The sequence below is a fragment of the Legionella norrlandica genome (assembly GCF_000770585.1).
Classification (GTDB): Bacteria; Pseudomonadota; Gammaproteobacteria; order Legionellales; family Legionellaceae; genus Legionella; species Legionella norrlandica.
Genome location: NZ_JNCF01000002.1, coordinates 57,672 through 115,342, shown reverse-complemented (window position 1 = coordinate 115,342; position 57,671 = coordinate 57,672). Strand labels below are relative to the sequence as shown.

The window sequence follows — 57,671 nt, the reverse complement described above, 5'->3', positions numbered from 1 at the left end:
ATAGCATTAGAAGCTATAGCAAGATGGACATCAGATTCAGTTATTCCTCCAACACCGCTGGATATCACTTCTACCTTCACTTCATCAGTTGACAGCTTGACTAAGGCATCCGAAATAGCTTCCAAAGACCCCTGAACATCGGCTTTTAATACAATGTTCAATACCTTAGATTCGGTGGCTGTCATGTTTTCCATGATACCTTCTATCGATGTTTTTTGGCGTCTTGCTAATTTAACATCGCGGAATTTACCTTGCCTGAATAAAGCAACTTCTCTAGCCTTTTTCTCATCAGAAACAACAACTGCTTCATCGCCAGCATGAGGAATAGCCGACAGCCCTAATACCTCAACAGGAATAGATGGGCCAGCACTGTCTACCAGATCTCCATTATCTCCGACTAATGCTCGAACACGTCCATACTGGAATCCAGCCAATAGGATATCGCCTTTATGTAAGGTTCCGCTTTGGACCAAAACAGTTGCAACAGGACCACGTCCCTTATCCAAGCGAGATTCGATAACCACTCCCTTAGCAGCGCCATCCGTCACAGCATTTAATTCTAACACTTCTGCTTGCAGTAAAATGGCATCCAGCAGATCGTCGATACCCATGCCAGTTTTTGCAGAAATATTAACAAACATGGTGTCACCACCCCATGCTTCAGGAATTACTTCATGAACTGATAATTCATTCATAACTCGCTCAGGGTCTGCATCAGGTTTATCCATTTTATTAATCGCAACGATTATAGGCACTTTGGCTGCTTTGGCATGTTGAATTGCCTCTATGGTCTGAGGTTTCACACCATCATCAGCTGCCACTATCAAAACCACTATATCAGTTGCTTGTGCACCGCGAGCTCTCATTGCAGTAAATGCAGCATGTCCTGGGGTATCTAAAAAGGTAACATCGCCTTTTGGTGTACTAACGTGATAAGCACCTATATGCTGCGTAATACCTCCTGCTTCACCAGCTGCAACCTTGGTACGACGGATGTAATCAAGTAAAGAGGTTTTACCGTGATCAACATGTCCCATAATTGTAACAACAGGAGCTCTTGATTCCGTTTTAGTGCCTTTTGAAATGACTTCGCCCAAACCAGCTTCTATGGCATCCTCTTTGATAACTACAGGTTTATGCCCCATTTCTTCTACAACTATAACAGCGGTTTCCTGATCGATGACCTGATTAATTGTGGCCATTGCCCCTAGCGATATCATTATCTTGATTACTTCAGCCGCTTTTACTGACATGCGTTTGGCCAGTTCTGCCACAGTGATTGTTTCAGGAATAAGAACTTCTCTGACAATTGGGGCAGTAGGTAATGCGAAGCCATGAGTTAACGACTCTTCAGCTTCTCTGTATTTATCTGATTTTTCAGTACCTTTACGCTTTTTGAATTTACTACGTCCACCACGCCTATGTATTTCTTGCTCCTCATCATCTCTGTCAAAAACTTGGTACTTTGGTTTTTTCTTACCTTTTTTGAATTCAGAGACATCTGAGTCAGATGGCTCAATGTGTTTTTTCTTATTTGATTTTTCTGTTTTAAATTCTTCTTTCTTAGAAACAGACGGTATAACCTCAGAAATCTCGGCAGTGTCTTCAAGAACATCAGGCCCTAAAATATCTAATGGCTCTCCTCCTTCTTCTGTTTTCACCTCTGGACCTTTCCCTTCTTCCACTATTGGAGTTTCTTTACATTCTTCCACTGAGGCTACTGTCTCTGTAGCGTTCGTTTCTTCGCTCTCTTCTACCTCAGGAATTTCAGCGGGTAATTCGCTAGTGATTGAAATTTCTTCAGTCGGTACTGCTTCATGAATGGTTTCTCCTGATGCAGCAGAAGGCAGCGCTGGGGGCGTAACTGACACTTCAGCTTCAGGCTGTTCAACAACAGGACTTCTTTTTATAAATGTTTTTTTCTTTCGAACCTCAATATTAACTGTTTTTCCGCTATGAATATCATGCCCAACAGTGACTTGAGACATGCTTTTACGTCTTAAAGTTATTTTTTCAGGTGCAGCACCAATATCACGGCTGGAACTACCTTTTAAGTGATTAAGTAAGATCCTTTTTTGCTCTTCATTCACAGTCTGTTGATCATCGGTAAAAGATAACCCTGCTTCCTGTAACTGGTTCAATAAGCGCTCAACCGGGATACCAACGACTTGAGCTAATTGTTTAACCGTCACATCCGCCATATTTTAATCCCCTCTCAGCAACTTTTTATAAAGCTGAATCTATTTTAAATACGTCTAACATTATCTAAGAGTTATTGGCATTTCTACTATCTTGGCTGAAAAACCGTGTTCTTTTGTATTTTGTTGCTCACATGTCATGCATGTTCTGCTTAAATCAAGATTTTCAGCTTAAGCTACTAAGAAAATATCAACAGACCCTCTAAATATCTAATACCATTATTGAAACCATGGTTCTCTTGCTTTCATTATTAAGGCACCCGCTTTTTCTTCAGTGATACCTTCAATTTCTATTAATTCATCTACAGATTGCTCTGCTAACTCCTCCATTGTGGTAATTCCTTTACTTGCTAATTTATTTGCCAAATCTTCTGTCATCCCTTCCATACTTAAAAGTGTATCATCCGGAGTACCTGATAAGCCTTTACCTGAAGAAAGCGCCATTGTCAGCAACTTATCATTAGCTCTATTCCGTAATTCTTCAACGATCTCCTCATCAAATTCTTCAATAGCCAACAATTCCTCTTTAGGAACATAAGCTACTTCTTCAAGAGAAGAAAATCCATGAGCCACCAACAATGAGGCTATTTCTTCATCAATTTCTAGGGCACTGGTAAATAGATTAACTATTTTACTCGATTCTTCTTGATTCTTATTTTCAAATTCCTCGGTAGTCATTACATTTAATGTCCAACCAGTCAACTGACTAGCTAAACGCACATTTTGCCCATTCCGTCCAATTGCTTGTGATAATTGCTCTTTTGCCACTGCCAGATCCATAGTGTGAGTATCTTCATCAACAACAATAGACGTTATATCAGCTGGAGCCATCGCATTTATTACTAATTGTGCTGGATTATCATCCCACAGAACAATATCCACACGTTCACCACCTAATTCACTAGAAACAGCCTGAACTCGAGCCCCACGCATACCGACACAAGCGCCAATTGGATCGATGCGTCCGTCATTCGTTTTGACAGCGATTTTTGCTCTATTTCCTGGATCACGAGCAGCAGCCTTGATATCTATTATGTTTTCGCCAATCTCAGGCACTTCAATACGAAATAATTCAATAAGCATTTCATTCCGTGTTCGACTTACGAACAATTGTGGTCCCCTTGCTTGTGGGGTAATTTCGTATAAATACGCACGAACTCTATCATTGGGACGAAACATTTCGTGAGGTAGCATTTCAGAGCGTGGTAAAAATGCTTCTGCTTTACCTCCCAAGTCAATTATAACATTATCACGAGTTACTTTTTTAACCGTTCCATAAACCAATTGTCCAAGCTTACTACGAAATTGGTCTATTACCAATTCCCGCTCAGCCTCACGCACCTTTTGCATGATAACTTGTCGCGCTGTTTGGGCTTCAATTCGGCCAAATTCTATAGAGGGTATGCTTTCTTCAATGCGACCACCAATTGTTATTGAAGGATTACGTTCTTTTGCTTGTTCTAAAGTTAGTTGGCGATCTGGATACTCTAACTCATCTTCATTAACTACATCCCAATATCTATATGTTTCATACTCACCTGTTTTAGGATCGATCTTGATGCGTACTCCTATATCTAACCCTAGGATCTTTCGAGTTGCAGATTCCAGTGCAGCCTGAATGGCAAGTATAATAACGTCTTTACTGACACCTCTTTCGTTTGATAATGCCTCAGCAACTAATAACAATTCTTTGCTCATTGTTCGCCTCTCTAGACTGTCAAATTTGCTTTCACAATATTTGATAAAAGTATTTCTTGATGTTCATTATTTATATCCAATACTACTGCGTTCTCAGATGCTGAAACAATAGTACCCGATAACTTACGTTTTCCACTAACTGGCTTAAAAGTTTTTACCTGAATTTCATGTCCAATATAACGCTGATATTGCCAGATACTAAATAACGGCCGAGGTATTCCAGGAGATGATATTTCTAAACTATAATGCCCTGGAATAGGGTCTTCCACATCAAGTAAAGAGCTGACATGCTTACTAACTTCCTGACAATCATCAATTCCTATTCCATCTGGTTTATCAATATAGATCCGCAATAATGAATGTTTCCCTTGAGAAAGATATTCACAACCCCAAAGTTCATACCCCATGCTGTTAATTATAGGCTCTAAAAGCTGTACTAACTCATCTTTTATCATAGTATTTATAAACAAAAAAAGGGCGCACTCGCCCAAGCCTGATAACTGACTCAAATTCTGACAGTACCCTGTTTAGCATAATAAAAAACCCCATAAATGGGGTTTTCTAATATTGGTAGCGGGGGCAGGATTTGAACCTACGACCTTCGGGTTATGAGCCGACGAGCTACCAGGCTGCTCCACCCCGCGTCAACTGAAGGAAAGTATACTGGGACTTGGGGCTCTAAGCAAGTACTTTTACTAAAGTTTGTAAATTAATTTGCAAATGCGTTAATGCATGCGGCAATTAATGCACCTGGAAAAATACCTAAGTACAGCAAAGAAAGACAATTAAGAGAATAAACTAATGTCTTGCCTCCACTAATCGACACCAGATTCTCTTGTTCTGGCTGATCAAAATACATAATTTTGACGATGCGCAAATAGTAATAGGCACCTACTACGGTAAATAACAAACCTACCACAGCTAACCAAATCATATTCACATCAACTAATGCTTTTAACACAAGCAACTTTGCAAAGAAACCAACAGTTGGAGGTACACCTGCCATCGAAAACATAACTAATAGCATCATAAATGCTAACCAAGGGTTCCTTTTATTCAAGCCCTTTAGATCATCAACACTATCAATCTCCATTCCATGATTTGACATTAATACAACTAAACCAAAACCCGCTGCAGACATTATTGCGTATACCAAAATATAATATAATGCTGCAGCATAACCTGCGGAGCTACCTGCCAAAATTCCAAACAAAGCATACCCTATATGGGAAATCGCAGAATATGCCAACAATCGCTTAATTCTAGTTTGAATTACAGCAAGAATATTGCCTAACCCTGTAGAAAGCAAAGCCATCACTAGGATGATTTGCTGCCACTGCACAGTTATATCAACTAGACCAATAGTTAATATTCTAAGTGCCATTCCCAGTGCTGCAATTTTAGGAGCAGTACTAATAAATAGAGTTACAGAACTTGGTGCACCTTGGTATACGTCCGGAGCCCACATATGGAAAGGAACAGCCGCTAATTTAAAACCAACACCTGCTAATATAAATACCATGGCAAAGGTAAAAAGAGCATTTTGTTGCTGCCAATTTATGGCTATAGCATTTGCAATATCCAATAAATCCAGCTTTCCTGTGGCACCGTAAACCAGAGAAATTCCATACAACAACATACCAGACGCAATAGCACCCATTACAAAATATTTCATTGCGGCTTCAGAAGCATCACTATCTGTTCTTCTGATAGCTGTCATTGCATATAACGGTAATGACATTAGCTCCAATCCTAAGTAAATAGATAATAAAGAATGTCCAGACACTAGAGTCATCATACCTAAAGTTGAGAACAATCCCAAAACATAATAGTCACCAGAAGGTATTTGGCGTTCATCCAAATAACTTCGTGAGTACATAAAACTTAACAATACAGTGATGTCAATAAATAATTTCATCAAATGACTTATGTCATCACTTACAAAAAGCCCATTTAATATAAGAACCTTAAAACCACCTATGAAAAGGTAGCTAACTAAAGCTGATATCACAATTCCAATGCAGGAAATGTAAAAAGCTATTGATTTCAATTTATGTCTAAAGAATAGATCAGCAAGCAACGCCATACATGCAGTAGTCAAAATAATCATCTCTGGAGTTGCTACATGGATATTTTCAAGTAATGTCATCATAGTTAACCTTGCTATAGAATCAGATAGTGCTTAATTGCAATCTGAATCCTTTGTTACAATTTTGATTTATCTGCTAATGCCAAAGTATGACTTACACTTTGATGAACAAACTCTAACATAGGCTTTGGATAGACCCCTAGAGCAATGACCATTAAAGCAAGTAATACATAAGCGCTTAATTCAAAGCCTGATATATCTTTTAATGCGGCTACTTTTTCATTTGCTATTGGTCCAAAAATAACTCGTTTGTACATCCATAAAGTATAAGCTGCGCCAATTATCAAAGTAGTGGCAGCCCAAAAAGCCACCCAAAAACCAGCTTTTATACTACCTATTATCACCATAAATTCTCCAACAAATCCTGATGTTCCTGGTAAACCAGCATTAGCCATAGCAAAAAGCATGAAAAAGGAAGCAAAGATTGGCATCGTGTTAACTATCCCACCAAAATCTGCCAGTAGTCGTGTATGCATCCTATCATAGATATATCCTACACCAGCAAACATTGCGCTTGAGACAAATGCGTGCGATATCATAATTACAATTGCGCCTTCTAAAATTAAGCCAGCATTATTTAATCCAGCATGACGTGCAATTACAAACACAGCAAAACATCCTAATGTCACAAATCCCATATGAGAAATAGAAGAATATGCAATTAATTTTTTCATATCCTTCTGAATAATAGCTACTAAGCCTATATAAACTATGGCAATTAGGGATAACGCAATCATTAGAGCAGCATATTTGCTACATGCATCTGGCACTATTGGAAGAGAAAAACGAATGAATCCATACGCCCCTAATTTTAATAAAATCGCTGCCAACACTACAGAGCCGCCTGCAGGAGCTTCTGTATGAGCGTCTGGTAACCAAGTATGAACAGGAAACATTGGAATTTTTATCGCAAAGCCTAGGAAGAAAGCAATAAAAATTAATGTTTGAGCTGTCATTCCTAATTTAATAGCATAAAATGTTTCGATCTTGAAAGATCCAGCAACGTAGCCCATATACAAGAAGCTAGCCAGCATAAGGACTGAGCCTAAAAATGTATACAGGAAAAATTTAATCGCTGCATAAACACGGTTATCAGATCCCCAAATACCTATAATCAAGTACATTGGGATCAACGTTGCCTCCCAGAATATATAGAAGACTATTGCATCCAGTGCAGAAAATACACCAACCAATAAACCTTGCATAATTAAAAAGGCAGCCAGATACTGCGATACTCTTTTTCTAATGCTATCCCAGGTAGCCAGTACCACTATTAAGTTAGTAAAAATAGACAATACAATGAGTAATAAAGATAAACCATCTATTCCAAGGCTATAATTAATCCCTAAAGCTGGCATCCAGGGAATTTCTTCTATGAATTGCATGCTAAATGATTGCAAATCAAACCCTGCAATTAATGGTATGCACAATAATAAGCACAGTACTATGGTAAATAACGTTAAATAACGCGATACATTAGGGTTTTTATCATCACCTGTTAGCAGAACAAAAACCCCACCCAGTATCGGCAACCAAATTAACAAATTGAGCAAATAATGCATACCTTCACCTTACCTTCAGCCTAGTATCAACCAGCATAGAAAAGCTAATAAACCAAATATCATTACCGTTGCATAATGATAGAGGTAGCCGCTTTGTAGGTTTCGTCCTATTTTAGAAAACCAGCGAACTAGACGTCCACTACCATTGACGACCGCACCATCAATTAATTTTTGATCTCCAATGTTGTAAAAGGTACTTCCTAATCCCCTTGCTCCTTTTACAAAAACAAGCTCATTAAAACGATCAAAGCCATATTTATTTACAAGAATTGCGTAAATTATTGAAAAACGTCGAGCCAAATAAGCAGGAATAGTTGGAATAGCAATGTAACATACCCAAGCAATGATCACGCCTAGTATAGCGACCCAAAATGTTAGTGAATAAATCGAATGCACTGCACTTTCAAATGGGGAAGTCACTTCGTGAGCTAACTCCGCCAAAACATTATGCTGTGGCAAAACAAAAATCGATGAACTTAATACACTGGAGGTATTAAATAACATTGGCATGTACAGTATATAACCTAAAACTATGGATGGGATGGCTAACAAAACTAATGGCAACCAAACCACCCAAGGGGATTCATGAACATGACTTAAGGTGTGCTCATCCATACGAGGCTTACCATGAAATGTCATAAACAATGATCTGAAAGTATACATAGCAGTAACCATAGCTCCAACAGTCACGCAAAAATAAGCATAACTGCTGCCTGGTATCTGGGAAAGCTGTGCTGCTTCAATGATCGTATCTTTTGAATAAAAACCGGCGAAAGGAGGGAACGCACACAATGCCAAGCTGCCTATAACATAAGTTACATAAGTAATAGGCATTTTATTCCACAAACCACCCATTTTACGCATATCCTGTTCATGATGCATACCAATTATGACTGAACCAGCACCAAGGAATAGTAATGCTTTAAAACATGCATGCGTGAGCAAATGGAATATACCAGCACTATAAGCTGAAGCACCCATTGCAACCATCATATAGCCGAGTTGCGATAATGTTGAATAAGCTACTACTCGTTTAATATCATTCATCACCAAAGCCAATATTCCTGTAAATAGCGCTCCAGTTGCTCCAATTACTAATACCGTGCTTAATGCAACTGTTGATAATTCCATTAATGGAGAAATACGAGCAATCATAAAGACGCCAGCAGTAACCATAGTGGCTGCATGGATTAAAGCTGAAATAGGAGTGGGACCTTCCATTGATTCGGGCAACCAGACGTGTAAGGGAACTTGTGCTGATTTACCCATAGCGCCGACAAAAAGTAGCAAACAAATTACTGTAATCAAAGACCAAGAATGACCACTAAATAATTCAATATGTTGACTTGCCAAATAATTTGCGCTGCTGAAAACTTTTTCATAATCAAGGCTTCCAGTATAAGCAAACAGCAATCCAATTCCTAATACAAATCCGAAGTCTCCTACGCGATTTACAAGAAATGCTTTCAAGCTCCCTTCGATAGCTGATTCTTTTTGATACCAAAATCCGATTAGCAGATAAGATACCAACCCTACCCCTTCCCATCCAAAAAATAGTTGCAAGAAATTATTAGAACTGACAAGCATTAACATCATAAAAGTAAACAAGGAGATGTAGCTAAAAAATCTCTGGTAGCCATCATCATCAGCCATATAACCAATGCTATAAATGTGCACTAATAAAGAGACAAAATTAACTATGACTAACATGACCACACTTAGGGGGTCAATTAAAAAACCAATATTAAATTCATATGGGAATAAAGAACCACCACTAGCCCAGTGATACACGACTGAGCTTGAATTTGGAATTAACCCCCCAAATATATTCCAAGCGAGAAATATTGAAAAAATAAATGAAATGGCCACTCCCAAAATAGTTACAGTATGAGCGCCTACCCGACCTATTTGGTTGCGAAAAAAACCTGCAATGGCAGAGCCAATCAGAGGAGTTAAAACAATTACTAGAGAAAGTTGTTGGATACTCACGATTTTAACCTTTTAAATGATTCATTTTATCAACGTCAATATTGCCTCTATTTCTATAAAGCAACATCACTATGGCCAAACCTATTGCTGCTTCAGCTGCAGCTACAGTTAAAATGAAAAAGACAAACACCTGCCCACCCAAATCATTATAGTAGTGGGAAAATGCGACAAAATTTGTATTTACCGCCAACAACATCAATTCCACACACACAAGTAGTAAGATGATATTCTTGCGATTAAGCATGATGCCAACAAAGCTCAAACCAAATAAAATCACGCTTAATATCAAATAATCATAAACAGGTATCATAAAGAATTCCCCAATAGCTATTTCTCTGGTTTCATATTGATTAATTCCACTCGATCTTCCCTCCGAGTCATAATCTGCCGAGTAATGTCTTGCCGTTTAGATCGTGCTGCTCCTCTGTGGACTAAGGTAATTGCCGAGACAATAGCTACTAATAAAATAACTGCAGCTATTTCAAAGGCTAGGAAATAATCTGTATAGAGAACCATTCCTAATGCTTCAGTGTTAGAAACAGAACTTGATGAATCATCCTCACCTTGAGCAGATAAGTCCATCAGTTGTGAGCTGACATTCATTGTTTTTTCTTGGCTTTGAACACTAGCTTTAAATGAATCTCTTGGCATAGCAACCATTAATAGACCAGCTAACAAAGCAACTAAAATTAATCCAAATGGCAAATATTTAATTAGATGGCTTTTCATACTTTCAATATCGATATTTAACATCATGACGACAAACAAAAATAAAGTCATAACGGCACCGACATATACTAATATCAAAATTAATGCCAAAAATTCTGCCTCTGCTAAAATCCACAGTACAGAACTTGCAAAAAAAGTTAGTACTAGAAATAAGACACAACGGACAGGATTATTTTGACTTATTACCATTAATGCGGATGCAACTGCCAATAACGCAAATACGTAAAAAATTGCTTGGATTACCCATTCATGCATAAATCACCCCATTAACGGTATTTTTCATCTGCAGCTCTATCGGCTGCAAGTTGTGGTTCCATCAAATCGCCTACTGCCAGCAATTTCTCTTTTGTCATAATATTTTGACCGCGCTCGCTGATATGATAATGATGAATTGGAGTAACGACAATTGAATCAACAGGACAAGATTCCTCACATAATCCACAATTGATGCACTTAAACATATCAATGTCATAACGAGTAGTACGCCGAGAGCCATCTTCTCTTGGTTCAGACTCAATTGTAATAGCCAAAGCAGGGCAAATTGCCTCACACAATTTACAAGCAATACAACGCTCCTCACCATTTGGATAGCGACGCAATGCTAACAGTCCTCTAAACCGAGGAGAAAGCGGCGTTTGTTCTTCAGGAAATTGGATTGTTGTCTTTTTCCTGAAAAAAGCCTTTACCGTTACCCATAGACCGACTAACAGTTCCAATAATAAATAGGAACGGACATAATGAGCTATATAATGATATATTTTTTTCATCAGCTTCTCTTTTAACCGTCAAAACCAAGGTTTAACATGAGCAACTACCATTAAAGAAGTTACTACCAACCAAACTATGGTAACAGGGATAAGTACCTTCCAGCCTAAACGCATAAGCTGGTCATATCGATATCGTGGAAAGTAGCTCTTACCCACAAGTATACAAAAAGAAAGAAACTAATTTTTAGAAGTAACCAAACAAATCCCGGTACGACAAAAAAGACTTGATCTAGAAAGGTAATCCCCTCAAAAGGTGATAGCCAACCTCCCATAAATAAAAGTGCCAACACAGTAGAGATTAAAATCATGCTGGCATATTCAGATAGGAAAAACAAAGCAAACCCTATCCCAGAGTACTCTACATGGAAACCAGCTACTATTTCTGATTCCCCTTCTGCCAAATCGAATGGAGCCCTATTGGTTTCTGCAACTCCAGCGATCCAGAACACCAAAAACAGAGGAAGTAATGGGATAAACCACCAATGCAAAATGCCTCCTTTTTGTGAAAGGACAATATCTGTTAGATTCATGCTTCCTGCTGCAAGCAAAACACCAACAAAAGCAAAACCCATAGCAATTTCATAAGATACTGTTTGAGCCGTACTCCGCAATGCGCCAAACATAGCGTATTTGGAATTAGACGCCCAACCTGCAATGAGTACTCCATAAACACCTAACGAACTCATGGCAAAAAGGTACAATACTCCTGCATTGATATTTGCCAAAACAACACCTTCCTGAAATGGAATAACCGCCCACCCTGCTAAAGATGGCACTAATGCAAAAAGGGGTGCAATAACAAAAAGATATTTATTAGATCGAGTAGGGACTATTATTTCTTTAGTTATCAGTTTAATAAGATCTGCGAATGGCTGTAAAAGACCTTTTAGCCCAACCCTATTAGGACCTATACGAACTTGAATGTAGCCAATAACCTTGCGTTCTGCATAGGTTAAATAAGCAACGCAAAGCAGTAAAGGGACTACAATCACAAGAATTTTAATGATAATCCAAATTAATATGCTAATATTATGAAGCATTTTTATACCTATCTAGCGCTTTATTGTTATTGCAGCAAAAGAGTGACCAAGGTCTACTGTCTCTGGCATTGCATTTGCTACCCATACAACATCTACCGCAACGCGCTCATCACGTTTTAGCGGCAATGTTATCTCAATATCGCCCTGAGATACAGTGGCAATTTCATCTAATTTCAATCTATCAGCTGTTGAAGGATGAACTCTGATACAGGCTGATTCAGATGCTGCACAGGATTGCAATTCTTTTGCATTCCTTACAATAGCATCTATTCGATAGAGCGGCCATTCTCCCACTCTTACCAATGATTGATTAATCACAGGCAAAGACTCTGGATAATAAGGTTTATATTCCTGTTCCATTGTCATAGTCACACACTCTTTAATTTCTGATAGAATGTCTTCTGTCGAAGTGTAATCAAATTTTTTACAGTGGAGCAAATTGCCTAAAACTCTAAGAATTTTCCATGCAGGGCGAGACTCACCAAATGGAAACATAGCACCTTTTACTGTCTGCCAGACATTATCAATATTAATATAGGTCCCTGATGTTTCGGCATAAGGGGCAATAGGCAATATAACATCAGCATAATCACGCATAGACTCATGATTATAAGCTGATAACAATACAACAAATTCAGCAGCCAACATAGACTGCCTCGCTCCATAGGGATTGGCAAAATCATACCCTGGTTCCACGGCCATTAGGAAATAACCTTTTAATTTAGCATTTAATGCTTCTTGAACATTCAAACCAGGTTCTGCAATAGGTTTTCCAGCTACTGTTCTATGTGGTAGCATGCCAGCGATACAAGCTCCAGCACTATTGGCGCCATTCGTTAATTTTACTAATTTGGCACCACTTAATTTTTGAATCACTGAAACCAAAGTACGCAATAACGACGACTCTGGATGATTTTCACATATAGCTCCGGTAATTAAACAAGCCTTTTCATCTTTTAGAGCTTTTGCAATTTTTTTAGTTTGTTTATCAACTTCCAAACCTATCAGCAATTTTTGAACTTCCTCAGGAAGTGAGGTTAAATCAGATGCGAGCGCCAACACTAACCTTGCTAATTGCATAGGCATTTCTAATGGAGAAATTATAATACGACCGGTCAGATCAAAATGATAATCAAAATCCACAGGGTTAATCGCATAAATTTTTGCACCATTACGGAAAGCTTTTCTGACCCTAACTCCTGCTAAAGGAACTTCTCTATGGATATTGCATCCTATTAGCAAAATAGAATTCTGATGATCTATTTCAGCATATGGCAGCGTACTTATTGATGTTGCAGGTAAATGTGTTTGATCTCTAAAATCAATTTGTTGCAGCCGGTGATCTATATTTTGTACCCCTATCTCTCGCATTAATTTCTGCAATAAGTACATCTCTTCTAAGGTTGAAGAGCTAGAAGCGAAAGCAGCCATTTGCTCAGGACCATATTGTTTAAGAATTCGGCTCATCCCTTCTGCGGTAAATTTCAAAGCAGTTTCCCAATCAACTTCTTCCCACTGACCATTTCTTTTTATTTGTGGTTTACTAGCTCGGGAGCTTGAATTTAACCCTAAATAGCTAAATCTGTCCCTATCAGATAACCAAGTTTCGTTAATTGCTTCATTTTCTCTTGGCACAACACGCATCAATGTTTTGCTTCTGGTATGAATATGGATATTTGATCCTAAACAATCATGCGGCGCTATACCATCATGTTGGGCTAACTCCCACGCCCTAGCCTTAAAACGAAAAGGTTTAGAAGTTAATGCACCTACAGGACACAGATCAATAATGTTTCCTGAAACTTCAGAGGTCATACTGTGTTGTACATAGGTACCAATCTGCATTTTTTCGCCACGACCGGTAGCCCCTAATTCTCTGACCCCTGCAATTTCCTCACCAAAGCGAACGCAGCGAGTGCAGTGAATGCAGCGGGTCATTTCAGTAGAAATTAATGTTCCTAAATTCTCATCGTCGACCGCACGTTTGGTTTCTGTATATTCTGATTTATCAGTACCAAATCCCATTGAAATATCTTGTAATTCACATTCCCCGCCCTGATCACAAATAGGACAATCTAATGGATGATTTATTAACAAAAATTCCATAACAACTTTTTGAGAATGGACAGCTTGTTCTGATTTCGTAAAAACTTTCATTCCATTCGTTATAGGTGTAGCACAAGCAGGAACTGGTTTTCTGCCATTTTCTACTTCTACCAAACACATGCGGCAATTCGCCGCTACAGATAATTTTTTGTGGTAACAAAAACGAGGAATATAAATTCCAGCCTCATCTGCCACCTCAATAATCATTTTACCGTTTTCTGCTTCAAATGTTTTGCCGTCGATTTCAATAGTAGCCATGGTCTAACCTTCTCAATTATGCTGCGACGATCGAGCGTTTATGCTTTATGAAATATTCAAATTCATCATAGAAATGCTTAATAAAACTCTGTACGGGCCAAGCAGCTGCTTCGCCTAGCGCACAAATAGTTCTCCCCTCTATGTTATTCGCCACATTAACTAATTTCTCCACATCTCCAGGTTCACCATGACCGTTTTTAATTCTATGTAATAATCTTACTAACCAACCTGTTCCTTCACGGCATGGAGTGCACTGTCCGCATGATTCATCCATATAAAATTCGGAAATCCGGTACAAGGTGTCTACCATGCAGGTAGTTTCATCCATAATAATTACGGCCCCTGAACCTAACCCTGAACCTGCTTTTTGTATGCTGTCATAATCCATATCCAAACTAAGCATAATCTCACCAGGGAGTACTGGCATTGATGACCCGCCAGGAATCACAGCCTTAATTCTGCGACCTTTAATTACACCACCTGCTAAATCGAGCAAAGTTTTAAAAGGTGTGCCTAGTGGTATTTCAAAATTACCAGGTTTGTTGACGTGTCCGCTGACACTAAAACATTTTGTTCCGCCGTTATTGGGTTTGCCAAGTTTTAAAAACCATTCACCACCTTTTTCCATGATTACAGGCACAGAAGCGAATGTTTCAGTATTATTTATTGTTGTAGGCTTACCATATAAACCATAATTCGCAGGAAATGGTGGTTTAAAGCGCGGCATACCTTTCTTCCCTTCAATAGAATTAAGGAGAGCGGTTTCCTCACCACAAATATAAGCACCTGCTCCTAAATGATTATAGAGATCAAAATCAACCCCAGAACCCAATATATTTTTTCCCAGCAGTCCAGCATCATATGCTTCTTTCAAAGCAGCTTCAGTGCGCTCATAAGGAAACCAAAATTCTCCCCGAATATAATTGTATCCAACGGTTGCTCCCATGACATAACCAGCTATAGCCATGCCTTCGATCAGTTGATGAGGATTCAACGTTAGTATTTCTCTATCTTTACAAGTACCCGGCTCGCCTTCGTCCGAATTACACACAACATATTTTTGCACAGGGGAGTTTCTATTCATAAAACTCCATTTTAAGCCAGTGGGGAAACCCGCACCCCCGCGTCCACGCAAAGCTGAGGTTTTTAGTTCTTCAATTATAAATTGAGGTGATGTTTGTTCTTTTAAAATCTTCCGCCATGCACTGTAGCCACCAATACCCTCATAAGTAGATAGCGACCAGGCTTCTGGTAAATGAAATGTGCGGTAACAAACTTGATTTAATTCAACCATGGCAACCACCTTTTTGCTTTATTGGTATTGATCCAACACTTTGTCTATCGATTCAGAAGTCAGATTTTCATGATAATCTTTATCTACTTGCATCATTGGTGCATTAACGCAGGCACCAAGACATTCAGCCGACCTTAAAGTAAACCGACCATCCTCTGTTGTTTCACCCAATTGAATACCCAATTTTTTTTCTAAATGCTCAACTACACCTGCTGAGTCCCTTAGCATACAAGAAATATTGGTACAAACATTAATTAAATGTCTACCAACTGGTTTATGCTCATACATTGTATAAAAAGTTGCAACCTCATAAACTGCAATAGCTGGCATTTCCAAATATTCTGCTACTGCATTCATTAGTTCTGTTGTTAAATGGCCATGTTCCTCTTGAACTATCCGAAGAGCGCTCATTACAGCAGACTGTTTTTGATCTTTAGGATATTTCGCTATCCAGTGATCAATTTCATGCATCCGTTTTGCTGACATAAATTGATGTAATATTTTTGCTGAATTATCAGACATTTTGAAACCTTTATCTCGTTTATTATTTCTTGTACGTTCTAAACAAAGACGCTATTCATCTAGCCTAGAATAGACAATGGCAAGCAACTACCTATTCAACGCATTATTAAGTAGTCTCGTTATTTGCTACTCTCCTCTAGGTTTTACCGATCTATCTCTCCAAATACTATATCCTGACTAGCTAGTATCGCTACACCATCAGCTAACATATGGCCTCTTACCATTTCATCAAAACTTGACAAATGAGGAAAACCAGGAGCTCTAATTTTCAAGCGATATGGTTTGTTAGCTCCATCTGAAATCATATAAATACCAAATTCACCTTTAGGTGCTTCAACAGCTGAATAAACTTCACCTTGTGGTAAACAAAATCCTTCTGTAAACAGTTTAAAGTGATGTATTAATGCTTCCATATCATGTTTCATTACTACTCGGCGAGGAGGTACAATTTTATAATCATCAATTTTTACTGGACCGGGATGCCGTCTTAGCCACTCAATACACTGTCTTATAATCCGATTTGATTGTCTCAGTTCCTCAACTCGAACCAGGTATCGATCGTAGCAATCGCCTGTTTTTCCTACTGGAATATCAAAGTCAACCTTATCGTAAGCAGCATAGCTTTGCTTTTTGCGTAAATCCCATGCTACACCTGAAGCCCTTAGCATAGGGCCAGTAAATCCCCACTGGAGAGCAGTCTCTGGTGAAACAACACCAATATCTACGGTACGTTGCTTCCATATGCGATTATCAGTCAATAAAGCTTCATACTCATCCACACAATGAGGAAATTGCTCGGTAAAATCCCATAGAAAATCTAAAAGACTACCTTGGCGGTTATGATTCTTTTTTTCAACCTCCCTCTCACTATGCCATCTTGATGGTTTATATTGTGGCATAGTATCCGGTAAGTCTCTCGCTACACCACCTGGTCTATAATAGGTCGCATGCATGCGAGCCCCTGAAACAGCTTCATAACAATCAAACAGATCTTCTCGTTCTCTAAAACAGTATAAAAACACTGTCATTGCACCGATATCTAGTGCGGTTGCACCTAACCACAAGAGATGATTCAATATACGAGTTACTTCATCAAACATGGTTCGTATGTATTTAGCTCTCATGGGCGGCTCAATACCTAGTAGTTTTTCTATTGCCATAACATAGGCATGTTCGTTACACATCATAGATACATAATCCAATCTATCCATGTAACCGATATTTTGAATATAAGGTTTCGTTTCAGCCAATTTTTCCGTAGCTCGATGAAGCAATCCTATGTGTGGATCAGCACGAACAATTGTTTCCCCTTCTAACTCAAGAACCAAGCGTAAAACGCCATGTGCAGCAGGATGTTGCGGACCAAAATTTAAAGTATAATTTTTTAATTCAATCATTTTGGCTACCCTCATTACCTATATAGCGATTATCATTGCGAATAACCTTGGGCACTACGACTCTTGGGACAATATCAACCGGCGCATAGATTACTTTCTGTAACTTGGCATCATATCTCATTTCCACTTCCCCACTAAGTGGGAAATCCTTGCGGAAGGGGTGCCCTATAAATCCATAATCAGTCAATAAACGTCTTAAATCTGGGTGGCCGTCAAATAAAATGCCATATAAATCATAAGCTTCGCGCTCAAACCAATTAGCAGACTTCCATAAATGATGGACTGAAGGAACTATTAAATGGGTTTCTTGTACGAATAATTTAACACGCAGGCGATGGTTTTTTTTTGTAGACAACAAATGGTAAACTACAGCAAATCGAGGTTTATTCAAAGCATACGCCTTTGCCTCCTGGCGTTCTACACCGCGAGAAAATCCATGTTCTGTTGCAGATTCAGTTTCCCAATCATAATCACCATATAGCAAATAATCTACTCCGCATAAATCAATCAATTGATCGAAAGAAAACTGTTCTCCATCTCTCAATTCAAGCATTATGGGCAATAAATTTTGTGCCTCACACTCAATGGTCACTTCACCATAAGCGGTGGTCAATTCGGTTATATGATTTGCTAAATCAGCTTGTATCTTTTTAACCAAATAATCATTCTTTGTCATCTAATTTGCACCTTTGATGATATGAGCTTATGCTTCTAATACAGGCTTCCGCCTGATTTTATTTTGTAATTGGATAATACCATACAGTAATGCTTCAGCTGTTGGAGGGCAGCCGGGAACATATACATCAACTGGGACGATACGATCACAACCTCGAACTACCGAATAGGAATAATGATAATATCCTCCACCATTGGCACAAGATCCCATAGATATAACCCATCGAGGTTCTGGCATTTGGTCATAAACTTTGCGGAGCGCAGGAGCCATTTTATTACATAAAGTTCCTGCGACAATCATTACATCCGATTGACGTGGGCTAGGGCGGAAAATAATGCCAAATCTATCCAAATCATAGCGCGCTGCGCCGACATGCATCATTTCAACTGCGCAACAAGCCAAACCAAAAGTCATAGGCCACATAGAACCGCTACGTGCCCATCCCACCAGTTTTTCGACTGAAGTTACTCCAAAACCTTTTTTTTGTAGTTCTGCAACCGCCATAGTTCGCCTCTAAGCAGTTAAATATTAATTAAAGTCTAATAAAATGATCATCATTGTGGATATCACAAAATGTGAATTTTGTTTATCGCTCTGTCAAGACAGGAATTTGTAAACCCCATATCTCAGTATCTGATATATCCTTTGTTGACCTCTATCTAAAAATCAAAACGAAAAAGAGTTATTCCCACTCTAAGGCGCCTCTCTTCCATTCATATATGAAACCTATAACCAATAATCCAAGAAACAACATCATTCCGTAAAATCCAAACCACCCAATTTTACGTAAAGCCAGGGCCCAAGGGAAAAAAAATGCAGTTTCTAAATCAAAAATAATAAACAATATAGCGACCAGATAAAATCGTACATCAAAAGGAATGTGTGAGCTTTCAAATGCGCCAAACCCGCACTCATAAGGAGCGTTTTTGGCACTGTCAGGACTATGTTTGGAAAACAGAGAACCTGCTCCTATCATTACCGAACCTAAAATCAAGGCAACGACAATAAAAACGAGAACGGGCAGATATTGCAGTAGCATCAGTTCACCTTGCTCGATTAAATGGTGCCGAAGGCCGGACTCGAACCGGCACGGCTTGCGCCACCGCCCCCTCAAGACGGCGTGTCTACCAATTTCACCACTTCGGCATAATTTTTTAATTTTGCCATCCTCATTTCATCACAGGATGACAACCCTAAAGATTACATCTTTTATAGTTTATTTTTTACTATTTTCAACCGGCACTGGAACAGAATTTGCGGGCGCGCCAGTTTGTTGAGGGATGGCTAGCTGCTCTGCTTTTTGATACTGAGTAGAAACCAAATAAGATAACATCAAGCTAGTGACAAAAAATGTCAAAGCTAAACCTCCGGTTAATTTAAACAAAAATCCACCGGTACCCTGGCTTCCAAATAAGGTATTCGAGGCACCAGAGCCAAAAGCAGCACCAATGTCAGCACCCTTGCCATGTTGAATAAGCACCAAGCCAATCAAAATTACAGCAATTAAAACATGAATCATTAATATCATTTGATACATTTCACAATTTCCACAAATTGTTTTGCATTTAACGATGCACCACCGACTAGTCCCCCATCAATATCCGGCATGGAAAATAAGGCTTTTGCGTTATTTTCATTAACACTACCGCCATAGAGGATTGTCAAATGCTTGGCATCACTATCATTTATTTCTCTAACCAGACTTCTAATGAACTGGTGTACTTTTTGTGCCTGTTCTGGCGTTGCAGTCTTGCCTGTACCTATAGCCCATACAGGTTCGTATGCCACTACACAATTGCGGAAACAGTCTTTACTTCTTGCGCTCACTGCAAGCAATTGTTTGGCAATGATTTGCTCTGTCATGTCACTTTCCCTTTCTGCAAGGTTTCACCAACACAAAGAACAGGTATCATATCATGTTCTTTCACATGGTGGAATTTTTGTGCCACAAATTTTTCATCTTCGTGAAAATATTGCCTGCGCTCTGAGTGCCCAACTAAAACATACTGGCAACCAAAATCTTTAAGCATAGGCGCAGATATCTCACCAGTATAGGCGCCAAAATCCTTTGGATAAACATTTTGCGCCCCTATTGCTATTTTGTTTTGGCTTATACAATTCCTTATTGGTGGAATGTATATGCTGGGCGGCATAATCACAATTTGTGCAATACAATCAACATCTAGCAATTCCTCTATTTGGGAAACTAATTGTACCACTTGCTGAATCTGGCCATTCATCTTCCAATTACCAGCAACTATTTTTTGCCTCACACTTCCTCCAATAATTTCCAGCACAGGCAAGTAAATATCCTCAATTTTGTCTACGGTTATGAGCGTATTGGCAATTCACATTTCATTAATGTTCGCTACCAAATAGTGAATGCCATAACTTGTCCATAACTGTATGCTATCTTTGAAAGATATCATAAAAAAGCCACTACAGTTAGATGGTCGAATTATTAACACACCTATCCCACAACTTCCCAGAACAATTTGTCATAAACAGCTGTGGAATATACCTAAACTTTGCTCAGATGTGTAGCATTATCTAATGTTTTTTTTCAGAATTATTTATTCATTTTTTTTGCATTAATTACATTTTTCTACTTGCTTAGTCTCTTGATTTGGATAGAATCCTATATGACTTAACCAGGAGGGTTTACTATGAAAGAAGTCATACTGCATTTAATGAATGAAATCTCTACTCTAACTCCGCCAATTAATCTCTTAAATTTAAAGCAACTATTTAGCTCAACACCGCTAACAGAAAATGGCATTCCACAAGAATTGAAATCCCAGTTTGCTCTCTTATTGTCGCTAAAACAACAAATTGAAGAGCATTCTAGTTTGACAGCAGAATTAGAAAAGCATAAAGAGAAAAAGCAAAATATTGAAACTTTGATGAAAAAAAGCTCAGATCTTCAAAAGGAGATTTCTGAATTAACTAAAGCAATCGAACAATCTACTAGCGAAATAGCTCCTTTATATAAGGAAATTGAACAAGGAGTCAATGAAAGCCTACCTAAAAGAAATCTGTCAATACCTTCCTATGACTTGCCAAAATATGGAGAAAAACAGAAGGGAGTAGTATCAGAGTATTATGATTACCTTAGCAGAACCATTGAAACAATTGACACCCAACGAGCAAAATTCAAGTTAGTCTTGCTAAAGAGTCAGTTTGATACCATAAAAAAAGAGCTGTCTGAATTAGATATCCAATGTCCTGAAGAAAATGATGGTGATCGATTGCAAGAGATCTTATCTGTTGTTGAAACTGAAACAAAAAAATTAACCCGCATCACTGAAAAATGGGATGATCTGCAAAGACGATTTGCTCAACAATTATCAGCATCGGATATAACTCAAAAAGAAACTGAATTAAAAAAGCAAATCGAAGAGTTAGATTTAGAACTAAAACGTATTGAAGATGAAGTGACTACTTATGTTCTTGCAAAAAATTTAAAGGAAGATTTAACTAAACAATTTCTAGAAAGACAAAACACTTCTGAATTAATACAAGAATATGAGAATAAAATTGATGGATTGCTCTCTAATCTTAACCCATCTGCTTGGGTATCTTGGTATTCAAATCCGAAGTATAATGAAGAGCAACAAATACTTAAAGATTCTGTTCAGTTCTTAAAGTTATTAGATCGACAGAAAGAATTAACAATAAAGCATTCAGAATTTATAAAACAGCAAGGATTATTAAGCAAAGCCTTACCTGAAAGCCCAATTAATGAAGACGTTATACAAGCTCCCAAACAGTTAGTTGCTGACGCTATTACCCTGATAAACAGCATACCAACCTATTCTTTATCTACTGAACTCTCTGCAGAATCTTCTCCCGCTGATTTTTATTTGTCCCTGCTCAGTAATATGCCTCAAGTTACTGAACAAAGAGAGAAAAAAGCACGGGCGTTTGAGAAATTGCAAGAAATATGTTCTCTAAGCAAGGAAATAGCTCAATTAAATGAACATAAATTCATAAATGAGCAATTACCAACTTTGCAAGAGGCTGAAAAAGCGAACGAATCTGAAGCCGATGATGATCGACAGAAAGGTTACTTAAAAAAACAAATTGATTTATGTCAATCCTATTTAGAAGCAACCAAGCAAATTGATCTTCTTCTTAGAAAACAAGGACAAACGACAAATGAAATAAAAACTCTTATTGAACAATTGCGATTACCCTCCAACCAGCCATTAAAAATAGAAGAGCTGGATTCGATCCAAAATAAGTTATCCAATATTGAAAATCAAATCCAATTTCTCGTGACAGAATTAAATCAATTGTTACCACCTAAAATTGGGAAAGAAGTAGATACCGGACCCTCTGTTGAAGCGCAACAAAATAGAGTTATAGTGGAGGAAATACCTGCAACGATGCTAATACAACCACCATTAAAAACGTTAACACCAGAAATGGAGATTGTTCAACGAGAGGAAGTAATCCAAAAGCCTCTTTCCCCTAAAGATTCATTACTGCCCCCACAGAATGGGTCTGATTTATCCTTAGAACCCAGCGCGCCTTCCATCTCAACTAATCCGTTAAAAGCTCCTACTGAACAGTTAGAAGAAAATATACCTCATGAAATTGCTCCGGATTCTACAAGGGATGGCATTAATAAAAATACCCCTCTTCAGGGGGAATCTCTTCCAACCCGCCCTACTCCAACTGAAAATGTATCACTGGTTGATCGGACATCTACTCAGCTTAAGGAAATTACTTCTGAGAAACCCTATAAAGATTCATCAACTAAGGTTTCATCAGAACCAGGCAACCAACAGATATTTAATACACCAATACCGCAAAATGTGAAACCATTAGACATCCATAAGTCGTCCGAATCAGAAGAAGACTTCATGATAACTTTACTTGATGAAGTCAAAAATCCCATTGAGATCAATCCAATCAATACGCCCTCTGAAGAAGGTTTGCCAATTGGAGGGGTAGTAGAGCAACCAAGCACACTGTTAATTGATCACCTTTCTAAGAAAGCTCCGACTTCTGGAAACGCCAATCCACAAATATTTTCAAGTTCATCGCATCCCAGTAGAAATCCCAATTCAGACCCAGTTTCTTCACTATCACCATCTCAGATTTATGAGAAGAAACTGGATATTTTGCACTCACAAATCACTGAGTGTCTAAAACAACATTCCGAGGAGATCCAGCTCTGGTACAAGAATGTGTATGAATCAATTACAGCTTCGTCTCTCTTTGACACTTTAGTTCTTAAAGCACTTCAGCTCTTAAAGGACATCTTGTTTGAGTTACAGGCTAAAAAGAATGATTTATCTGTCATACAGGCCTACATGCGACTATGCCTTGATCCAAAACAAGACCTTAACAAGCTATTAGTTTTAAAACCAGCACTCCCCATTATTGAGAAAGAGCTTGCTGACATAGAGCTAGAACTGAATAACTGGCCCGTGGAGTTACAGAAATTTCAGCTGCAATATCTGAAATTAAAAACAGAATACCCAATTGAAGCTGAATTATTCCTTCAAGCAGCTCATTCGCTTGTTTCAATAAAACTATCAATAGAACAATCTGGCTCAAAAGAAGCAAATCAAGAGCAAATTCCACTCATCACTAAAGATCCGCGATACGACCCTTTAAAGCGGCACAGAGGCTTGATAAAAATATGGGAATGTCTAGAGGATTTCTTCAGAATGTTAATTGGCAAGCTAAAAGGACAAGAAGAATACGAATATACAAAAAGACCCTGCTTTTTCAATACAAGATCCAGCAAATTACTTGAAGAAGCAGAGAGCATGACGCATTCTATGCTATCTGTAAATAATTGACTATAAGGACACGGGAATCGGACCAAGACATGAGAGTCAGAGTTAGTCATAAGAAGGCTCAAATGAGTGTAGTGTAGCCAGCAGGATAGCAAGATCGAAGTAAGCACAGGGAAGAAACAAGACTTTTTAAAAAAGTCTTCTTCCCCTTTGAGCCTGCCTCGATCAAACGTCTACCTGCAATGCAAATCAGAACTATGATCTTTTTTGGTCCGATTGCCGTGTAATTTTTCCCTACTCCTAATGACAAGAACATTAAAGAATCAGGAAGAAAAGATTATTGCTTACTAAAGGCGTAGACCGTATTTTTCCCTCGTTTTTTTGCACTATAGAGTGCAATATCAACACCCGATAATAAGTCTATAATATTATGGGCATCTTTAGGGAAATTCACAATACCAATTGAAACAGTGGTATAAAAATGTCCACCTTGGAGATCCTCAAACTGAGTATTACTCACACTCGTTTTCAATGCCCAAGCAACTTTTTCAGCCCCAACTGGATCCGTTTCTGGTAAAAGAATACCAAATTCATCGCCTCCAATACGTGAAACCATATCCCCTTTACGTACATTGGCATGTAAAACCGATGCAATTTTTACTAAAACCTGATCACCACACGGGTGGCCATAAGAATCATTGATCTGTTTAAAATTATCCATATCAATTAGGAGCACAGAAAATACATGATGGTGGCGTTCAGACCGAGAGATTTCATAATCCAATATATTATTAAAATAGCGGCGATTATGTAAATTGGTCATGGAATCATGCGTTGAAAAATACTCAAGATTTTCAAATGCTAGCGATAGATTAGCTGAAATGTCATTAAAGCTAATCATAGCGCTTTTTGTATAAAAAGTTTTACTAGAATGACTTTTTTCTTCCTCAGCGCGCAATAAATTTAAAGTATTGACAATTTGATAATAGCGATTTATTAGGCTAGTGATTAGCCTGACTTCTTCCACATCTTTCTGTTGGCAGAGAATTTTTTGTAAAAAAGATTGACTTTCTACTAACGTAGAATCAATTAATTTTTCAACGGCTTTCATAAAATAATGAGAACGTGTATGCATTTGCATCAAAGTACTAAATTGCTTCAGTACTTCAGTACGTATGTCGTCTAATTTAAGTACATCGATATAAAGAGTTTTTTGCATAATGGTACCACCCTATTCTTTGAAATGCCCTCCAGAACTCATCAAATCCATACCACAACGAAGATTCTTAAACCAGTTAATGAAGTCACACACTGATTGACCACGATAAATTGGACCATGTTGAGGGGCAATCATATTAATATCTAATTTGGAGATATTGCTTACCCAAGCTCTAGCAGCTTTGTTACCACACATATAGCGTCGATGGAAGGACTCGATAAATGGTAAATGTTTCTCAAAATCATCTACAAATGCATAATCTTGATCATCAGGCAAACAAGCAGCTCCTATATCTCCTGAAAATAATATTTTGGAAACTGGATCATACACGTTCATTTGTCCTTCAGAGTGCAAAAAATGCGCTGGAATGATCTTCAGATGAAAATCATTTTCAAATATACAATCCATCCCAACATCAGGAACACCGAAAAATCGGCTCGTATCCTTAATACCATAATGAGGTAAAAATCGAATCCAGATCCGTGAAATATAAATTGGGGCTTGAATTAACTCCATCCAAGTTGCAATTCCAGCTACAATGTCAGGATCCTGATGGGATAATATGATCGCCTGAGTAGAATCTGGGTTAAGATAACGAAGTAGTTCCGACAACGTTTGTGGCATCACATTAAAACCGCCTGGATCAAGTAAAATACCATTGGCATGATGTTTTATCAAATATTGATTGGAGCGAATGCCGTTCTCTTCTCCAGGATCACTTTCATTCAGCAAGATGAATTGATGCGAGTCTGATTCAAATAGAATAACGTTTCGCATAATCATCCCCCTGAAAGATAGTGTTTCTATTAGAGATAATTATAGAACAAAAAGAATCGACTCTGCCTCTCTAAATGGATAGTCTATCTGTAATAAAGGCCTTCAGGTCTTATTAGATTTAATCAAATACTTTGATCTTTGCTAACCCTACCTGGCCTATTACATTGAATCGAACTTCGTTAAGAAGATTACGAATTAGTTAAATTTTCATCAATTTGATCGATATAGTCGCACAACATTTGGCCTGTTGTCTAACTGCTTCTTCGTTGGCTCCTTCTACCATAATCCGCAATAATGGTTCGGTACCAGATGGTCTAAGTAATACTCGACCTTCACCATTCAAACTTTTCTCTAAATTTTTAACCGCCTGAATAATTTCGGGATTAGATGCTAATAGTGCCGCATTATTTGTTTTTAAATTAATCAGTGTTTGCGGGAATAAATGAATTTCTTCAGTTAACTCATGTAGTGCCTTATCCTGCTTCACCATGATTGAAAGAACTTGCAATGCAGCTACAATACCATCACCTGTTGTCGTCTTATCTAAACATACAATATGACCAGAGGTTTCCCCACCTATCCTCCAATCTTTCTCTTTCAATGCTTCCAGAACGTATCTGTCTCCCACCTTAGAGCGTTCAAATGGTATTCCTAATGAGGTAATTGCTAACTCCAAGCCATAATTGCTCATTAAGGTACCGACTACTCCTCCGTGTAACACACCTCGTTGATGCCTCTCTTTTGCAATGATATAAATAATTTGATCGCCATCAACAAGATTTCCTCTAGAATCTACTAAAATAACTCTATCACCATCACCATCCAAACCAATACCAATATCAGCTCCAACGCTAATCACTTTTTTTCTTAATAATTCAGGTGCTGTTGAGCCACAATCTTGATTAATATTAAACCCATCCGGTTTGACTCCCATAGGAATAACATCAGCACCTAATTCAGAAAACACATTAGGAGCAATATGATAAGTTGCTCCATTGGCACAATCGACAACAATTTTCAAATTGGATAATCGAGACATGGAATGAATTGTAGATTTGCAAAACTCAATGTAACGACCAGCTGCATCATTAATGCGTGTTGCTTTGCCTAGCTTGGCTGAAGACACTGTTTGCAATTGCTGCTCTAATTGGGCCTCAATCGCAAGTTCTACACTGTCAGGAATTTTTCCTCCATCAGATGAAAAAAACTTAATCCCATTATCCTCAAACAAATTATGCGAAGCACTAATCACTATGCCAGCATTAGCCCTCAACGTTTGAGTTAGATAGGCTATTCCTGGAGTGGGCATAGGACCTAATAGTGCTACATCAACTCCTGCAGCAGATAATCCTGCCTCCAAAGCAGATTCCAACATATAGCCAGATATCCTGGTATCCTTGCCTATTACTACTTTTTTCCTCTCACCATTTGCAAGAACGCGACCTACAGCCCACCCTAATTTCAAAACAAATTCTGGGTTAATATTTGATAATCCAACGTGGCCACGTATGCCATCAGTACCAAAATATTTACGTTGACTCATCTTTACCTACCTTATTTTTATCATTCTATCTTTTATTATTCTGGCAGTTTGCTAAATTCCATCAAATTGGATTATTACTAGTATGATAAATTGCATTAACCATGGTTAATGCTTGATTTGTTTCTTCTACATCGTGCGTTCTAATTATTGCTACACCCTTAAGAGCAGCATATATTCCCACTGTAATGCTTCCAATTAGACGTTGTTCAACTTCTTTATTTAAAATGACGCCGATTGTACTTTTACGTGAAACACCTAAAAGAATTGGTAACCCAAAAGAATGCAACTCATTCAGATGATAAATTAATTCTAGGTTATCTTTCACTCGCTTTCCAAAACCAAATCCAGGATCAAGAATTAATTTTTTCTTATCAAGCCCAATCTTCTGACAAGCCTCAATTCGCTCTTCAAAAAAATGACATAAGTTTGTCATGATCCCTTCTGGATAGGAAGGATCGTCTTGCATATTTTGGGGGTCACCTTGCATATGCATTAAACAAACAGGAACACCTAATTTCGCAGCCATTGCAAGAGCCCCTTCCTTTCTTAAGGCATAAATATCATTTATGATATTGGCACCTGCTTCGACTGCCCTCTCCATCACCTCAGGTTTATTAGTATCCACAGAAATACAAACGTCAGTAACCTTTCGAAGCTGCTTTATGACTGGGATTACCCTTGACAATTCAACATCTAAAGGAACTTGCATGGCTCCAGGCTTAGTTGACTCCCCTCCAATATCAATCAGATCAGCGCCATGAGCAATTAATTGAAGCGCATGCTCGCATGCTCGATCCATGGACAAATATTTACCACCATCATAAAAAGAATCTGAAGTAACATTCAACACACCCATAATCAATGGTTTTTCGAAAATATTAGAGGAATTGAGCTGGCTTTTCCGCTCAAGCCAGCCAAGGAATTGTTCAGAATTCACTGGGTTCTCTCGATTAACTACTCACTGATAAGATTAATGCTCTTCAGCCGGTTTTTCTATTGTTTCACCATTAACTGGTTTTACTGACTTATCATTAATTGGCCCAGTCTTTTCTATTGGCTTCGTTGATCCCCAATCTTCCGGAGGAGTAGGTTCTTTCCCAGACATAATTTCCTGAATTTGATTGGTATCAATAGTTTCGTATTTAATAAGGCTTTGAGCCATTAAATGTAATTTATCTATATTGGTCTCAAGTATTTCCTTCGCTCTTTGATAGTTCCTATCAATAATAGCCCGAACCTCATCATCGATCTGTTGTGCAGTCCTGTCAGACATTTCCTTGTGTTTATTCACAGAACGACCTAAGAATATCTCTTCTTCCTCTTCTCCAAAGGTAAGAGGTCCCAACGCTGACAATCCCCAGGTTGTAACCATTTTACGTGCAATCTCCGTAGATCGCATAATATCATTGGAAGCCCCCGTAGTAACACTTTCAGGACCAAAAATTAATTCCTCTGCAATTCGTCCACCAAATAAACTGCACAACTGACTTTCCAAACGACGTTTACTATGACTATATCTATCCTGCTCAGGTAAAAACATAGTAACTCCCAAAGCTCGCCCCCGCGGAATGATTGATACCTTATAAACTGGATCGTGCTCAGGGACAGACAAACCCACAATAGCATGTCCCGCTTCATGATAAGCTGTTAGTTTTTTCTCATTATCATCCATCACCATGGAACGTCGCTCCGCTCCCATCATGATTTTATCTTTTGCTTTATCAAGTTCAATCATACCAACTTTACGCTTATTTGCTCTGGCAGCAAACAACGCGGCTTCATTAACAAGGTTAGACAAATCTGCGCCTGAAAACCCTGGAGTCCCGCGAGCAATTGCCTTGATATCGACATGGCTCTCTACTGGAACTTTTTGTAAATGAACTTTTAATATTTGTTCACGACCTCTAATATCAGGTAAGGGAACTACCACTTGACGGTCAAAGCGGCCTGGGCGTAAAAGTGCAGGATCCAGAACATCTGGGCGGTTGGTGGCCGCAACGACAATGACTCCTTCGTTTCCTTCGAACCCGTCCATTTCTACCAACAATTGGTTAAGCGTTTGTTCGCGCTCATCATGCCCACCACCAAGACCAGCTCCTCGGTGTCTTCCAACAGCATCAATTTCATCTATGAAAATAATACAAGGAGCATGCTTTTTCGCTTGCTCGAACATATCACGCACTCGAGACGCACCTACCCCAACAAACATCTCAACGAAATCAGAGCCTGAAATAGTAAAGAATGGTACTTTTGCTTCTCCAGCAACCGCTCTGGCCAATAATGTTTTACCAGTTCCAGGAGAGCCAACAAGTAGAACACCACGAGGAATACGTCCCCCCAAATTTTGGAATTTGGTAGGGTCACGCAAAAAGTCTACAAGTTCTTTAACTTCTTCCTTAGCTTCATCAACACCAGCAACATCAGCAAAGGTTACTTTAACTTGATCCTCGCCTAATAATCGGGCCCTCGATCTGCCAAAAGACATAGCGCCTCGACCGCCACCACCTTGCATTTGGCGCATGAAAAATATCCATACCCCTATTAGCAATAACATCGGGAACCAATTAATAAACAAATGCAAGAGGAAACTTTCTTGTTGCTTTTCCTGCCCACTGACATCTACCTTGCTTTTCAAAAGCTCGCCTAGCAAAGCATTATCCTGCATAGGCATATAAGTAACAAATCGCTTGTTATTTTTGGTTACGCCTTTGATGATCTTGTTGTCCTCAATCGTAACAGAATTCACCATCCCCTGATCGACTTCTTGCAAAAATTGACTATAAGAAATTTTCTCAGCAACTGAGTTACGAGGACCAAAATTACTGAAAACAGAGACAAGAACTATCGCTATTATCAGCCATAAGAATAAATTTTTAACCATGTCGTTCAATGTATTAACCTCGTTAGTTACTTTTTGTGAGATCTAAAGCAGCTCTTGCCCAATTGTGTATTTAAAACCACTAAATGTTTTTGCACCATATATATATATAAAACTACTATAAATTATAACCCTTTGCCAGCAAATAGGTTTCTTTTGAACGAGATCTAGAAGCAGAAGGTTTGCGAATCACCACTTTTTCAAAAGATGCTCGTGCCTGTTTCACTAATTCATCAAAACCTGAACCATGAAACACTTTAACTAACATATTACCACCTGGTTTTAGCATTTTCTCAGCAAAATCAAATGCCAGTTCTACCAAATACATAGCCCGTGGAATATCTATTGCTGAGCTACCACTCATATTTGGGGCCATATCTGATAATAACAAGTCTAACGTCCTTTGAGGAATTAAATTAATTAATTCTTGCAGTACATGATCTTCGCGAAAATCCCCAAGAATAAACTCAACATTTGGTAAAGCATCCATAGGTAAGATATCTAAGGCGACAAGACGACCTTTTCCTCTCATTTTTTCTGAAACATATTGAGTCCATCCACCAGGAGCTGCTCCTAAATCTACCACAGTCATCCCGGTTTAATAAGAAATTCTTTATCATCAACTTCTTTAAGTTTGTATACAGCACGGCTCCTGTATCCTTCTGCCTGCGCTTTTTTTACATAAACGTCATCAAAATGTTCCTGCAGCCAACGTTTACTACTTTTAGTACGGTTCATAACTCATTTATATAAAGCAATTTTCCCTATTATAATACAGAATTTTACTACCTTTTCCCAGAAAAACGTGCAATAATTTACCATTTTATCACCTGGAATATCACAGATGGACACATCTTTAAAACAATCGCTAAAAGCCAAAGCACATCATTTAAAGCCCGTCGTACTTTTGGGGGCTAAAGGATTAACAGAAGCTGTACTGACAGAAACAAATACGGCCTTGCTGGCTCACGAATTAATTAAAGTTAAAATTAATGGCGCCGAAAAGGAAGACCGAATTGAAATGGCTCAGGAATTATGTGAACAATTACATGCGGAATTAGTACAAATGATAGGCAATACACTTGTGCTATACCGGAAAAATGAAGAGTAAAGTTCTTAATTAATTGGCCAGCGCTATATAAAGCGAAGCCCCCATTTTAATTTCTAGAAGATACAAATAAGTAAAATCCTTGATTTTAAGTTAAAGGATTTCCAAGCTTCTGCAAATAGAGATAACCAAATTGATAAGAAGCATAATCCGTAATATGCCCTTCATCCCGATATATAGGAATCCCATTTAAATCAGAATAGCAAATCATACCCTGGCATTGTACTTCTTTAGGATCTATTAGTATCAATTGAGGGTATTTTTTTTGCATATTAACAAACAATTGGTTTAACCAAACTTCATTATCGGACAAGGTTAAAATAAAGTGACATTGTTCTGAATTATAATTTTGTCTTAATTTGATATGTTTAAAAAAGCAATTATGTAAATTCTTTTGTGCGACTGCGGTTGACTTGATTAATACAGGCTTTGCCCCAGAAGACACAATAATATTAAGCGCTCTATCCAAAGCAACCTCCAACCGTTTTTTAGTCAGTTCAGTAGAATACTGATCGCCTAACTGATTGATAATATTAGCAGAAGCATAATTGCCCCATATCTGACCAATGATCACGTAATCGTAATGATTCTTCTGAATCATGCGATAATATTTGTCCGTTTGCTCATGGCATTCTTGATATACTTGGTTTTTAAAATGCCACCAATCATAAAGATATATACCAGGTAAAGTAAGGCAAGAAGAGGTTCCTTGGGCCAGTATTGAAACACCAGCCGCTTTTCCCAAAACATCCATAAACCCCCAATAATGATTAGAAAAGGAATCTCCAATCATAAAGCCTTTCTTAACAGGCTGATTTTTTACTCCAATTCTGCAGTTCGAATCACTATCTATTTTATTATTACTAATACATAATGGTCTGTATCGATTTTCATAATTTTTCAATTGCTTATAAACAATAACCAGTTCCTGATTAAATCGTTGCGGATATCCTGAGTGAGATTTAATGATATAAGAAGTGAAATGAAAAAAACCTATAGGTACCAATAACAAAATAGCCACAGTGTAGCGAAATGGTATGTGCTTGAATTGCTTGGTTGGTCTTTCAACATAACGCCACGATAAATAAGCTAAAGCAAAAGTAATCCCATAGGCAGCAAGCAAAATCCAAAATTGCTCTTCAATACCTTGATATCTTAAAAGTGAAAATACAACCCAATGCCAAATATAAAGTGAATAAGATAACACGCCGACAAAAACTAATGGCCGAAAAGAAAGAACCTTCATTATAAGAAGTGAAGGATAGTTTTTTCCTAAAGCAATCAGGATAGCAGTTGCAATACACACCCCCAAAGCATACCAATTAGGATATCCAAGAAGAATATTATTGAGAGTTGCTATGTAAAAAATAAAAAATAATGCGCATGAACCTAAAAATACTAAAACATATTTATTGATTGAAAATTCAGTGCGAGGACTCAACGCAATGGAGGAGCCTATTAAAAACTCAAAAATGCGACTGGAAAATTGATAATACGTTTGAGCTGGAGTTTTGTGTGAGTAGTACAGAGACAATAACAAGAATAAAATCACTAGTGAATATATCACATACCTAATCTGCCTCTTATTCAGAAGCGTGTATAAACTATACATAGCGATCGGTAAAATCAAATAGCATTGCCATTCTATTGAAAGTGACCAAGTATGTAATAAAGGAAGCTGGTGAGCATCTGGTGAAAAATACCCTGTAGTTGTTTTATTAAAAAACAAATTAGAAATAAATAATGATGTTTTTCTTGCGCTACGACTAAATTCTATTAAATCATTAGGCAAAAAAAACAATATACTTAATACAGTAGTTACTAAGATAAGACAAATAAAAACCGGCTGTAAGCGCCATAATCTGCGATTATAAAAATCAAAAAATGAAAAATTACTATGATTTAGTGATTCCTCAATAATACTGGTGATAAGAAATCCCGATATAACAAAAAATATGTCAACCCCAATAAATCCTGATGGGAATAGGGAGAGGCTGCCGTGATAAATTAAGACCAATAAAATTGCGATGGCCCTTAATCCATCGATATCAGGTCTATAATTCATGTCGATCACTTATTCATATTACCAAATCCGAAAATAGTACCATTTAACTTAAAAAGACAAAAATTTTTATTCAGATATATTGATTTCAGATATCCTGGATAGAATTATAACATTGCTTGCAAATGAGAATGATTATCATTTATATTTATATAACGATACAATTTTATTTTTCTTGGAGAAAATAATGGCTCTAGCGTACGGTAATTTTCATGAACTTAGTCACCAATTACGCTTTTTATTATTTGAAATTGGCATAGGGCTACCACAAAATAGCATTGATTACTTTATCACTCTAGCGCATAAAAACACCTTGGAACGCCTACAACAAACAGCTCTAGCCGAGAAATTAATTAGCTCAACCATTGCTAGTCACCATATCCATGATTTTATTGACCAGTTACAAATTAGATTAAAAAACTCAATGCCAGAAAGTCAGTTCTTTCAATGGAATAAAATAAGAAAAGAGTTGGATGAATCGATAGCCAACGAAGCCTTAGCTCAAGCTTACAAACAAAACTGGAATATCCAATTACGAAATGAAGCGACGCAATATAACAATTTCTGGGACTGGGTAAATCATGAGCTATCATCCTATCAATCCTTGTTATTTTTGGAGCAATGGGGATGTGTAGGGCACCCCTATCATCCTGCCTTTCGAGCCAAAATGGGGTTTACAAGAAGAGAAGTACTCCAAAACTCTCCCGAATTCCAGGCAAAAATTAGTGTGCATTGGTGTGCATTGAGTAAAGTAAAAGCCGAATCAAAGCATTTTATTGATTATATTCGCTTAATTGCACAAGAATTCCCAATAGAATATTTGTATTGGCGAGAAAAATTGCTATTTGGTCATTTCAATCCTGATGATTATTTTCCAATCCCTGTTCATCCCTGGCAATGGCGAAATCAACTACAAATTGCTTTTGCGCCATTAATTGATAATAAATCACTTATCTTATTGCCTCATCACCAAACACTAATTCCTTCTTTAACACACAATATGATGATGCCTCAAAGTTCTACTCTTTACACCCTCAAGTTAGAAACCACTTTAAACTCTTCCTTTATGGAACAGGAGGATTATTCGGATTACATGGCCTCTCTTACTGGCTGGGTTGATTCTTTATTAGATCGAACAAACCATTACAAAAATACTTTGTTCATAAGCAAAAATATAGTGAATATTAATATACCCCAAGATACTCCAAAACATGAACAAAAAAATTTAGCTGTTGGTCTTCATCAAAATCCGATTCACCTAATCACACAAGGGCAACGCGCAGTTCCATTATCAAGTTTATTCGCTATATCACCCTGTACCAAAGTACCATTAATTATTGAGATTATTCAGGCAAGCGGCCTACAACCTATGACTTATTTTGCCCAATATTGTTATAAATTATTATTTGGACAATTTCATTTATTACTGAAATATGGAGTTGCTCTGAAAATAGAACAGCAGAATGTTTTAGTTATCTTTGAACAAAATATGCCTCAAGGAATAGTGATAAAAAATCTAAGCCACTTACAAATATGCCATCACGAATTATTTAAAGATATTCAAAAGCCAAATGTCCCAGAGCCTCTCGCTATTTACACAAAAGATCTCAACCATCTTAGGGCACTTATTGTTCAAGGAACATTAAAAAATAATTTATATCACTGGATTCAATGTTTAAATAGCAACTATCATATCCTTGAGAAAAAGTTGTGGAGTGTAGTTCGTGGAGTAATACAAAGTGTATTTCAGGATTTATCAAAAGACAAAGCCATTGATCTTCGCCTTCTAAGTTGGCAGCAACATCTTATGCTTTACGAGGACTGGGAGTACCAACCCCTATTCACTTTGTGTTTAAATCCAAATACCAGCACCATGATAAAACAAGCGAATCCATTATGCTCTCAGTAATAAGAACTAACTATCACTCATTTTGATTTCGTAATAACGTGACAGAGGCAGTGGTATTGTATAAACTACCTTATAATCCTAAATACAGCACGATACTCTTGCTCGCTGCAAGTCAACTGCTTCTTTAGGATCAATGCGCCATTTGAGCACTCAAATACTAGATCTCGTGCCTGCAATGTGGACTCAATTTAAAGCAAGAGATCTATATATAGAGTATTGTTGGCATAATATTATATCCCTCCTCCGCTAATGAAAAATGTGAGGGGACAAATTATCGTACGACAGATGATATTAAAACATATTCCCAATACTTTAACATTGCTGCGATTAATTCTAATTGTTCCATTTTTAACGTATTTATTCCACCATGAATACGTTAAAGCATTTTACATTTTTATCATAGCAGGATTAACTGATGGTTTGGATGGATGGCTAGCAAGACATTTTCATTGGCAAAGCTTTTTTGGTTCTTTTGTGGATCCTCTTGCAGACAAACTCCTCGTCGCCTCCAGTTTTATCTCCCTAGCCCTATTAGACTCTTTGCCTTGGTGGTTAGTACTTCTTGTTTTTTTACGAGATTTTACCATATCCATGGGGGTATTAGCTTGGTATTATTTTATTCAACGAAAGCTGGATTTCGAGCCGACACGCCTAAGCAAGCTCAATACAGGCTTCCAATTAGCTTTGGTCACTCTATGCCTATTTCAATTAGCTTACTTTAAATTCCCTTATGATTTAGTCAATATCCTAATCTATTTGACAGCTTTTACAACCACAACTTCTTACATTGATTATATTTGGACCTGGGGCAGGAAGGCTTGGTCACCTAAAGAATTATAAAATGAATAAACAATTGGCTTTAGCAATAAAATTAAATGATGAAGCAACCCTCAGTAATTTTAATTGGGGAAGTAACATTTTGCTGCAACAACAACTGATGGCCATGCTTACTTTAAAAACTGATAGATTACTCTACCTATGGGGACCCCAAGGAAGTGGTAAATCTCATTTACTGCAAGCTTGTTGCCAGGCCATCAATTTAACCCAATCTGCAATTTATCTGCCCCTAACTTTTCTAAAAGAATGGGGGCCACAAAGTATTGAAGGACTAGAAGATCAAACCTTAATTTGTATCGATGATATTAATGCCATTGCTAATGATTCGAAGTGGGAAGAAGCTTTATTCCATCTATACAACAAGATAAAAGATTCGGAGGAATCGCTTTTAATTATTTCTGGAAATCAACCACCAATAAACTGCCACATTAAACTCGCAGACTTACGCTCCAGATTAAGCTGGGGATTAGTTATTCAACTCAATGAGTTAAATGATGATGAAAAAATAAGTACCCTCAAAATGCGTGCAGCAAAACGCGGATTTGAGATACCTGAGAGTGTGGGACAATTTTTATTAAACCGTTGCTCTCGAAACATGCATGACTTATACCAACTTCTCAATCGATTAGACGATGCCTCTTTGGAAGCTCACCGTAAAATCACAATACCCTTTGTTAAGGATATTTTGAATATATAAAAGATTTTTAGTATGTTTTCTGGAAACTCATCCGTAGGATCATTAAACTTAATTCTGAGAGCAATATATCTGTCCATTCCAATTTATCTCAACTGTATTCAAATTAGAATCAACCATAAGATCACAATTTGATCTATGCTTCTATAAATTCTACACTTTAGTTGTAAATTGTCAAAACGTCTATTTTCTGGAGCAAGTCATGAAAAGATCTAGTGGCCCATTTTTTCAGAAAAATCCACCAGTAGCTCGACGTAGTTTATGGACTGGGGCATCTAAGAGAGATTATTATCCATCAACAAAACAAGAAAAATGGATTTTTAGCAGTCACTGCTTCCCTACAACTACTTTTCGAGGAAAGAAAATTCTAGATCCGGAATTTGATAACGCATTTAATTTCTTAATGAACGCCAAATATGAAAGGCTCGTATTTCGAGGGATGCAGAAAAGAGAAACTAAAGACCCGATAAATATTGCTTTGGCAGGGCTTATCGGACGAAAGCCTTTAGTTGTTTATGACGAATCCAAACAAGTAAAATTAGAAGAAACGAAAGAGTCTGTAAAAAAACATCGAAAAGGTGATGTTCGTGGTGTCTCCACAACAGCTAAACTAGGTATGGGACTTTCTTTTTCCAATTATCTGCCTAAATCACATCTAATGATTGTGGTTGATCTAGTCAATGTTCCGAAAAATCAACGATATGCTCAGGACTATACAGAGAGTGTCGATGTGGATGCCGGTGGGCAACTCGTTAATTATAGTCATGAAGGCGAAATAACCATTAGCTCTGTCCATGCCTCTGCTGTCCTGATGCGTGTAACACGAGATGGGTTAAGTATTAATATAGAATATAATCCCCTTTACATTGACCAAAACTTGCTCCCTCAAGAATTAAAAGAAGATTATGAGGATTTATTAAAAACATTCTATGAAACTGCTTATGATATCAGAAATACGGAAGATGTTGAATTAATAAAAGCTTTTCAAACTAAGCAAAATGCCTTTTATCGTAGAGTAGCAGAGTATATGCAACTTGATACCTCTCATACCAAAGCACTAGAGATTGAAGCAATCAGTAATGAAGATTTTCTTACAAAAGAGATGGAGTTAAAGAAACCGTTTTTTTGACAAAAATGAGAATACGTCTATATTTATTGTGGACTGCACATTTTTATCTGTTATTCGCTATAAGATAATTTATGGATAAATTAAGCGAATCAATGTTCAATGGAGGGAACAAATGAAGAAACATGATATAACAGCAATTCATTCCTACATTATGGATGAAAAATGTAAAAAAATTTCTCCGCAGTTAATGGAAAAATTATATTGCTTCCTCTCACAATATTATCATCTGGCAAACCAAGAAGAATTCATTCGCTTAATTATTCAACCCGATTTAGATGGAGAATTAACCGTTCTTTATGGCAAAAATAAAGAAATAGCAGGTTTCTGCCGTAATTGCAGACAATCTATAGATCTTGGAAAAAAACAGATTACTTGTTACGTTGCTTATATTTACCTACATCCTGATTATCAAATTGATGCATCAACTAAAAGTGCTGGTATCTCTCAAGCAATAAAATATAAGTTAGCTAATCCTCAGGAAGAATTAGTTTATATTGCTTTTGCTAATAATCCATCAGCCTATGAATTTATCTACCAGTTGAGCGACCTTATATACCCTAAACCCTCACAAAGAGTTCCAGAACAAATATTGACCATACTTAACGCTTTTAAAAAACAAAATGGCTGGCTTTCAACCAATAGCCATCCTATGGTTGTCAATTCTCCATTGGTTCCGCTCAGAAGCCAGTTCTCAAAAATCAGTGAAGAAGGTAATGAATTAAAAGAGTTTTATATATCAGCCAATCCAGATTACCTGCAAGGGAATTCTCTATTAGTATATATGCCTTTGCATTTAGCCAATATCAGTTATGGTATAAATCATTCAGGCTCTAGTTCATACCATAACCAGAAGCAGCATCAAGTGTCTGCTCGCAAGAATGGCTCGTCTGATTGGCAGAATTAAAATGAAAAGAATAAATATTGGAGCTTGTTTTTAATGACTTCTCTTTTGAGGCATCAGAAACTTCATCTGAGGGAATATTAACAATTTGTTCTTCAAGCTTTGTAAGCTTGCCCTTTAAATGAGTAACCTCGGAGATCAAATTCGAGGTGGTCATTATCTTTTCTTGTAAATTGTCTAATTTTTTTAGTTCTTTATCTAAATTGGATTTACCACATAATTTCTCTATCTTATCTTCATCTAGCCCGAACCATTCACTAACCAGCTTATTCACCCCAACGCGTTGAACATACCAATATAAACTGAACGCAGCTAAACCAACAACCACACTAAACAATATTACAGGCCAAAAAGCAGGCGTCACTGACGTCATAAACAGAGCGAACAAATATAAAGCCACTGATTGTCCAGCAAAAAAACCTCCTCCAAAAAATAATACCCCTGATATTCCGGAAATCACTGCTTTAGAAATATTCATTTTTCGACTATTTAGCGCTTCATCAAACTGTTTACTAGTCTTGATCAATGACTTCACATGAATTTGAAGCATGCTAACAGTTCGTTTTAATTCATCTAATTCTTCGGTAGACATCAATGCAAAGCTATTACCACTAATTTTTCTCCTAATTGCTTTGATCTCTTCCATTTGCAAGAGGTAAATATCCAATAATTTGGGAGCATCTGTTAACTTTATTCCCACATTTTGGGAAACTTGGACCAAATCAAACCCATAAAATACAACAACTGATAAGATGGAAAATAAAATACCTCCTGCAAGTACAAGCCATGCCGGGAAAGACAAAGCAACCATCATTGTTGAAATACTATCGAATCCTTCACAGGCTGCTACTAATGTCCCAGCCATCGCTAAAAACCAAAATTTTAATTTGTTGTACCAAGGAGTTTCCTGTTCAACTGGCTTAGCTTCCTGACTTATTGTGGTATTTAATGAAGCATTCAAATCACGCAGTAATTCAGCACGCATAGCGGCTAAAATAAATTCTCTTTTCTTTTTTATTTCTTTGGGAACTTTGGGAGGTTTTGAAAATTCTCTTGTTAGTAATTGAATTAAGACTGAAAAATCAATAGGCGAAGTGATATTTTGTACACTAGAAGATTCTGAATTATTTAAATTTAAATAATCATTTAATAATTCTTGGGAGCGCTGACTTAATTCAATTTTTTTCCCCAACCCCACTTTTTTCTCCAATTGAATGAAACGAGGGACAATAAACCCGTATATTTTCGATAAAAGACAACCTAAGAGACCATATTTTATACATTTTTTATTAAATTAACATTAAGAGAAAAATAAAGCACAGCAAAACCGCAGGATATAAGCATTGAAAGGATTTATAAAAAACCTGAGGGCTATAAAATCAATTTAATTGCCTCTGATAAAACAACAGAGGCTAATGACTAGGTATATAGGTTGTAGAATACTCTACACTCTCCAAATCGTTATCCGCCTCCTGAGTAGGAGTTGCAATATAGCGACTTAACCGCGGCGATAATAACCACATAATAATAGCAATCACTAAAGTAACGAGACCAATACAAGCAAATACATCCGAATAAATAAATAGAGAGTCAATTCCTGGTTTGATATTCTCCGGAAGAGCAGTAAAAGAAGCGACTGTTGCACCAATAAAGCCAGCAACAGATGAGGTCAAAAACCACATCCCCATAACAAAACCAGCGTTAGTTGAAGGAACTAGTTCAGCAACCATCGCAACACCAAGTGCTGAGACTAATAATTCGCCAAGACTTTGAAATAAATAGCTGACAATCATCCACCAAGAAGAAACCATGCCATTCCCAACATAAAAATATCGAGCGAAATATAGTACTAAAAAGCTCACAGCGCACATAGTCATACCTAATGCAAATTTGAAAGGTATGGAAAATAGAATATTATGTTGATGCAGCTTTCTATAAAAATAGGCTAAAACTGGGCTCATTAATACTATCCATATGGGGTTTAAGGCCTGGAAGCTTTGGGGATCAATAGTAATACCAAAGAAAGTTGGTACCACATTATTGACGGCAAATAAATTTAGCGAGGTGGGCATCTGCTGATATAAAGTAAAAAATATTACTGCCTCCACCATTAAAATCAAAGCCACTAACATTTTCATGAAAGAAGCTTGATCTTGTTTCCGCATTATATAAACATAAGCGCCAACTACTAAAAGAGTAATGCCCCACAATAAATTCTTGGCAAGCATCACATGCTGTAATAGATAAGCAGAAATTGTTGTAAGAATTAATACCCCTACTATTACCATTCCCCAATGAGCTAAAGTTATTTTACGTAGATCGGCTTCTGTATTGACATGAGCCACGTGCTGACGCTGATACCAGTAATTCACAATACCCAACATCAACCCAATTGCACTTATCATATAAGCATACGAATACCCGTAAGCGCTTGATATTGCTGGCCCTACAAATAATGCGACCATGCTGCCTAAATTAATAGCCATATAATAAAGAGTAAAACCCCCATGTAGCCTTGGGTCATTATCATCATAACACTTGGATAATAAATTGGACGGGTTTGCTTTAAACAAACCATTACCAACACAGATCAATCCCAAAGCCAGAAACACATGCTGCTTATCAGTAATTGCTAAAGAAAAATAACCTGAGGTGAGTACAACAAGTCCAAGCACTATGGTCCTTTTGGTACCAAGAATTTTGTCGCCTAAATATCCTCCAATAACCACCATCCCATAGACTAAAGCAGAATAAGCACCAAAGGTATAGTAAGATTCTATGTCGCTATAACCTAAATAACGAATAAAATAAAGAGTAAGAATTCCTTGAACTGTATAGAAACCAAATCGTTCCCATAGCTCCAACATAAAAATCATGTGAAATGCACGCGGTTGTTCACGAAATAAATTCAACATGACTTTACATTCCTTGTTAGAATAAAATTTTAACTTAAAGGAAATTTATGTTTTTTGCAACGCTGATTTAAATTTAAATTTAGGAATTGCCAGGATGCTCATACTCTGATTCTATCTCACCCTTATCCTCTCCATTTTCTTTTCCTAACGGTGTATTTGAACGCACCTTTGAAGGAGATGAGGAGATGAAATGTAAACTGCTCGCTGGTTGCACTTCTTGGATTTTTTCTATTGCTTCAGCCTTTCCTTTTTCCTTTAATGTACCCATATTGACAGATAAGCCTACCAATACGTCCTTAGTAGACTCATGAACAGAGTGACCTCCCTGCAAATCTAAAGCAGATGCCTTCTCATCAACTTCTGCTTGCAAAACCAAATCGCTTGTAATTTGAGCAGAAATCGCCTTGTTTTTCTCCTGCTTATCGCTTAATGTGGGCTGTTCGATAATTTTCTGTGATTCCGCGTCCTCTTCTGTTGAGGGTTTTAATTTATTATAGATCCACTTACCTAATGCTATAACTAGCGGGCTAGTCACTCTGGCAACCAAATAAGCACCACCAAAAACTGCTATACCAAGTAATAATCCTACTCCAACCTGCGGGAAAAACAATGCCGTAGCCAGGCCAGCGATAGTGAGCGCAGCTAGCGCAACAGCAACAGTCCTGTCAACAATCTTCATTACACCTAGTGCTTTAATTTGTTGATCTAATTGGAGTTCTTTATTTTTTAAATCCTGAATTTGTTTTTTCTGAGCATTATATTGCTCTTGAGTAACTGCTATCTCAGATAAAATCGCTGCAATTTCTTCTTCCTGAGTAGCACTTTCCAAAAGAGATTGCAAATGCTTGGCCTTTTCTTGAATGACAAGCATTTCATCCTCTTCACTTCGTATCCTGGCCCGTACTTCTTTTCTTTCCTTGCCTAATTGATAACGTTCATAAAGAGTCTTTCCCAATAAAAATGTACTCACTGTTAAAGTGATGCCCGCTATAACAAACGCCATATAAGGGGCAGTGACTGGGGCAGCTACGGCAGTTATCGTTAACCCTAACAATACTGCGGCATAAAGCCACCGGGCATTATTATTTAAATTAATAGGTACTTCCTCACCTAATAAATAAGCTGCTAAATAAATAATAGGGATTCTCAGAAAGTCAAAACCAGCCATCGCAACAGCGCCAAAAGCAAAACCATGGTTTAATGACTCTTTACCTGGGATGTTAGGCAGATCAGCAATTCGATCTCCAATTCTGACGACAGTATCACCTGTGTCATCGATAAGCTCCAAGAATTTCGTAAGAAAAGGGATTCGTTTTACAGCTTTTTTTAATAATGAAGCTTTTTCTAAAGGGATTAAAGAATATTCTACAGGCTGCTTCTGCATAGATTGCAAAAGTTGGATATGCTTATCAATCTCAAATTTCTTATTTAATTCAGCTTGCGTATTTTCCATAGCGTACTCATAGAAATAATATTGATACTAATAAATATATCAATTAAAAATTAAGGAATTATGAAGTTAATTTCTTTCTTGCTAATTCGTTTAGAATTCAACTATATTTTAATTATAATAAATAAAATAAGTCATGATGGTTAAAAAAGCTCTATATTTAGCCGGTGGCGGTGCCCGAGGTGCCTATCAAGCAGGGGTGCTTAAAGCAATCGGCCATATTCTACAAACAAAAGCACTACCATTTGATCTAGTAAGTGGTGTCAGTGTAGGAAGCATCAATGCGGCAGTTCTTGCTGAGAATGCTAATGATTTCCCTGCTGCCATAGATAAGCTTGAATCAATTTGGAGTGAAATTCATTGCCAACAAATCTATAAAGCCAGTAATTACGAATTAAGCAAATCCGTGATGCGCAATTTAAGCACATTAATAATAAAACAACGCCAATCAGGTCATTTGCTTGACACAAAACCATTGAAACAATTTTTATCTGAAAGTATTGATTTCACTCGCATCGAACAAAATATAGCGGAAGGCTACTTAGATACTTTTGAAGTTTTAAGTGCTTGTTATGAAACTCATCAAACGATCTCATTTTATGCCCATAACCAACCTGAGTTTGAAGATTGGAATTATCCTCGCCACAGCAGTCAGCGAGCAGTTATCAGTGCTGAGCATATTTTGGCATCGAGCGCATTACCCCTTTTTTTCCCTCCTATTCGCCTCAATGGCTTTCACTATGGAGATGGAAGTATTGGACTAGTTGCCCCCCTTCGAGGTGCTATTCGCTTTCAAGTCGACAGAATCCTTGTGTTAGGCACCAGAGAGCTACCCGAATTTACTGACCCAGAAACCTTGCGCAATGGTGAAATCGCATTCGCTCATATTTTGGGGAACATGATGAATGGTCTTTTTTTGGACAATCTGGACAGAGACATCGAAATGGTCAATCGCATGAATGAAATAGCGACTCTCCTATCCATGTGGAAAAAGCGACGCTCTCCGTGGAGGCCTATTTCTACATTACATCTACGCCCTAGTCGACCAATGGCATCAGTAGCCCAGGATCACTATACCAGCATGCCTGTACTACTGCGATTTTTATTGAATATCATGGGAGCCAGAAGCCATTCTGGTGACTTGCTTAGCTTTTTACTTTTCGAAAAAGAATTCACTCGAGAATTATTGGAATTAGGTTACCAAGACACCATAGCTGCTGCCTCAGAAGTAAGTGCCTTTTTTGAGTAAAAAGAACTACTCAAAATGAGCGCAATTGTCTTATTATTTCATTAGTAGAAGGCATAATCCCATTCCAAATGCAAAATGCCTCTGCAGCTTGTTCTACCAACATACCTAATCCATCAATAGCCTTACACCCTTTGTTAAGAGCGTAGGTAACAAAGGAAGTAACGCCACTTTGGCTGTATGCCAAATCATAGCAGAATGGCTTTGATGACCATATCCCACCAGGAAGTGAAATTATCTGGTTTGATAAACTTGCAGAAGTGGCATTAATAATTAAATCAAATACACCTGATAATTCATCAAAACTCGTGATATTAATTTGGGGAAACTGACATTGTAATTCTTCTGCCTTTTTCAGAGTACGATTTGCAATTGTCAATTTCAATGGTTTGGTTTCCAGCAAAGGGTAAATAATTCCTCTCGCAGCCCCACCAGCACCTAATATTAAAATTTTTTTACCTGTTAATTCGAGAAATCGAGTTAAATCACGTATTAATCCAATCCCATCCGTATTATCAGCATGCAATTGATTATTTTTTATCCAAAGAGTATTTGCTGCTCTAGCTAAAATGCATCTAGTTGTATGGACCTTTGCTAACTCATAGGCTCGTTGTTTATAGGGTAGAGTAACATTAAGCCCTTTACCCTGATTATTGAAAAAATAAGATACCTGCTGTTCAAAAGTAATATCATCCCCTAGAATTTTTTCATAAGTCAAATCGACCTGAGTTTGTTGTGCAAACAATTGATGAATAGCAGGAGACAAACTATGTGCAATTGGATTACCAATAACTGCAAAACGACAAGACACAAAACTCCCCTTTATATGATACTTGTGGCATGTTCATAAACTGTTCTCATACCACAAATAATCCAATTCAATGTAAATACAACAGCACATGCTATTGGGATTAATAATGTCAAATCTAATCCTCTTCAATAACCAAACTCTTATCTACAACTTCACGCAAATCCTTCGACAAATCCAGCTTGGCAAGATGCTCTAACTCACCTTTAATCAATTTTTGTCGTGAAGCATCATAACTTTTCCAACGCGTAAACGGAGTTGCAAGCCGAGCGGTAATCTGAGGATTTATCTTATCTAACTTAATCAGCATCTCGCTTAAAAAGCTATAGCCACTGCCATCCAGCGCATGGAAATTTCTAGGATTAGCCATACAGAAAGTGCCAAGGACTGCACGCACCTTATTGGGATTTTTTATACAAAATGCCGGATGTTTAATTAATTCTTTAACATGCCCTAAAGTACCAGGTAACTCGCAAGTTGCTTGCATAGCAAACCATTTATCCAGGACTAATTCATTATGAGACCATTGTTCATAAAAACTTTCGATGGCTTTAGTCCTAGAGGATTGATTGGAGCAGTTGACCAATAAGCTACAACTGGCAATTTGATCAGTCATAGTTTGTGACTTTGCAAATTGTTGTTGGCATAACTCCAAAGTGTCCGTTTCTCTCGCTTTCATCATTAACCACAAGCAAACATTGCGTAACTTCCTCCGCCCGTAAGCTTGACCATGCATGCGATGATCCTCTGCTTCCCATAATTTATTATAAATATGGAATGCCTTCTCATATAAACCTAATCCCAGATGTTGACGAAAATAATCCCTAATAGCTTCAACTTTGCCAACATCTACCAATTTCATAGAGGCTGCAACTTCTTCAAACCCAGGAGGGGTAAGTAATTCAGCGCGTAAATCCATGTCTAGCGAGTCATCCTGCAAAACATGTTGGAAAGCTGAAATTAATGCATTAGGAATTACCCATTCATTAACAGGCAATTCCAAACAATCATTCAGACAATTGAGAACTAAACGCTGAGCAGCATCCCATTTCGCATACCCGTCTGTCTCATATTGCAATAAAAACAATAAATCATCCTGGCGGAGATCATCATAAATTTTCACTGGGGCAGAAAACTCTCTTAATAAAGACAGAACAGGTTTCTCATTCATACCAGAAAATGTAAAACGCTGTTCTTTCTCCTTTAATTCAAGAAGCTCATGCTCTATAGGAATCATTTGCCCCTTTAAATCAAATAAAGCAATGCGAATGGGAATATGAAATGGTTTTTTCTCATGACATTCCGGTGTAGGGGGGCAACTTTGCTGCATAGTAATCTCCAAGCGTCCCGCGGCAAAATGGCTTCTAACACGCACTTCTGGTGTTCCTGCTTGGCTATACCATAGCTTAAATTGACTTAAATCAACTCCATTCGCGTCTTCCATCGCAGAAACAAAATCATCGATAGTGACTGCTTGACCATCGTGACGTTTAAAATAAAGATCCATTCCTCTTCTAAACCTTTCTTTGCCTAATAATGTATGTTGCATGCGTATCACTTCGGCGCCTTTGTTGTACACCGTTGCAGTATAGAAATTATTAATTTCTTGATAGGAGTCTGGCCTTACTGGATGCGCCATGCTTCCTGCATCTTCAGGAAATTGTGTACTGCGTAATGCCTTGACATCCATAATTCGGTTAACATCTCGAGAATTCATATCTCGGGAAAATTCCTGATCTCGGAATACCGTTAAGCCCTCTTTGAGACTTAATTGAAACCAATCACGACATGTTACCCGATTTCCAGTCCAGTTATGGAAATATTCATGAGCGACAACCCCTTCAATATCAGCAAAATCTTGATCCGTTGCTGTGTCAGGGCGTGCTAATATGTATTTGGAGTTAAAGATATTTAATCCTTTGTTTTCCATTGCACCCATATTGAAATCGCTTACCGCAACGATCATATAAATATCTAAATCGTATTCGCGACCGTAAATTTCTTCATCCCACTTCATGGCTTTTTTCAATGAATTCATAGCGTGGGAACACTTGTCTTCATTCCCTGGTTCAACGTAGATGCGTAAATCAACCGTTCGACCGGAGCAGGTAACAAAACTATCTTTTATACAAACCAAATTACCAGCTACCAAAGCGAATAAATAAGAAGGTTTCTTGAATGGATCTTGCCAAACAACCCAATGCCGACCCTCTGATGTTTCTCCTGAGTCAATGAGGTTTCCATTAGATAATAAAACGGGGTATTGCTTTTTATCCGCAGTAATTCGAGTAGTAAAAGTTGCCAAAGTATCAGGTCTATCAAGATAATAGGTAATGCGTCTAAAACCTTCTGCTTCGCATTGGGTGCAAAACAAATGGTTTGAACGATAAAGCCCAGATAATTGAGTATTTTCTTGTGGTTTAATACGAGTTACTATGTTAAGCACCATCTCATCAGGACATTGTTCAATAATAAGCGCTTCTTTTGTTAAAGAATACTCAGAAGAATCCAATTGCCGTCCATTTAAACTCAAACGAATTAACTCCAATTCTTCACCATATAAATGCAATGCACCATCGTTTTGGCGATTTAATTTAATAGTACTGTTCACCAAAGCATGATCATCATACAAATCAAAATTTAACTCTACAGACTCAACTGTGAACAGAGGGGCTTGGTAATTCTTTAAGTAAATGGTAGTGTCTGGCATGGTGGTTGCATTCCTATTAAAAAAAACAATTAAGTTTCTTGATTTATCACTGGTTTATTAATTAGTTAGTCTACTATACTATGAGTTAAAAGAAGTAATTTTTGCTTTTACCAAAAAAAGTAAAAAATCACATTATATCCTTCTCAGGGTTAAGTAAAAGGGGATGGCGCATGAACACACAAGATTTTTTAGCGGGTTATACCAAACGCTTTGTGGATAACAAAGAAGAAGAGATGAGTTTGGATGAGTATCTGGAGTTGTGCAAAACGGACCCGACAGCTTATGCCAACCCAGCAGAGCGTTTGCTTATGGCGATAGGAGAACCCGAATTAGTTGATACTCGACATGACCCTGTCTTGTCACGCATCTTTTCAAATAAAATAATTCATCGCTATGAGGTATTTCAAGACTTTTATGGGATGGAAGAACCCATAGAGCAAATTGTTGGTTTTTTGAAACACGCAGCCCAAGGCTTAGAAGAAACAAAACAAGTGTTGTATCTTTTGGGACCTGTAGGTGGGGGTAAATCATCCATCGCAGAAAAACTAAAAGACTTAATGGAAAGAATACCTTTTTATGCTATAAAAGGTTCTCCTGTATTTGAATCCCCACTTTCCTTATTCAATCCTCTGGAAGATGGTGAATTATTAAGAGAACGTTTTGGAATCCCAACACGCTACTTACGCTATTTGATGTCACCTTGGGCTGTTAAGCGATTACATGAATATAACGGAGATATTAGTAAGTTTCGAGTAGTCAAAGTCAAACCTTCGCGCCTCAAACAAATAGCAATTGCTAAAACAGAACCCGGTGATGAAAACAATCAGGATATTTCTTCTTTAGTTGGTAAGGTTGATATTCGTAAATTGGAAGAATTTTCTCAAGATGATCCAGACGCTTACAGTTACTCTGGTGGCTTATGCCGAGCTAACCGAGGACTTCTGGAATTTGTTGAAATGTTTAAAGCACCAATAAAAGTGCTTCATCCTTTGCTGACAGCCACTCAAGAAGGAAATTATAATGCCACTGAAGGATTATCAGCTATACCATTTGAAGGCATTATCCTGGCTCATTCTAATGAGTCAGAATGGCAATCTTTTAGAAATAATAAAAACAATGAAGCATTCATAGACCGAATTAATATAGTAAAGGTCCCGTATTGCTTGCGTGTTTCTGAAGAAATAAAAATCTATGAAAAATTAATTCATAATAGTTCGTTAACTAATGCCTCTTGCGCACCAGGCACCTTGGATATGCTGGCTCAGTTCTCTGTCTTAACCCGCTTAAAAGAACCACAAAACTCCAGTATTTACTCCAAGATGCGCGTATACAATGGAGAAAGTTTAAAAGATACCGATCCTAAAGCGAAGTCATATCAAGAATATCGCGACTTTGCAGGTGTTGATGAAGGTATGAGTGGTATCTCCACTCGCTTCGCCTTTAAAATTCTGTCCAAAGTATTCAATTTTGATCATACTGAAGTGGCGGCAAACCCAGTTCACCTAATGTATGTTTTGGAGCGCCAAATTGAACAGGAGCAATTCCCACAAGAGTTGCATGAAACTTATCTGAATTTTATTAAAGAATACTTAGCGACTAAATACGTTGATTTTATTGGTAAAGAAATTCAAACAGCCTACCTAGAATCCTATTCTGAGTATGGTCAAAACATATTTGATCGTTATATCACATATGCTGATTTCTGGATCCAGGATCAAGACTATCGGGACCCAGACACTGGGGAAATATTCGACAGAGCGTTATTAAATCTTGAATTAGAGAAAATTGAAAAGCCAGCAGGCATATCTAATCCCAAAGATTTTCGCAACGAAGTTGTTAATTTCGTATTACGCGCCAGAGCAAACAACAGGGGCAAAAATCCAGTATGGAATAGTTATGAAAAATTAAAATCAGTCATTGAGAAAAAAATGTTTACTAATACTGAAGATTTATTACCAGTTATTTCTTTCAATGCCAAAGCATCAGAAGAAGATAAGAAAAAACACGAGGAGTTTATATCTCGAATGGTAGAAAAAGGCTACACACGAAAACAAGTTCGTTTGCTTTGTGAATGGTATTTAAGAGTAAGAAAATCACAATAACAATGTAAGAAAACTGTAATTATTCATCTCTCCACTAGATATAGTCTATGGAGAGGGTTATACAGAAGCAAAAACCCTCTTCGTAGCTTTTTCTTAAGAAGAAAGAGAGAGGAATAGAGACAGAAAACTACCTTGAAAAAGGTGTGGAGCTAACAATTATGTCGCAATTAATTGATAGACGACAAAATGCTGGAAAAAAAAGCACGGTGAACCGCCAACGCTTTTTGCGCCGTTATAAAAACCAAATTAAGAAAGCGGTTTCTGAAGCCGTGGGTAAACGTAGCATAACAGAAATTGACCAAGGTGAGCAAATCACTATCCCATCTAAAGACATTTCTGAACCTCAATTCCATAGAGGCCATGGTGGTCACATCGAACGAGTACTGCCGGGGAATGACAATTTTATTACTGGAGATAGAATAAAAAGACCCAGCGGTGGCGGCGGTTCAGGTGGAGAAGGAGGTAATGCCAGCGATAGCGGTGAAGGGGAAGACAATTTTGTTTTTGAATTATCGCGCGAAGAGTTTTTGGAGCTCTATTTTGAAGATTTAGAATTGCCCGATTTGGTTAAAAAAGAATTATCCCGGATCAGTACTTATAAAACCGTAAGAGCCGGTGTCACTACTAGCGGAATACCCAATAACATTAATGTCCTTCGCTCCATGAAACAAGCAACAGGACGTCGCGTTGCCCTGGCTTCGCCTTACAAAAAACAGTTAAAGGAAGCAGAAGAAGAACTTGATCGGCTGAAGCAATTAGCTAATCCAGATAAGATGGCCATTTTAAAACTAGAAAGTGACATCGAATTCTTCAAAAGGAAAATACAGATCGTTCCTTTTATAGATACCATTGATCTTCGTTATAATTATCGTATACGTATCCCCTCTCCTTCAACACAAGCTGTGATGTTTTGTGTAATGGACGTGTCAGGCTCAATGGATGAAGCTAAAAAGGACATAGCAAAACGCTTTTTTATTCTGCTCTATATGTTTCTGACTAAAAACTATGACAAGATTGAATTGGTCTTTATTCGCCACCATACATCAGCAAAAGAAGTCAATGAAGAAGAATTTTTTTATTCACGCGAAACAGGTGGAACCGTGGTTTCCAGCGCTCTCGAATTATTAAGTACTATCATTGAAGCACGTTACCCTCCTCAAGCCTGGAATATTTATGTTGCACAAGCGTCAGATGGCGATAACTGGAATGCCGACTCTCCTTATTGCCAGGAATTGCTACAGGAAAAAATTATGCCTTTATTACAGTATTTTGCTTATATTGAAATTATGCCCCGTCATCATCAAAGCTTGTGGGAAGTATATCAACAAGTAAAAGAACGTTACCCTAATTTTGCTATGGAAAATATTGATAATGTCGCTGATATTTATCCCGTATTTCGTGAATTATTTAAAAGGAAAACGGTATGAAGAGAAAGCCTATATCAACTGGTGTAGAATGGACTTTCGAGTTAATACAGGCCTACGATCGCGAAATTGCGCGCATTGCCAAAAGTTTTAACCTGGATACTTACCCAAATCAGATTGAAATTATTACCGCAGAACAAATGATGGATGCTTATTCATCGGTAGGGATGCCAATTGGTTATCATCATTGGTCTTTCGGAAAACGTTTTGTCACTGTTGAAAAAAGTTACAAAAGAGGACAAATGGGTTTAGCCTATGAGCTCGTCATTAACTCTAATCCATGTATTTCTTATTTAATGGAAGAAAATACAATGGCCATGCAAGCCTTGGTCATTGCCCATGCCTGTTATGGTCATAATTCTTTTTTCAAAAACAATTATTTGTTCAAAATGTGGACTTCTGCGGATGCTATTATTGATTATCTGGTATTCGCCAAAAAATACATTAGCGATTGTGAGGAACGTTATGGAATTGAAGCAGTAGAATCAACACTTGATGCCTGTCATGCTCTTATGAATTACGGCGTAGACCGTTACAAACATCCTGCCCCTTTATCCATTCAGGAGGAAAAAATACGACAGCAAAACCGTGAAATATACATGCAATCACAAGTTAACGAGTTATGGCGGACAATACCTTTTAGTAAACAAGTCGATAGGAATGGACAAAAAAAACGCTTCCCGGAAGAACCGCAGGAGAATATTTTATATTTTATTGAAAAAAACGCCCCCTTATTAGAACCTTGGCAAAGAGAAATAGTACGCATAGTAAGGAAGCTGGCTCAATATTTCTATCCTCAGGGACAAACTAAAGTCATGAACGAAGGATGGGCTTGTTTTTGGCACTACACTATCTTACATGCTTTATATGATGAAGGGTTAGTTACTGACGAATTCATGTTGGAAGTATTGCAAAGCCATACGAATGTTATCATGCAACCATCTTACAATAGTCCTTATTATAGCGGGATTAATCCATATACACTGGGTTATCATATGATGCAAGACATCAAGAGAGTTTGTGAAAACCCAACTGAAGAAGATAAAAAATGGTTCCCTTATCTGGTTAACACTGATTGGCTCACCAGTCTTGATACAGCCATGAGAAACTATAAGGATGAAAGTTTCATTGCTCAATATTTATCGCCCAAACTAATACGTGATTTAAAATTATTTCATATTGTGGATGATGATAGGAATCCTGAGTTGTTCGTTAATGCCATCCACGACGAATCAGGCTATCAACAAATCAGGGAAGCATTATCAAGACAATATAACTTAGGCTATCTCGATCCGGATATTCAAATCTATTCTGTTGATTTACAAGGAAATCGTTCTTTAACCCTTAGGTATTCTCAACAAAATAGAGTGCCTCTTGGACACTCCACTAACGAAGTACTAAAACATTTGCATTATTTATGGCAATTCCCAGTTATATTGCAAACAGTAGACGCAGAAAATAAAATCGTTGAGGAATCTCATTGTCCGCCTAATACTGATATTAAAAGTAGCAATAAAGAAATATATTAATTAATTTATACTTGGACACTCTGTATTTTTAGAGATGAAAACAGGAAGTAGCCAATTTATCAGTTAAGAATTAAAAACCTCTCAAAACCTAAAGTTCTTGAGAGGTCTTAAACTAATTACTCAGAAGCTAATTCAATAGCAAAAGCCACAGCCAACTTAGAGAAATTGGTCATATGTTCCAGACTCAATAAATCCATTTTATCAGAAGAAGTATGGATATAGGGGTTGTGATCAGCAAAACTAGTTTCGCATGGAAATGCTGCTGGTATATCTTCTTCATTCCATGAAGCATGGTCACTGCAGCCATAACCGCATCGCGAATAATCAACAGGAACATGAAGGTAATGATCAATGAGTTTGGCCACATAATTACTCAAACTTCTATCCGTGTAATCAGTAAAAACCCACATCGTTGGATCATTGGCATCGTTACGGTAACCTGTCATGTCAAATTGGGCAACCGCTTTAACTGGAATTGATTGATCCTTAAAATAATCAACCACATGTTGAGAACCAACCAACCCTCGCTCTTCAGCCGCATACCAAATGAAATAAATCGGCCGTTTAAAAGTTGCTTTAGAAGATAATAATACGCGAGCAGCTTCCATAATACTTGATGAACCGCTGCCGTCATCACCAGCGCCAGGCATACGGCCATCCAGTGTATCCATATGAGCCCCAATAACAATAGCAGGTGCTTTAATATCTTTACCTATAACAGTAACTAACGAAGGTTGCTTATACCACCCTGTTTTTACAAAAAAAGTTGACGTATCTGTTCGTCCATATTCAACAGCCATTGCTTCAAATTTGGATTTCAACCAATTCGCTGTTTCAACACCCGTATCTTTAGTAGCAGAACGGTTATAATAAGATGTTAAATGGGTTAAAGTTTGCCATATGTTATCTCCCACCACTTCATTTAAAGCCGCATTGACCTCTTCTTCATGTTTAATTTCATAAACATCACTATGGAATTTAAATACGCTGAACGGCTTAATTAACTTTTTTTGTAATAACTTTTGAGCAGATTGCTGTTTCGTTTGCAAATCGCCGGCTAATTTATGACTAACATTCACAAAATGGCCACAGTTTACTTTGTCAGCAAGAATAGTCAGGTTTTCTACTTCTGTTGACAGCAGATCAATAATTTTAAAATCTTTATTCTCTGCCAAAACCTTATATGGGGAATTTATTTTTGCAGCCAGGCATTGCGGAACTTGCAATTGCTCATGAACTGGTGCAGAACCAGCAAAACTGGAATTACCTATGAGTATTAATCCTGATGCGATACAAGTCATCCATTGGTTAAAACGCATTTTTTCTCCTAAAGTTAATTAAATCGGGGTTAATCCTACCTGATGAAATGAATATTGCAAACACACTTTACTGTATAAATAAAACAAAAATAAAAAATATCTTTTTTCAATATCCGCGCTATTGATAATCATTCTCATTTAGTATAAAGTGCTTAATCACACACGGCTGAGCAAATATACTACAATGAACACAAAAAAAATACCAGTCAATCCCAAAAAAATTCCTTATTACATTCTTCTAGTATTACTTACCTTAGGCGCGAGTTTCATACTGGGTTTTTTAAGTTTTGGTGGAATGTATGCACTCTTACCTGCGCTGCCTCTAGCTTTTGCAGCTTTTGGTTTATCCGTAGCTTATGAAGGTGAAATTTATTTACAAAATATAAAAGGTGCCTTTAACAAACTTTTTAAATTGAACTATCTTAAGAATTATCTGGCTAAAGAGTATTTACTCACTCATTTTCCCGATACTCACCAAGAGGACTGCCCACAATTTTTCAAAGATTATAAAAAACAACTCAAGCTATTAGGTGAGTTTGAGCATAAAGAATTAAATAAGGAAAGTAAAAAAAGGAAAAAACAAATCGCAAAAACTCTTTCAGACATGGAAAAGTGGTTCGCCCTGCAATTGTTTTCTGACAAGGGTAGTACAAAAAACTCGAAATATAATAAAGAACTTATGGATTGGCTCGATACTCATGAACGGGATGAATGGGTAAAGCGGTTGGAAAAACGCCGCTTTCAATTTCATATCGTTAAAGCTTTCAGCCTTTTATCCGGCCTTTTTATGGGAATAGGCAGCACCTATCTCGCTGTTGAAGCCTTTTCTATCATTCCATTTTTTGCTGTCATTCCCTTCACCTTTTGGCCAATTTTAATTGTTCCTATGGCTGTAATCGCAGGAGCAGCCTATGCGATGCTGACCTATAATGCGGTCACAGACATGATCAATAATAACACCGTTGTCAAATGGTATAACAAGCTCCGTAATGACTTAAGCCAAGGGTTAACTGTCCGTAATATCTTTATGGCAACCACAGCAATCTTCCTCATTGGATTAGCAATAACTCTTACTGTTTGCACAGCAGGAACATGGTGGACTATCGCCACCAATGCACGCCCATTATTTGATTGGATGAAAAAAATGCCCAGCTTTATTATGGGAGTTATCAATCCAATCATTACTGGGGCTTCAGCTATATTCTTTAATATACAAAATAGCGCAGAATCATTGGAAATGATTGATGAAGCAACTCATAGTAATAAAAATGTATTCCAAAAAATTTATGAAGCAATCAGCAATGGTTATCGACATTTACGTGAAACAGAAAATTGGTTACAGATAATTAATCCTTTCCGTGTTCTTTTAAAACTAACTGTAACGCCGTTACGCATCCTTCTTTTTTTGGGGCATTTAATCAGTGTTGCAGTAACTTCAGATCGTATGCCGGGAGTACCTCAGATCTTTTCTGCCCTAGTTGCAATTGTTAGTGAAGGTTTTGAAGATGCTCACTATTTCCTGGGAAATGATAAGGAAAATGAACATAGTGATGGGCATAAACATCACAATAATTTTGTAACCCTACTTAAGGAACGGTTAGATCCAGAATCAGGCCATGATCATGATATGGATATCCCAACCCGTCTTCTAAAGATTTTAGCCTCACCCCTATATGCTGCCTCAGCAGCTTGGGATTACTTAACCAGTAAGATCAATGCATCTGATAATGCTAGTAAAATAGAAAGATTATCGAATAACGGGGCTAAGCCTCAGGTTTTAACTTTAAGGGAAGCCTGGAATAAGCAATGGGGCATTGCAAAAGAAGTTAATGTTGAAATAAGTCCAAATGCCAAACGTCCTTCAAAAGAATGGCAAGTAGAACATGCTGTTAGCCAAATAGATAAATTTGAAACCAAGCACCTTAAAAAAGTCATAATGGGTCGCAAACTTGCAGAAGCCAAAATAATTAAACTGGAGCAATTAAAAGAAAAAATACGCAATCCTGAAAAGGGTGAAAGTTTAGCTAAAATTCTTGAAGAAGCTAATGAAAAGCCAAATGAAGCCCCAATATACAATCAACATCGGTTGTTTGCTCAAAAAGATGAGAAAACCTGTACCCAAATTTTCATCGAAGAACTGCCAGAGCGAGTCAATGTGTCTTATTCCAGATAAGGATTGCATTATGTCTAATTATTGCAAACTCACAGTGAGACATCCAAAGATATTTGGAAAGCCCCTCATTGACAAAACCAAAGATAAAATATCACTACCTCAACAGGCTCTTCAGTCCCTCTAAATGGGCTTTGGCCAATTTTTTTGATTGCTCTTCACAACGTTCATTAGTTTTACCAAACCACTCCAAGCTATCTTGAGGCAACTCCTCTAAAAATCGGCTGGGGACACAATCCTGTAACTCGCCGGCACGACGTCTTTGCTTGGCTAAGGTGAAACACAAACCTTTTTGAGCACGGGTAATTCCAACATAAGCTAATCTTCTTTCTTCTTCAATTTGATCATCATCGATACTAACTCGATGAGGCAGTAAATCTTCCTCCATCCCAACCAAATAAACAAAAGGAAATTCTAAACCTTTTGAAGCATGCAAGGTCATTAATTGGACAACATCATTTGAAGACTCCTCTGACTGTTCCAATATATCGATTAATATTAATTTGTTGATTACATCTGCTAGAGTTTGTTCAGGATCTTTGCTAAACAATCGATCAACCCATTCCAAAAGTTCCCATACATTGTCCATTCTTTTTTGGGCCTTTGCAGGAGTATCACATTGTTCATAAATATGGGCTTCATATCCACTTTCTTCTATCATTTGTCTTAAGTGTTCCAGAATCGAACCAGAACTAATACGCAATTTAATGTCTTCCATCCATGATTTGAAACCATGCAATGCTGCCCTCGGTTTCTCTGCAATCAACTCCGATAGGGCCAAATGATCTGCCCCATTATACAAA

The 57,671-nt window shown here is 37.6% G+C and carries 41 protein-coding genes, 2 tRNA genes and 4 pseudogenes (2 of these 47 cut by a window edge); 12 read left to right on the top strand and 35 right to left on the bottom strand.

Annotated features, from left to right (window positions below; all coding sequences use genetic code 11):
- The 21 genes and pseudogenes from infB to tpiA all read right to left on the bottom strand — a co-directional run.
- Positions 1–2,201, bottom strand: the 5' portion of a protein-coding gene (gene infB, locus OK13_RS01080; protein ID WP_035886728.1) for a translation initiation factor IF-2. The gene continues 445 nt to the left of window position 1, outside the view; the window shows 2,201 of its 2,646 coding nt (coding positions 1–2,201); the start codon lies at positions 2,199–2,201; its stop codon lies off the left edge, out of view.
- A 216-nt stretch (positions 2,202–2,417) separates the two neighbouring features.
- On the bottom strand, positions 2,418–3,896 hold the full coding sequence (nusA, locus tag OK13_RS01075) for a transcription termination factor NusA (RefSeq protein WP_035886726.1): 1,479 nt from the start codon (positions 3,894–3,896) through the stop codon (positions 2,418–2,420).
- An 11-nt stretch (positions 3,897–3,907) separates the two neighbouring features.
- The gene (gene rimP, locus OK13_RS01070) at positions 3,908–4,351 is read right to left on the bottom strand and encodes a ribosome maturation factor RimP (RefSeq protein ID WP_035886825.1); all 444 of its coding nucleotides are present in this window, start codon (positions 4,349–4,351) and stop codon (positions 3,908–3,910) included.
- 113 nt (positions 4,352–4,464) lie between these two features.
- Positions 4,465–4,540, bottom strand: a tRNA-Met gene (locus OK13_RS01065).
- A 65-nt stretch (positions 4,541–4,605) separates the two neighbouring features.
- The gene (gene nuoN / locus OK13_RS01060; RefSeq protein ID WP_035886720.1) at positions 4,606–6,048 is read right to left on the bottom strand and encodes an NADH-quinone oxidoreductase subunit NuoN; all 1,443 of its coding nucleotides are present in this window, start codon (positions 6,046–6,048) and stop codon (positions 4,606–4,608) included.
- Between the two features lie 53 nt (positions 6,049–6,101).
- A complete protein-coding gene (locus OK13_RS01055) occupies positions 6,102–7,607 on the bottom strand; it encodes a complex I subunit 4 family protein (protein WP_035886713.1) in 1,506 nt (501 codons plus the stop codon).
- A gap of 15 nt (positions 7,608–7,622) precedes the next feature.
- Entirely contained in the window at positions 7,623–9,596 is a 1,974-nt protein-coding gene (nuoL, locus tag OK13_RS01050) for an NADH-quinone oxidoreductase subunit L (RefSeq protein WP_035886706.1), read from the bottom strand.
- A gap of 4 nt (positions 9,597–9,600) precedes the next feature.
- Complete coding sequence (nuoK, locus tag OK13_RS01045; protein ID WP_035886703.1) at positions 9,601–9,906, bottom strand: NADH-quinone oxidoreductase subunit NuoK; 306 nt, start codon at positions 9,904–9,906, stop codon at positions 9,601–9,603.
- 17 nt (positions 9,907–9,923) lie between these two features.
- Entirely contained in the window at positions 9,924–10,580 is a 657-nt protein-coding gene (locus OK13_RS01040) for an NADH-quinone oxidoreductase subunit J (RefSeq protein ID WP_035886701.1), read from the bottom strand.
- An 11-nt stretch (positions 10,581–10,591) separates the two neighbouring features.
- Entirely contained in the window at positions 10,592–11,092 is a 501-nt protein-coding gene (nuoI, locus tag OK13_RS01035) for an NADH-quinone oxidoreductase subunit NuoI (RefSeq protein ID WP_035886696.1), read from the bottom strand.
- Between the two features lie 117 nt (positions 11,093–11,209).
- Positions 11,210–12,132 (bottom strand): annotated as a pseudogene (locus OK13_RS01030) (complex I subunit 1/NuoH family protein); the annotation flags it as partial.
- A 12-nt stretch (positions 12,133–12,144) separates the two neighbouring features.
- Positions 12,145–14,496, bottom strand: a complete 2,352-nt coding sequence (gene nuoG, locus OK13_RS01025; protein ID WP_035886688.1) for an NADH-quinone oxidoreductase subunit NuoG — start codon at positions 14,494–14,496, stop codon at positions 12,145–12,147.
- Positions 14,497–14,512: 16 nt separating this feature from the next.
- Positions 14,513–15,790 carry an NADH-quinone oxidoreductase subunit NuoF gene (gene nuoF, locus OK13_RS01020; protein WP_035886682.1) on the bottom strand — a complete coding sequence of 426 codons (1,278 nt, stop codon included), beginning with the start codon at positions 15,788–15,790 and terminating at the stop codon, positions 14,513–14,515.
- Between the two features lie 18 nt (positions 15,791–15,808).
- Positions 15,809–16,312, bottom strand: coding sequence for an NADH-quinone oxidoreductase subunit NuoE (nuoE, locus tag OK13_RS01015; RefSeq protein ID WP_035886681.1), 504 nt, complete (start codon positions 16,310–16,312; stop codon positions 15,809–15,811).
- Positions 16,313–16,455: 143 nt separating this feature from the next.
- A complete protein-coding gene (locus OK13_RS01010) occupies positions 16,456–17,709 on the bottom strand; it encodes an NADH-quinone oxidoreductase subunit D (RefSeq protein ID WP_035886680.1) in 1,254 nt (417 codons plus the stop codon).
- A complete protein-coding gene (locus OK13_RS01005) occupies positions 17,702–18,385 on the bottom strand; it encodes an NADH-quinone oxidoreductase subunit C (RefSeq protein ID WP_035886678.1) in 684 nt (227 codons plus the stop codon). The genes OK13_RS01010 and OK13_RS01005 overlap by 8 nt, the downstream gene beginning before the upstream one ends.
- A 27-nt stretch (positions 18,386–18,412) precedes the next feature.
- Entirely contained in the window at positions 18,413–18,889 is a 477-nt protein-coding gene (locus OK13_RS01000) for a NuoB/complex I 20 kDa subunit family protein (RefSeq protein WP_035886677.1), read from the bottom strand.
- Positions 18,890–19,067: 178 nt separating this feature from the next.
- Complete coding sequence (locus OK13_RS00995) at positions 19,068–19,424, bottom strand: NADH-quinone oxidoreductase subunit A (RefSeq protein ID WP_035886821.1); 357 nt, start codon at positions 19,422–19,424, stop codon at positions 19,068–19,070.
- Positions 19,425–19,446: 22 nt separating this feature from the next.
- Positions 19,447–19,531: transfer RNA gene (locus OK13_RS00990), tRNA-Leu, on the bottom strand.
- A gap of 70 nt (positions 19,532–19,601) precedes the next feature.
- Positions 19,602–19,922 (bottom strand): preprotein translocase subunit SecG, encoded by a 321-nt coding sequence (secG, locus tag OK13_RS00985; RefSeq protein WP_035886673.1) that lies wholly within the window; start codon positions 19,920–19,922, stop codon positions 19,602–19,604.
- Positions 19,910–20,658: pseudogene (gene tpiA, locus OK13_RS00980) on the bottom strand (triose-phosphate isomerase). Before tpiA ends, secG begins: the two are co-directional and overlap by 13 nt.
- A gap of 393 nt (positions 20,659–21,051) precedes the next feature.
- Between tpiA and OK13_RS00975 the strand changes: the two are divergent.
- Positions 21,052–24,201 (top strand): hypothetical protein, encoded by a 3,150-nt coding sequence (locus OK13_RS00975; protein WP_035886669.1) that lies wholly within the window; start codon positions 21,052–21,054, stop codon positions 24,199–24,201.
- Positions 24,202–24,475: 274 nt separating this feature from the next.
- Here OK13_RS00975 and OK13_RS00970 read toward each other — a convergent pair whose 3' ends face one another.
- The 6 genes and pseudogenes from OK13_RS00970 to rlmE form a co-directional block, all read right to left on the bottom strand.
- Entirely contained in the window at positions 24,476–25,357 is an 882-nt protein-coding gene (locus OK13_RS00970) for a GGDEF domain-containing protein (RefSeq protein WP_035886667.1), read from the bottom strand.
- A gap of 12 nt (positions 25,358–25,369) precedes the next feature.
- A complete protein-coding gene (locus OK13_RS00965) occupies positions 25,370–26,134 on the bottom strand; it encodes an oxygen-binding di-iron domain-containing protein (protein ID WP_035886664.1) in 765 nt (254 codons plus the stop codon).
- Positions 26,135–26,333: 199 nt separating this feature from the next.
- A complete protein-coding gene (gene glmM, locus OK13_RS00960; RefSeq protein ID WP_052117508.1) occupies positions 26,334–27,677 on the bottom strand; it encodes a phosphoglucosamine mutase in 1,344 nt (447 codons plus the stop codon).
- A 61-nt stretch (positions 27,678–27,738) separates the two neighbouring features.
- Entirely contained in the window at positions 27,739–28,614 is an 876-nt protein-coding gene (folP, locus tag OK13_RS00955) for a dihydropteroate synthase (protein ID WP_035886662.1), read from the bottom strand.
- A 33-nt stretch (positions 28,615–28,647) separates the two neighbouring features.
- Positions 28,648–30,558 carry an ATP-dependent zinc metalloprotease FtsH gene (ftsH, locus tag OK13_RS00950; protein ID WP_035886660.1) on the bottom strand — a complete coding sequence of 637 codons (1,911 nt, stop codon included), beginning with the start codon at positions 30,556–30,558 and terminating at the stop codon, positions 28,648–28,650.
- Positions 30,559–30,673: 115 nt separating this feature from the next.
- A pseudogene (rlmE, locus tag OK13_RS00945) lies at positions 30,674–31,293 on the bottom strand (23S rRNA (uridine(2552)-2'-O)-methyltransferase RlmE).
- A gap of 106 nt (positions 31,294–31,399) precedes the next feature.
- Here rlmE and yhbY point away from each other — a divergent pair.
- On the top strand, positions 31,400–31,666 hold the full coding sequence (yhbY, locus tag OK13_RS00940; protein WP_035886658.1) for a ribosome assembly RNA-binding protein YhbY: 267 nt from the start codon (positions 31,400–31,402) through the stop codon (positions 31,664–31,666).
- An 85-nt stretch (positions 31,667–31,751) separates the two neighbouring features.
- On the opposite strand, the gene OK13_RS00935 is transcribed toward yhbY, so the two are convergent.
- Positions 31,752–33,728, bottom strand: a complete 1,977-nt coding sequence (locus OK13_RS00935; protein WP_035886656.1) for an acyltransferase family protein — start codon at positions 33,726–33,728, stop codon at positions 31,752–31,754.
- 184 nt (positions 33,729–33,912) lie between these two features.
- Between OK13_RS00935 and OK13_RS00930 the strand changes: the two genes are divergently transcribed.
- From OK13_RS00930 to OK13_RS00910, 5 genes are all read left to right on the top strand, one after another.
- On the top strand, positions 33,913–35,634 hold the full coding sequence (locus OK13_RS00930; protein WP_035886648.1) for an IucA/IucC family protein: 1,722 nt from the start codon (positions 33,913–33,915) through the stop codon (positions 35,632–35,634).
- Between the two features lie 285 nt (positions 35,635–35,919).
- A complete protein-coding gene (locus OK13_RS00925) occupies positions 35,920–36,474 on the top strand; it encodes a CDP-alcohol phosphatidyltransferase family protein (protein ID WP_035886640.1) in 555 nt (184 codons plus the stop codon).
- Position 36,475: 1 nt separating this feature from the next.
- Positions 36,476–37,168, top strand: a complete 693-nt coding sequence (hda, locus tag OK13_RS00920) for a DnaA regulatory inactivator Hda (RefSeq protein ID WP_035886637.1) — start codon at positions 36,476–36,478, stop codon at positions 37,166–37,168.
- 199 nt (positions 37,169–37,367) lie between these two features.
- Positions 37,368–38,294 carry a hypothetical protein gene (locus tag OK13_RS00915; protein WP_052117507.1) on the top strand — a complete coding sequence of 309 codons (927 nt, stop codon included), beginning with the start codon at positions 37,368–37,370 and terminating at the stop codon, positions 38,292–38,294.
- A 112-nt stretch (positions 38,295–38,406) separates the two neighbouring features.
- Positions 38,407–39,198 (top strand): hypothetical protein, encoded by a 792-nt coding sequence (locus tag OK13_RS00910; protein ID WP_035886635.1) that lies wholly within the window; start codon positions 38,407–38,409, stop codon positions 39,196–39,198.
- Here OK13_RS00910 and OK13_RS00905 read toward each other — a convergent pair.
- From OK13_RS00905 to OK13_RS00895, 3 genes are all read right to left on the bottom strand, one after another.
- Positions 39,125–40,393 carry a hypothetical protein gene (locus OK13_RS00905; protein WP_035886630.1) on the bottom strand — a complete coding sequence of 423 codons (1,269 nt, stop codon included), beginning with the start codon at positions 40,391–40,393 and terminating at the stop codon, positions 39,125–39,127. The two genes, OK13_RS00910 and OK13_RS00905, sit on opposite strands and share 74 nt — an antisense overlap.
- A 214-nt stretch (positions 40,394–40,607) precedes the next feature.
- Complete coding sequence (locus tag OK13_RS00900) at positions 40,608–42,110, bottom strand: oligopeptide:H+ symporter (RefSeq protein WP_035886623.1); 1,503 nt, start codon at positions 42,108–42,110, stop codon at positions 40,608–40,610.
- 79 nt (positions 42,111–42,189) lie between these two features.
- Complete coding sequence (locus OK13_RS00895; protein ID WP_035886615.1) at positions 42,190–43,563, bottom strand: hypothetical protein; 1,374 nt, start codon at positions 43,561–43,563, stop codon at positions 42,190–42,192.
- 133 nt (positions 43,564–43,696) lie between these two features.
- On the opposite strand from OK13_RS00895, the gene OK13_RS00890 reads away from it, so the two are divergent.
- Complete coding sequence (locus OK13_RS00890) at positions 43,697–44,809, top strand: patatin-like phospholipase family protein (protein ID WP_081964836.1); 1,113 nt, start codon at positions 43,697–43,699, stop codon at positions 44,807–44,809.
- A 10-nt stretch (positions 44,810–44,819) separates the two neighbouring features.
- Here OK13_RS00890 and aroE read toward each other — a convergent pair whose 3' ends face one another.
- Positions 44,820–45,617, bottom strand: a complete 798-nt coding sequence (gene aroE, locus OK13_RS00885; RefSeq protein ID WP_035886602.1) for a shikimate dehydrogenase — start codon at positions 45,615–45,617, stop codon at positions 44,820–44,822.
- Between the two features lie 115 nt (positions 45,618–45,732).
- The gene (gene pepN / locus OK13_RS00880) at positions 45,733–48,324 is read right to left on the bottom strand and encodes an aminopeptidase N (RefSeq protein ID WP_035886597.1); all 2,592 of its coding nucleotides are present in this window, start codon (positions 48,322–48,324) and stop codon (positions 45,733–45,735) included.
- Positions 48,325–48,494: 170 nt separating this feature from the next.
- Between pepN and OK13_RS00875 the strand changes: the two genes are divergently transcribed.
- The 3 genes from OK13_RS00875 to OK13_RS00865 all read left to right on the top strand — a co-directional run bounded on the left by OK13_RS00875 (position 48,495) and on the right by OK13_RS00865 (position 53,379).
- Positions 48,495–50,426 (top strand): PrkA family serine protein kinase, encoded by a 1,932-nt coding sequence (locus tag OK13_RS00875; protein WP_035886593.1) that lies wholly within the window; start codon positions 48,495–48,497, stop codon positions 50,424–50,426.
- Between the two features lie 158 nt (positions 50,427–50,584).
- Positions 50,585–51,853 carry a YeaH/YhbH family protein gene (locus OK13_RS00870; protein WP_035886584.1) on the top strand — a complete coding sequence of 423 codons (1,269 nt, stop codon included), beginning with the start codon at positions 50,585–50,587 and terminating at the stop codon, positions 51,851–51,853.
- Positions 51,850–53,379, top strand: a complete 1,530-nt coding sequence (locus OK13_RS00865) for a SpoVR family protein (RefSeq protein WP_035886577.1) — start codon at positions 51,850–51,852, stop codon at positions 53,377–53,379. Before OK13_RS00870 ends, OK13_RS00865 begins: the two co-directional genes overlap by 4 nt.
- A gap of 116 nt (positions 53,380–53,495) precedes the next feature.
- Here OK13_RS00865 and lapA read toward each other — a convergent pair whose 3' ends face one another.
- Positions 53,496–54,698 (bottom strand): aminopeptidase LapA, encoded by a 1,203-nt coding sequence (gene lapA, locus OK13_RS00860; protein WP_035886575.1) that lies wholly within the window; start codon positions 54,696–54,698, stop codon positions 53,496–53,498.
- A gap of 184 nt (positions 54,699–54,882) precedes the next feature.
- Here lapA and iroT point away from each other — a divergent pair, with 184 nt between their 5' ends.
- Positions 54,883–56,871 carry a T4SS effector ferrous iron transporter IroT/MavN gene (gene iroT / locus OK13_RS00855; RefSeq protein ID WP_035886572.1) on the top strand — a complete coding sequence of 663 codons (1,989 nt, stop codon included), beginning with the start codon at positions 54,883–54,885 and terminating at the stop codon, positions 56,869–56,871.
- A 94-nt stretch (positions 56,872–56,965) separates the two neighbouring features.
- Here iroT and OK13_RS15680 read toward each other — a convergent pair.
- A pseudogene (locus OK13_RS15680) lies at positions 56,966–57,671 on the bottom strand (UvrD-helicase domain-containing protein) (it continues 1,291 nt past the right edge of the window).

Bases quoted from the DNA above. Each gene is read 5' to 3' on its own strand.
- nusA (WP_035886726.1), bottom strand. From the start codon at position 3,896: ATGAGCAAAGAATTGTTATTAGTTGCTGAGGCATTATCAAACGAAAGA.
- rimP (WP_035886825.1), bottom strand. From the start codon at position 4,351: ATGATAAAAGATGAGTTAGTACAGCTTTTAGAGCCTATAATTAACAGC.
- nuoN (WP_035886720.1), bottom strand. From the start codon at position 6,048: ATGATGACATTACTTGAAAATATCCATGTAGCAACTCCAGAGATGATT.
- OK13_RS01055 (WP_035886713.1), bottom strand. From the start codon at position 7,607: ATGCATTATTTGCTCAATTTGTTAATTTGGTTGCCGATACTGGGTGGG.
- nuoK (WP_035886703.1), bottom strand. From the start codon at position 9,906: ATGATACCTGTTTATGATTATTTGATATTAAGCGTGATTTTATTTGGT.
- OK13_RS01040 (WP_035886701.1), bottom strand. From the start codon at position 10,580: ATGCATGAATGGGTAATCCAAGCAATTTTTTACGTATTTGCGTTATTG.
- nuoI (WP_035886696.1), bottom strand. From the start codon at position 11,092: ATGAAAAAAATATATCATTATATAGCTCATTATGTCCGTTCCTATTTA.
- nuoG (WP_035886688.1), bottom strand. From the start codon at position 14,496: ATGGCTACTATTGAAATCGACGGCAAAACATTTGAAGCAGAAAACGGT.
- nuoF (WP_035886682.1), bottom strand. From the start codon at position 15,790: ATGGTTGAATTAAATCAAGTTTGTTACCGCACATTTCATTTACCAGAA.
- nuoE (WP_035886681.1), bottom strand. From the start codon at position 16,312: ATGTCTGATAATTCAGCAAAAATATTACATCAATTTATGTCAGCAAAA.
- OK13_RS01010 (WP_035886680.1), bottom strand. From the start codon at position 17,709: ATGATTGAATTAAAAAATTATACTTTAAATTTTGGTCCGCAACATCCT.
- OK13_RS01005 (WP_035886678.1), bottom strand. From the start codon at position 18,385: ATGACAAAGAATGATTATTTGGTTAAAAAGATACAAGCTGATTTAGCA.
- OK13_RS01000 (WP_035886677.1), bottom strand. From the start codon at position 18,889: ATGGCGGTTGCAGAACTACAAAAAAAAGGTTTTGGAGTAACTTCAGTC.
- OK13_RS00995 (WP_035886821.1), bottom strand. From the start codon at position 19,424: ATGCTACTGCAATATCTGCCCGTTCTCGTTTTTATTGTCGTTGCCTTG.
- secG (WP_035886673.1), bottom strand. From the start codon at position 19,922: ATGTATCAAATGATATTAATGATTCATGTTTTAATTGCTGTAATTTTG.
- OK13_RS00975 (WP_035886669.1), top strand. From the start codon at position 21,052: ATGAAAGAAGTCATACTGCATTTAATGAATGAAATCTCTACTCTAACT.
- OK13_RS00970 (WP_035886667.1), bottom strand. From the start codon at position 25,357: ATGCAAAAAACTCTTTATATCGATGTACTTAAATTAGACGACATACGT.
- OK13_RS00965 (WP_035886664.1), bottom strand. From the start codon at position 26,134: ATGCGAAACGTTATTCTATTTGAATCAGACTCGCATCAATTCATCTTG.
- glmM (WP_052117508.1), bottom strand. From the start codon at position 27,677: ATGAGTCAACGTAAATATTTTGGTACTGATGGCATACGTGGCCACGTT.
- ftsH (WP_035886660.1), bottom strand. From the start codon at position 30,558: ATGGTTAAAAATTTATTCTTATGGCTGATAATAGCGATAGTTCTTGTC.
- yhbY (WP_035886658.1), top strand. From the start codon at position 31,400: ATGGACACATCTTTAAAACAATCGCTAAAAGCCAAAGCACATCATTTA.
- OK13_RS00935 (WP_035886656.1), bottom strand. From the start codon at position 33,728: ATGAATTATAGACCTGATATCGATGGATTAAGGGCCATCGCAATTTTA.
- OK13_RS00930 (WP_035886648.1), top strand. From the start codon at position 33,913: ATGGCTCTAGCGTACGGTAATTTTCATGAACTTAGTCACCAATTACGC.
- OK13_RS00925 (WP_035886640.1), top strand. From the start codon at position 35,920: ATGATATTAAAACATATTCCCAATACTTTAACATTGCTGCGATTAATT.
- hda (WP_035886637.1), top strand. From the start codon at position 36,476: ATGAATAAACAATTGGCTTTAGCAATAAAATTAAATGATGAAGCAACC.
- OK13_RS00915 (WP_052117507.1), top strand. From the start codon at position 37,368: ATGAAAAGATCTAGTGGCCCATTTTTTCAGAAAAATCCACCAGTAGCT.
- OK13_RS00910 (WP_035886635.1), top strand. From the start codon at position 38,407: ATGAAGAAACATGATATAACAGCAATTCATTCCTACATTATGGATGAA.
- OK13_RS00900 (WP_035886623.1), bottom strand. From the start codon at position 42,110: ATGTTGAATTTATTTCGTGAACAACCGCGTGCATTTCACATGATTTTT.
- OK13_RS00895 (WP_035886615.1), bottom strand. From the start codon at position 43,563: ATGGAAAATACGCAAGCTGAATTAAATAAGAAATTTGAGATTGATAAG.
- OK13_RS00890 (WP_081964836.1), top strand. From the start codon at position 43,697: ATGATGGTTAAAAAAGCTCTATATTTAGCCGGTGGCGGTGCCCGAGGT.
- pepN (WP_035886597.1), bottom strand. From the start codon at position 48,324: ATGCCAGACACTACCATTTACTTAAAGAATTACCAAGCCCCTCTGTTC.
- OK13_RS00875 (WP_035886593.1), top strand. From the start codon at position 48,495: ATGAACACACAAGATTTTTTAGCGGGTTATACCAAACGCTTTGTGGAT.
- OK13_RS00870 (WP_035886584.1), top strand. From the start codon at position 50,585: ATGTCGCAATTAATTGATAGACGACAAAATGCTGGAAAAAAAAGCACG.
- OK13_RS00865 (WP_035886577.1), top strand. From the start codon at position 51,850: ATGAAGAGAAAGCCTATATCAACTGGTGTAGAATGGACTTTCGAGTTA.
- lapA (WP_035886575.1), bottom strand. From the start codon at position 54,698: ATGCGTTTTAACCAATGGATGACTTGTATCGCATCAGGATTAATACTC.
- iroT (WP_035886572.1), top strand. From the start codon at position 54,883: ATGAACACAAAAAAAATACCAGTCAATCCCAAAAAAATTCCTTATTAC.